Genomic DNA, 48,771 nt, shown 5'->3' on the forward strand with positions numbered 1-48,771 from the left:
GGCGATCCTGCACTTCGTCCCCTGGGGCACCGACGGCGCCTCCCTGGACCTGATGCGCCGCGACCGCTCGGCGGACCCGGGCATGAACGAACTCCTCATCGTCGCCGCGCTCCAGGCCGCCCCGAAATTCGGCGTCACGCGCGTGTCGCTGAACTTCGCGATGTTCCGCTCGGCACTGGCGCGCGGCGAGAAGATCGGCGCGGGTCCGGTCCTGCGCGCCTGGCGCGGTCTGCTGGTCTTCCTCTCCCGCTGGTTCCAGATCGAGTCCCTGTACAAGTTCAACGCGAAGTTCCAGCCCCGCTGGGAGCCCCGCTTCGTCGTCTACCGCGCCTCGGGCGACCTCCCCCGCATCGGCTTCGCCGCCATGCAGGCCGAGGGCTTCGTCAACCTCGCCGTCCCGCTGCCCCGTTTCCTGCGCCGCCGCACCAGGCCGGCACGCGCGTGTGCGCACGGATTGGCCGAAAGAGACGTACGGGCGGCGTGAGCGGAGCGCCGGGCGGTCACCGGGACCGGTCCGGGCGGGAGCCCCTTCCCCAGCCCTGGGGCTACTGCCCGGACCACGCGGCGTTCCGGCTCCTTCCTGGGCCTACGCTGAACGTATGAGCAAGCAGAGCGGACGCGGGCGGGTCGCCGGACTTCCGGAGTGGGACCGCTGCGCGGTCATGGGAGTGGTCAATGTGACCCCCGACTCCTTCTCCGACGGCGGCCGCTGGTTCGACACGACGGCCGCCGTCAAGCACGGCCTCCAACTCGTCGCCGAGGGCGCGGACCTCGTCGACGTCGGCGGCGAGTCCACCCGCCCGGGCGCCGCCCGCGTCGACGAGGACGAGGAACTGCGCCGCGTCGTGCCGGTCGTGCGCGGCCTCGCCTCCGAGGGTGTGATCGTCTCCGTCGACACCATGCGCGCCTCCGTCGCCACCCGGGCCCTCGCGGCCGGCGCCACCCTCGTCAACGACGTCAGCGGCGGACTCGCCGACCCCGCGATGATTCCGGCCGTAGCCGACTCGGGCGCCCCCTTCGTCGTCATGCACTGGCGGGGCTTCCTGGAGGGCGTCACCATCAGGGGCGTCTACGACGACGTCGTCACCGAGGTCGTCGACGAACTCCACGCGCGCGTGGACGCCGTCCTCGCCGGCGGCGTCGCCCCCGACCGCATCGTCGTCGACCCCGGCCTCGGCTTCTCCAAGGAGGCCGACCACGATCTCGTCCTCCTCGCCCACCTCGACCGGCTGCACGCCCTGGGGCACCCCCTGCTCGTCGCCGCCTCCCGCAAGCGCTTCCTCGGCCGGGTCCTGGCCGACCCGCAGGGCGCGCCCCCGCCCGCCCGTGAACGCGACGCCGCCACCGCCGCCGTCTCCGCCCTCGCGGCACAGGCGGGCGCGTGGGCGGTGCGCGTCCACGAGGTACGGGCCACGGCGGACGCCGTACGGGTCGCCCGCGCCGTCGAGTGGGCACGCACCGAGGCGGACGGCGCGGGCGCGGCACAGGCCACCGGGGCCACCCGCCCCGGCGCACAGCACACGCCCGGCCCCCACGGCGCAGAAGGAGCCCGGTGAGCGCCCCGCACACCGACGTCGAACAGGTCGAGGCCGCCAACACCGCCTTCTACGAGGCGCTGGAGCAGGGGGACTTCGAAGGCGTCTCCGCGCTCTGGCTGACCCCGTCCGACCTGGGCGTGGACGAGGGATACCACGATCCGGCGGACACCGGCGTGGTCTCCTGCGTGCACCCCGGCTGGCCGGTTCTCACCGGCCGCGGCGAGGTGCTGCGGTCGTACGCCCTGATCATGGCGAACACCGACTACATCCAGTTCTTCCTGACCGACGTGCATGTCTCGGTGACGGGCGACACCGCCCTGGTGACCTGTACGGAGAACATCCTCAGCGGCGGCCCCGCGCCACGGGACGGCGAGGAACTCGGCCCGCTCGTGGGCCAGCTGGTGGTGGCCACGAACGTGTTCCGCCGCACACAGGACGGCTGGAAACTGTGGTCGCACCACGCCTCCCCGGTGCTCGCGGAGACCGACGAGGACGAGACGGACGAAGAAGAAGAAACCCCTACATGACCCCCCGGTGGCCCTGGTACGCCCCCCGCAGGGACCAAGAAGTGGTTGGAATCACGAACCCGCGGGTAGGGGCGGCTACCAACCCGTGAGCCACCGGGTTCCCCGGGGAAAACGCCCGGTGAAAACTCCGGGCGCGGGACCGGGCCAGCGCGTCCTGAACCGGGCGCTGTCAGTGCTCGCGGGTAGATTCGTTCGAGGCCGGGCCGCCGCCCGCACTCGGTACGGACCGGCCGAAACCGTCGACTGCAGGAGTGATTCGCGTGGATCGTGTCGCGCTGCGCGGCCTGAAGGCCCGCGGGTACCACGGGGTGTTCCCCAAGGAACGCGAGGAGGGCCAGACCTTCGTCGTGGACCTCGTCCTGGGCCTGGACACCCGCCCGGCCGCCGCCGCCGACGATCTGGCGAAGACCGTGCACTACGGCATCGTGGCGGAGGAGGTCGTGGCCGTCGTCGAGGGCGAGCCCGTCAGCCTCATAGAGACGCTCGCCGAGCGCATCGCCCAGGCCTGTCTGAAGCACGAGGGGGTAGACGAGGTCGAGGTCTGCGTCCACAAGCCGGACGCGCCCATCACCGTCCCCTTCGACGACGTGACCGTCACCATCACCCGGAGCCGAGTATGACCGCGTCCTTCACGGGGCACAGCGACCCGACCGTACAGCCGGTGCCCGCCTCCGTCGTGCAGCAAGTGGACGCCGCCGACGCGACCCTGCAGAACCCGAAACGAGCCGTGATCTCCCTCGGGTCGAACCTGGGCAACCGTCTGGAGACCCTCCAGGGCGCCATCGACGCCCTGGAGGACACCCCGGGCGTCCGCATCAAGGCCGTCTCCCCGGTCTACGAGACACAGCCGTGGGGCGTCGAGCCCGGCAGCCAGCCGGCGTACTTCAACGCGGTCGTGCTGCTGAAGACGACCCTGCCCCCGTCCTCCCTCCTGGAGCGCGCGCACGCCGTCGAGGAGGCCTTCCACCGCGTACGGGACGAGCGCTGGGGCGCGCGCACCCTCGACGTCGACATCGTGGCGTACGCCGACGTCGTGGACGACGACCCGCAGCTCACCCTCCCCCACCCCCGCGCCCACGAACGCGCGTTCGTGCTGGCGCCCTGGCACGACGTGGAGCCGGAGGCGCAGGTGCCCGGCCGCGGCACGGTGGCCGATCTGCTCGACGCGGTGACCCGCGAGAGCGTCACTCCCCGCAAGGACCTGGAACTCCACCTGCCCGAGTAGTCGTTAAGGTCAAGACGACCGTCGAGACGACCACTGTCCGCGGGAGGGCCGCGGACCGTGCGGGGGAGCTGAAGGATCACCGTGAGAGAACTGCACATCAGGGTGCTGGCCGGAGTGTTCGTGGTGGCCGGCGTCCTGTCCTGGGCGGGCGCCCGCCTCTGGAACTCGATCGGGACCCTGCCCAGCGTCCCGCTGGCCGCGCCCATCGTCCTCGCCCTGATCGCCGCGGTCCTGCTCTCCACGGCGCTCTCGCTGCGGGCCCGCCTCAAGGCCCAGCGCGAGCGCCGTCCCGAGGCCAAGGGCGTCGACCCGCTGATGGCGGCCCGCGCGGTCGTCTTCGGCCAGGCCAGCGCCCTGGTCGCCGCTCTCGTCTCCGGCATGTACGGCGGGACCGGGGTCTTCCTGCTGGAGTCCCTCGACATCCCCGCCCGCCGCGATCAGGCCATCTACGCCGGCTTCTCCGTCCTGGCCGGCATCGCCGTCATAGCGTCCGCCCTGTTCCTGGAGCGGGTCTGCAAGCTCCCGGAGGACGACGACCACGACAACGGCAACAACGGAGCGGCCTCGGCGGCCTGAATCACGTCAGCGGGCCAGTATCAGGCTCATCGCCTCGGCCCTGCTCGTGGCGTCCCTGAGCTGGCCCCGCACCGCCGACGTCGTGGTCTTGGCCCCCGGCTTGCGGATCCCGCGTACCGACATGCACATGTGCTCCGCCTCGATGACGACGATCACGCCCCGGGCCTCGAGGATGCGCATGAGGGAGTCCGCGACCTGCGTGGTGAGTCGTTCCTGCACCTGGAGGCGACGGGCGAACACCTCCACCAGTCGCGCCAGCTTGGACAGGCCGGTGATCTTGCCGGTGTCCGCCGGGATGTATCCGACGTGCGCCACGCCGTGGAACGGCAGCATGTGATGCTCGCACAGACTGACGATTTCAATGTCCTTCACCAGGACCATCTCGTCATGGCCGAGATCGAACGTCGTCGTCAGCACATCCTCGGGCGACTGTGTGAGCCCCACCAGAAGCTCCCGATACGCCCGCGCCACCCGCGCCGGAGTCTCCTTCAACCCCTCGCGGTCCGGGTCCTCACCGACCGCGATCAGAAGTTCACGTACGGCGTTCTCGGCACGCTTCTCGTCGAACTCCCCGATGGAGCCCTCTCCGTCCAGCGTCACGGGGTCGGTCATCTGGTGCCTCGTTCCTGTGCGGGTCGGCGCGTGCGGGCCACGCGCCTCAGCTGCGGGCATACCGAATCAGTCAGACGAAAATGCCGCGCCCCCCAGGCTAGAACCTGGGGGGCGCGGCATCCATTCCGGGCCTGGTGACCGGGACTCCGGGAGCCGGATCAGCTCTCGGGGCGGTCCTCCGGGGCGGGCTCGGCCACCGGGGCGGACTCCACCGGGGTGGACTTCGCGGTGGAGATCGCCGGCGCCGCGCCGTTGGCGCCGTTCGTCAGTGCCAGCTCCCTGGGGGAGAGCACCGGCGGACGGGTGGACGGCGTGCGACGGGAGGAACCCGTCCAGGCCGGACGCGGGGGACGCCTGTGGATGGTGGCGAAGATCTCGGCGATCTCCTCCTTGCCCAGCGTCTCCCTCTCCAGCAGCTGCAGGACCAGGTTGTCGAGGACGTCGCGGTTCTCGACCAGGATCTCCCAGGCCTCGTTGTGCGCGTTCTCGATGAGCTTCTTGACTTCCTCGTCCACCAGAGCGGCGACCTCTTCCGAGTAGTCGCGCTGGTGACCCATCTCACGTCCGAGGAAGGGCTCGGTGTTGTCGCCACCGAACTTGATGGCGCCGAGCCGCTCGGTCATGCCGTACTGCGTGACCATCGCGCGGGCCGTGGCGGTGGCCTTCTCGATGTCGTTCGCCGCGCCGGTGGTCGGGTCGTGGAAGACCAGTTCCTCCGCCGCGCGACCACCGAGCATGTAGGCCAGCTGGTCCAGCATCTCGTTGCGTGTGGTCGAGTACTTGTCCTCGTCCGGCAGGACCATCGTGTACCCGAGGGCACGGCCCCGGGACAGGATCGTGATCTTGTGGACCGGGTCGGAGTTCGGAGAAGCCGCCGCGACCAGGGCGTGACCGCCCTCGTGGTACGCGGTGATCTTCTTCTCCTTGTCCGACATGATCCGGGTCCGCTTCTGCGGGCCCGCGACCACACGGTCGATCGCCTCGTCCAGGCTGTGGTTGTCGATCAGCTTCTTGTCCGAGCGGGCCGTCAGCAGCGCGGCCTCGTTCAGCACGTTGGAGAGATCGGCACCCGTGAAGCCGGGGGTACGGCGGGCGACGGCGGACAGGTCGACGTCGGGCGCGACCGGCTTGCCCTTCTGGTGGACCTTGAGGATCTCCAGACGGCCCTGCATGTCCGGACGGTCGACCGCGATCTGGCGGTCGAAACGGCCAGGGCGCAGCAGAGCCGGGTCGAGGATGTCGGGCCGGTTCGTCGCGGCGATGAGAATCACACCGCCCTTGACGTCGAAGCCGTCCATCTCCACGAGCAGCTGGTTCAGCGTCTGCTCGCGCTCGTCGTGACCACCGCCGAGGCCGGCGCCGCGATGGCGGCCGACCGCGTCGATCTCGTCGACGAAGACGATCGCCGGAGCGTTCGCCTTGGCCTGCTCGAAGAGGTCACGGACCCGGGAGGCACCGACACCGACGAACATCTCGACGAAGTCGGAACCGGAGATCGAGTAGAAGGGGACGCCCGCCTCGCCGGCCACGGCACGCGCGAGGAGCGTCTTGCCGGTACCGGGCGGGCCGTACAGCAGTACGCCCTTGGGGATCTTTGCGCCGACGGCCTGGAACTTGGCCGGCTCCTGCAGGAACTCCTTGATCTCGTGGAGCTCCTCGACGGCCTCGTCCGAACCGGCGACGTCCGCGAACGTCGTCTTCGGGGTGTCCTTGGTGATGAGCTTCGCCTTGGACTTGCCGAAGTTCATGACGCGGGAGCCGCCGCCCTGCATCTGGTTCATCAGGAACAGGAAGACGACCACGATGAGGACGAAGGGGAGCAGGGACAGCAGAATCCCCACGAACGCGTTCTGTTTGGTCGGCGAGACCGTGTAGCCGTCCGGGATCTGCTTGTCCTGGAACTTGGTCTGCAGGGTGTTGGCAATGGTCACACCCTGGTCGCCGATGTAGCTCGCCTGGATCTTCGAGCTGTCCTTGATCTTTGTGCCGTCCTTGAGCGTGACCTTGATGGTCTGCTCGTCACCGGTGGTGAGCTTGGCCGACTTGACCTTGTTGTCGTTGATCGCCGCCACGACTTGGCCGGTGTCCACCGTCTTGTAGCCGCCGGACGAGCCGACGACCTGCATCAACACGACCACGGCAAGGACGGCCAGCACGATCCACATGACCGGCCCACGGAAGTATCGCTTCACGTCCATCCATACGGAGCGGTGTCGCCCCGTCCCTCCTGCCATAGTGAGTTTGATAAGACAGTTCTTCTGACGGTACCCCAGCATTGTGGCCCGAAGCCGCACGGGAGGGCTGACGAACCCGTCTGCATGCTCCAACGGCGCGAGGGCCGCCGGGGTTCCCGATTGTCCCTACGTGCTTGGGCCGCTCATGGTTCAGCCGCCGTAGACGTGGGGCGCGAGCGTACCGACGAACGGGAGGTTGCGGTACTTCTCGGCGTAGTCGAGACCGTAGCCGACGACGAACTCGTTGGGGATGTCGAAGCCGACCCATTCGACCTCGATGGCGACCTTGGCGGCGTCCGGCTTGCGCAGCAGCGTGCACACCTTCAGGGACGCCGGCTCGCGGGAGCCGAGGTTGGAGATCAGCCAGGACAGGGTCAGCCCGGAGTCGATGATGTCCTCGACGATCAGGACGTGCTTGCCCTTGATGTCGGTGTCGAGGTCCTTGAGGATCCGCACCACTCCGGAGGACTGGGTGCCCGCGCCGTACGACGACACGGCCATCCAGTCCATGGTGACGGGGGTGGACAGCGCCCGCGCGAGGTCGGCCATGACCATCACCGCGCCCTTGAGGACGCCGACGATGAGCAGGTCCTTGCCCGCGTACTCCGCGTCGATCTTCGCGGCCAGTTCGACCAGCTTCGCGTCGATCTCTTCCTTGGTGATGAGCACCTTCTCGAGGTCGGCACCCATGTCTTTCGCGTCCACCCGCATCACTTTCGGTCGTCCCACCGGCCGCCCGGACCCTCCGTACGGAGGTCGCGCATCAGCCTTGCCGGATCACCAGTCTGCCACCCTGCCGCTGGGCGACGACCTTGCCGGGGAGATTGATGGCCCCCTGGCCGCGCCAGCCGGTGATCAGCCGGTCGACCTCCTCGATGTGCCGGGCGAACAGCGAACCGGCCGGGGCGCCCGCCTCGATGGCCGCGCGGCGCAGGATGCGGCGACGCACGGCGGGTGGCAGGGCGTAGAGCTTGGCGCACTCCAGCAGTCCGGCGGCGTCCCGTACGGAGGTCTCGGCGCGGCGGGCCCAGGCGTCGAGGGCGTCGGCGTCGTCGCGGGAGAGCTGGGCCGTACGGGCGAGGGCCTCGACGACGCCCTTGCCGAGGGCCTTCTCCAGGGCGGGCAGTCCCTCGTGGCGCAGCCGGGAGCGGGTGTAGGCCGGGTCTGCGTTGTGGGGGTCGTCCCAGACGGGCAGGGACTGGACCATGCACGCCTTGCGGGCGGTCTGCCGGTCGACCTCGAGGAAGGGCCGTCGGTAACGGCCGCCGGCCCCCGAGACCGCGGCCATTCCGGACAGGGAGCGGGTGCCGGAGCCGCGGGCGAGGCCGAGCAGCACGGTTTCGGCCTGGTCGTCGCGGGTGTGGCCGAGCAGGACGGCGGCGGCGCCATGGCGTTCGAGGGCCGCGTCGAGGGCGGCGTAGCGGGCGTCGCGGGCGGCTGCCTCGGGGCCGCCCGCGCGGCCGACGGTCACGGCGGTGGACTCGACGGGGTCGAGTCCGAGTCCGCGCAGCCGCAGGGCTACCTCCTCGGCGCGCAGGTCGGAGCCGGGCTGCAGGCCGTGGTCGACGGTGACCGCGCCGGCCTTGACGCCGAGCCGGGGCGCCTCGAAGGCGAGGGCGGAGGCGAGCGCCATGGAGTCGGCGCCGCCGGAGCACGCCACGAGCACGAGCGGTGCGGGCGGGCGCTCGTGCGGGGCCACCGCCGCGGGGGCGGGGTCACGCGGGTGGTCGTTGAGGATGTCGTGGAGGGCGCGGCGGACCGCCAGGCGTATCGCCGCGACCGCAGGATGGGGACCCATGTCCGGTTCCCTTCATGAAATTTTCGGGGGGTGAAGCCAAGGTCGGTCACTCAGAGTGTGTAGATGGTGACAGAGCCGGGCCGTTCCCCGAGCATTGCACGCCTGCCGGGGGCTCACGGTCCCTCGGACGGGTGATTGAAGGGGCGTTCTCCTGCCGTCGGCCGGATCCGGGCCACGGCATCCGGCGCGGGTGTCACGACTCGGCCTTGCGGTGCACCCGTGCGACCCAGTCCGCCGGTTTGGCCATCTCGGCCTTGGTAGGGAGTGTGTTCGGAGAGGTCCAGACGCGGTTGAAGCCGTCCATGCCGACGTGTTCGACGACGGCCCGCACGAACCGCTCGCCGTCCTTGTACTGCTTGAGCTTGGCATCCAGGCCCAGCAGTCGGCGCAGGGCGATGTCGAGGCGGGAGGCGCCCTTGGCACGGCGCTGCTGGAACTTCTCGCGGATCTCGGAAACGGTCGGCACGACGGCTGGGCCGACGCCGTCCATCACGAAGTCGGCGTGGCCCTCCAGCAGGGACATCACGGCGGTGAGGCGGCCGAGGATCTCCCGCTGGGCGGGGCTCTGCACGAGTTCGACGAGGGAGCGTCCGCCGTCGTCCTCCTCGCCCTCGGGGCGGCCCCCGGCGAGGGACTGGGCGGCTTCCCTGATGCGCTCCAGGAAGGTCATGGGGTCGACGTCGGTCTCCCCGAGGAAAGACTGGATCTCGCCCTCGATGTGGTCGCGCAGCCAGGGCACCGCGGAGAACTGGGTGCGGTGCGTCTCCTCGTGCAGACAGACCCAGAGCCGGAAGTCGTGGGGGTTCACGTCGAGTTCGCGCTCCACGTGGACGATGTTCGGCGCGACCAGCAGCAGCCGTCCGCCGTTCTTCTCCCCCGCCGGGAGGTCGCGGGTGGCCGGGGCGAAGGTCTCGTACTGGCCGAGGACGCGGGACGACAGGAACGACAGCAGCATGCCGAGTTCGACGCCGGTGACCTTGCCGCCGACGGCACCGAGGACCGCGCCTCCGGGGGTGCTGCCGCGCCGCTCCTGCATCTTGTCGAGAAGGGGTTTGAGGATCTCCCGGAACCCGGCGACGTTGGCCCGGACCCAGCCGGGCCGGTCCACGACGAGAACCGGCGTGTCGTGGACGTCCTCGTCGTTGCCCATCCTGGTGAAGCCCCGCACGTGCTCCTCCGAGGCCTTGGCGTGCCGCCGCAGCTCGGCGACGATCGCGCGTGCCTCGTCACGGCTCACCTCGGGGCCCGGCCGCACCAGCCGGGTCGCGGTCGCCACCGCCAGATTCCAGTCGACCATCCCAGCAGATGCCGCTCCACCGATGCTCGTCATGCGTCAACCGTACGGGAGCCCCGCGTCAAGGGGCAGGCCGCTGGCCCCGGATCAGGGAGAGCTCAGGGTCACCCCCAGGACCGAAGCGGGGCGTGGTGCTATCGGCAGCCGCAACCCGCCAGGGTCGTCGCCGTTCTGTCCAGTGCCGTCTGGGCCGCCGTCGGGTCCGTGGTGTCGGCGGCCAGGAGCGCGAAGGCCAGCAGGCGGCCGTCCTGGTCGACGACCGTCCCGGCGAGGGTGTTCACGCCGGTCAGGGTCCCGGTCTTGGCGCGTACGACACCGGCGGCGCCGTCGGCGTAGCGGGTGCTGAGGGTGCCGGTGAAGCCTGCGACGGGGAGGCCGGTGAGGACGGATCGCAGTTCGGGGTGGGCGGGGTCGCCGGCCTCGACCAGCAGCGCGGTGAGAAGGTCCGCGGTGAGGCGGTCCCCGCGGTCGAGGCCGCTGCCGTCCTTGAAGGCGGTGCCGGCCACGGGCAGGCCGAGCTTCTTCAGCTGCGCCTGGACGGCCTTGCCGCCGCCCGCGAAGTCGGCGCGGACGCCGGTGGCGAGGGCGGTCTGCCGGGCGAGGGCCTCGGCGATGTCGTTGTCGCTGTTGGTGAGCATGCGTTCGACGAGGGCCGAGAGCGGGGGCGAGGTGACCGTGGCGAGCGTCGTCGCGCGCGTGGTGGCCTTCGAGGGGCCGGGGGCGGTGGTCCCGATCCCTTCGGCCTTCAGGAACTCCGCGAACTTCCGGGTGGCGTCGGCCGCCGGGTCGGTCACCCGGGCCACCGGGCCGCTCGTCGAGCCGTCGGTACGGGCCTCGTCGGCGGTCAGGGCGGTGACGGCGGCGAGGTTGGGGTTTACCCCGATGGGGTGAATTTCGGAGCCGGCGAAGAGGGTGGTGTCGTACGAGAGGGTCACGCTCGTGAGGCCGCGCTTCTTGAGGGCCTTGGCGGTCGTGGTGGCGAGGGTGCGCAGGCTCGCCCGGTCACCGGCGGCCGCGCGGGCGGTGAGGGTGGGGTCGCCGCCGCCGACGAGGACGACTTCCCTGGTGTCGGGTTCGAGGGCGGCCCGGGTGGTGAGACGGTGGTCGGCACCCATCGCGGAGAGCGCGGCGACCGCGGTGGCGATCTTCGTGGTGGAGGCGGGGGTGAGCGCCTGGTCCGCTCCGGCGCCGTAGAGCCGCTTGCCGGTGGCCACGTCGACGACGGCGGCGGTGTGGCGGCGGCCGAGCGCCGGGTCGGCCAGCAGACGGTCCAGGACGGTCTTGAGGGCCGTGGCGCTCGGGACGGTGTCCGGAGCGGCCTGCACGGCGCCGGCGGCACCGCCGAGGCCGGTGAGGACGGAGGGCGCGCTGGGCGCCGGGCGGGGTGCTCCGGCCGCCGTGCCGGACGGGTCGGACGTATCAGATCTACCGGCCTTTTGGGGCGAATCGCCCTTACGGCCGTGATCTACGCCACCCGTGCGTTCCAGGGCGGTGGCCCGGTCCCGCTCGGCCGTACGCTGACCGGTGGAGTCCCAGGGGCCGGCGGCGGTGACCACGCCGGCGGCCAGCGCCAGCCCGGCGGTCGCCGCACCCGCGGTGTACTGCCAGGACCTGGCGTTCGCTCCGGCCTTCGTGACCAGCGCGAGCCGCGGTCGCGCCGCCCGCGTCAGTCGTACGAGATGCGGCCCGGCGGCCGTCGCCACGCGCGCGAGGGAAGGCCGTACGATCCCTGCGACCCTTGCCAGACGTGGTCGTACGGTGTCCGCGATCCGCGCCACATGCGGTCTCGCGGCCCGCCAAGGCCTCAGTTCTGGCACGACCACCAGCCCCTTTCGCGATCACACACCTGCGTGAGGGACACTTAACCACCAGAACTATGTGCTGATCATGGAGGAGCGTCCGGTGGAGTTCGACGTCACGATCGAGATCCCGAAGGGTTCGCGCAACAAGTACGAGGTGGACCACGAGACCGGTCGGATCCGCCTGGACCGTCGACTCTTCACCTCGACCGCGTACCCGACCGACTACGGCTTCGTCGAGAACACCCTCGGCGAGGACGGCGACCCGCTGGACGCGCTGGTCATCCTGGACGAGCCGACCTTCCCGGGCTGCCTGATCCGCTGCCGCGCGATCGGCATGTTCCGGATGACGGACGAGGCCGGCGGCGACGACAAGCTGCTGTGCGTCCCGTCGACCGACCCGCGCGTGGAGCACCTGCGGGACATCCACCACGTGTCGGAGTTCGACCGCCTGGAGATCCAGCACTTCTTCGAGGTCTACAAGGACCTGGAGCCCGGCAAGTCCGTCGAGGGCGCCGACTGGGTGGGCCGTACCGACGCCGAGGCCGAGATCGAGCGGTCGTACAAGCGCTTCAAGGACCAGGGCGGCCACTGAGGCTCCCGCAGCGAAAGGGCCGCACGCGTACGCGTGCGGCCCTTTCGCGCGTCTGTGCGCATACTGAGGGCCACGAAAGGTGTCGTTCAGGGAGCTTGCTCAGTGACGGAGGCGGAGGACCGCAAGCCGCAGTCGGACGAGGCGAGGGGGGCCTACGACCCCGAGATAACCTCCGAGTTCGCCGTCCCGCGCGGCGTGGAGGTGGCGCCCGTCGGGGAGCCGGAGGGGTCGGCGTTCACTCCGCCGAGCACGTACAGCGCCCGCGCCGCCCCGGTCGCGTTCACCCCGGCCGAGGGCATACCGGTGGTCAGCCTGATCAAGGATCTGCCCTGGCAGGACCGGATGCGCACGATGCTGCGCATGCCGGTGGCCGAGCGGCCGGCGCCCGAACCGGTCCCCAAGGCGGAGGAGGGCGGTCCGGCCGTCCCGCGCGTGCTCGACCTGACGCTGCGCATCGGCGAACTGCTGCTGGCGGGCGGCGAGGGCGCGGAGGACGTGGAGGCCGCGATGTTCGCGGTCTGCCGGTCGTACGGCCTCGACCGCTGCGAGCCGAACGTCACCTTCACCCTGCTGTCGATCTCGTACCAGCCCTCCCTGGTGGAGGATCCGGTGACGGCGTCCCGGACGGTACGGCGCCGGGGCACCGACTACACGCGTCTGGCGGCCGTCTTCCGGCTCGTGGACGACCTGAGCGACCCGGAGACCCACTTCACCCTGGAGGAGGCCTACCGGCGGCTCGCGGAGATCCGCCGCAACCGGCACCCCTACCCGACCTGGGTGCTGACAGCGGCCAGCGGGCTGCTCGCGGGCGCGGCCTCGGTGCTGGTCGGCGGCGACCTGGTGGTGTTCGTCACCGCCGCGCTCGGCGCGATGCTGGGCGACCGGCTGGCCTGGCTGTGCGCGGGGCGCGGGCTGCCGGAGTTCTACCAGTTCCTGGTCGCCGCGATGCCGCCCGCCGCGCTGGGCGTCGCCCTGACGCTGGGGCACGTCGACGTGAAGGCGTCCGCGGTCATCACCGGTGGGCTGTTCGCGCTGCTGCCCGGGCGGGCGCTGGTGGCGGGCGCGCAGGACGGACTGACCGGGTTCTACATCACCGCCGCCGCGCGGCTCCTGGAGGTCCTGTACTTCTTCGTGGGCATCGTCGTGGGCGTCCTGGTGATGCTCTACGTCGGTGTCCAGCTCGGCGCCCATCTCAACCCCGACGCGGCCCTGGGGGTCACCAAGCGGCCCGTGTGGCAGATCGCGGCGTCGATACTGCTGTCACTGACCTTCGCGGTACTGCTCCAGCAGGAACGATCCACCGTGCTGGCCGTCAGCCTCAACGGGGGCGTGGCCTGGTCGGTGTACGGCGCGATGCACTACGCCGGCGAGATCTCGCCGGTGGCCTCCACGGCCGTCGCGGCGGGGGTGGTGGGCCTGTTCGGGCAGTTGCTGGCGCGGTACCGGTTCGCGTCGGCGCTGCCGTACACCACCGCGGCGATCGGGCCCCTGTTGCCGGGGTCGGCCACGTACTTCGGGCTGCTGGCCATCGCGCAGAACGAGCTCGACGCGGGGTTGGTGTCCTTGACCAAGGCCGCGGCGTTGGCGATGGCCATCGCCATCGGGGTCAACCTGGGATCGGAGGTGTCCCGGATGTTCCTGCGGATCGGGTCGTTGGAGAAACGGCGGGCCGCGAAGCGGACCCGCGGCTTCTAGTAACCCTGGTTCTGGTTGTACGGGTTGTGCTGCTGCGGGTACTGCTGCTGGCCGCCGTAGTTGCCGTTGCCGTAGGCCTGGTGCTGCGGCTGCTGCTGGCCGTAGTACTCGTCCTGCGGCGGCGGCCCGTCGACGCGGCGCAGCTGGGTCGTCGCGTCGTCCATGGCCGGGTACTGCTGCTCCCTCATCGCCGGGGGCTGCTGCCGCGGGGGGTTCTTCTTGGCCTGGGAGCGGGCCCTGAGGAACTCGATGATGATCGGGATCACCGAGACGAAGACGATCAGGATGAGGATCGCCTCGATGTTCTTCTCCACGAAGTCGATGTTGCCGAGCCAGGAGCCGAGCAGGGTGACACCCGCTCCCCAGAGGACGCCGCCGATGACGTTGAAGATCAGGAAGGAGCGGTACTTCATGCCGCTGACGCCGGCGATGATCGGCGTGAACGTGCGCACGATGGGCACGAAGCGGGCCAGGACCAGGGACTTCGGGCCGTACTTCTCGAAGAACTCGTGCGCCTTGGTGACGTTCTCCTGCTTGAAGAGGCGGGAGTCCGGGCGGTTGAAGAGGGACGGGCCCACCTTCTTGCCGAACATGTAACCCGCCTGGTCGCCCAGGATCGCCGCGACGCAGATCAGGGCCACCGCGCCCCACAGCGGGAAGTCCAGCTGGTCCGAGGTGATCAGCAGGCCCGCGGTGAACAGCAGGGAGTCACCGGGCAGGAAGAAGCCGATGAGCAGGCCGGACTCCGCGAAGACGATGAGCAGCAGTCCCCAGATGCCGAACGTGTCGAGCAGATGGTTGGGGTCCAGCCAGCTCGGTCCGAGGGCAAGAGTCGTCACGGTTCGGGGCTCCTGAGGGTGGAAGGCGGTCGGTGCGGCGAAAAGACCGCCCCAAGTTATCAACGCGGCGCCACAGGACCAGGTTCCCAGGGCTCCCCTCAGGATGCACTGTGCGCCTCCTCGGTCAAAGCTGTGGACATGGGCATCGAGGACTACGGCGGCGGCCAGGGCCCCCAGCCGGACGTATTGGTCGTCACCACCAACGACATTCCCGGATACCGGGTGCAGCAGGTCATCGGCGAGGTCTTCGGACTGACCGTGCGCTCGCGGCATCTGGGCAGCCAGATCGGCGCGGGCCTGAAGTCGATGATCGGCGGTGAGCTCAGGGGGTTGACGAAGACCCTCGTGCAGACCCGCAACCAGGCCATGGAACGGCTCGTCGAGCAGGCACACGCGCGTGGCGCCAACGCCGTACTGGCGTTCCGGTTCGACGTGACGGAGGCGGCGGACGTGGGCACGGAGGTGTGCGCGTACGGCACGGCGGTGGTCGTGACCCAGGAGTGAGACTGCGACTGGAGTACCGACTGGAGTACTAGGAGTCGTGCCGGGCCGCGTTCGCCGTGATCGCCTCCCTGAGGTGTTCGGCGAGGCCCGGGCGCATGGAGTCGTAGAACGCCTTGAAGCGTTCGTCGGAGAGGTACATCTCCCCCAGGCCGCGGTGCACGTCGTAGGGGCAGTCGTAGAACCAGGCGGCGATGTGCCGCCGGTGTTCCTCGGCGAGGTCCATGGCCGCCGCGCCGGCCGGCGGCTCGCCTGCGGCCATCAGGGTGGTGTAGCGCTCGCTCCAGGCGTCGACCTCGGCCTGCATGCGCTTCCAGTCGTCCTTGGTGTAGCGGGCGGCGCGGCGCTGCGACTCGGCGTACGCCTCCGTGCCGCCCCAGCGCGCTTCCGCCTCCTCGGCGTACTGCTCGGGGTCCTTGTCGCCGAAGACCTCGAACCTCTCCTCGGGTGTGAGGTTGATGCCCATCTTGCGTGCCTCCATGGCGTGTTCCACGGCCGCGGCCATCTTCTGCAGCTTCTCGATCCGGGCGGTCAGCAGTTCGTGCTGGCGGCGCAGGTGCGCGCGCGGGTCCGCCGCGGGATCGTCGAGCAGGGCGGCGACCTCGTCGAGCGGGAAGCCGAGTTCGCGGTAGAACAGGATCTGCTGGAGCCGGTCGAGGTCGGCGTCGTCGTAGCGGCGGTGGCCCGCGTGGCTGCGACCGCCCGGCCTGAGCAGGCCGATCTCGTCGTAGTGGTGCAGGGTGCGCACCGTCACGCCGGCGAATCCGGCGACCTGTCCTACGGAGTAGCTCACGTTCTCCGCTCCCTTCCGGTGTCGTGCTCCACGGTGGGTCCTCACGCCGCGTGAGGTGCAAGCCCGCACCGGACCCAGTTGCCGGCCCCGCACCGGCCCCGCACCCGCCCCGTACCGATCTCCGGATGTGGCGTCCGATTCGCCCGCTTATGGTGATCGCGTGGCCCAGGACACCGCACGGCAGCCGCCCCCCGTTCCGGCGACCCCGGCGCGCACTCTGCTGCCGTCGATCCTGCCCGCCCTGGTCGTCGGCGTGATGGCGAGCCTGCTGCTCCTGCTGGTGAGCTGGGCGGCCGAGCAGCTCGAGGACGTGCTGTGGGGCGATCTGCCGGACGCGCTGGGGGTGGGCCGGTACTCGGTGCTGTGGATGCTGGTGATGCTCACCTCGACCGGGATCCTGGTGGGGCTGGTGGTGTGGAAGGTGCCGGGGCACGCCGGGCCGGATCCGGCCACCATCGGCCTGGACGCGCCCGTGCTGCCGCTCGCCGTGCTGCCCGGCCTGGTACTGGCGACCGGGCTGATGCTCGCGGGCGGGCCGAGCCTGGGCCCGGAGAACCCGATCATCACCGTGAACGTGGCGCTCGCGTGGTGGCTGGGACACAAGATCGCACCCCGGGCGCCGGGGCAGGTATGGGTGGCGCTGGCAGAGGCGGCGACGATCGGGGCGCTGTTCGGGACGCCGGTCGCGGCGGCGCTGCTGCTGTCGGAGGCGCTGGCCAAACGGGAGACGAAGGGCGCGCTCTGGGACAACGTGTTCGCGCCGCTGGTGGCCGCCGCGGCCGGAGCGATGACCACCTACCTCGTCGACGAACCGGTGTTCGACCTGGATCTGCCCGCGCTCGGGCAGCCCGACTGGGGCGATCTGCTGGCGGCCCTCGTGATCGCGTCGGTGGCCGCGCTGCTCGGCATGGCCGGCGTGTACGTCTTCCCGTACGCGCACGCCGTGTTCCGGCGGCTGCGGCACCCGATGCTGGCCCTGCCCGTCGGTGGAGTCGTACTGGGGCTCCTGGCGGCCCTGGGCGGCCATCTGACGCTCTTCAAGGGCCTGGACGAGGTCGGGGAGATCGCGGCCGATCCCGACGGCTGGACGGCCGCAGAGTTCGCCACGATGACGGTGGTGAAACTGGCCGCGCTGGTGGTCGCCGCGTCCTGCGGGTTCCGGGGCGGGCGGATCTTCCCTGCCGTCTTCGTCGGCAGTGCCCTCGGGCTCACCGCCCACGCGCTGGTGCCGGGGGTACACCCCGCGGTCGGCGTGGCGACGGGCGTTCTGGGGGTGCTGCTGGCGGTCACCCGGCAGGGCTGGCTGAGCCTGTTCACCGCCGCCGCCCTGGTCGCCTCGCCCTCGATCATCGCCCTGCTGTGCATCGCCTCGCTGCCGGCCTGGCTGCTGGTGACGGGGCGTCCGCAGATGCAGTTGCACGCGGACGGAACTCAGGTCCGCTGACATCCGTTCATCTCTCCAGGAGGCCCGCCATGGCGTTGCACAAAGGTCCCGCGAAATCCGACGAGCGCCCGCTGTCCGTGAACCCCTTCTACGGCGAGGCCAATCCGGTCGCCGGCATGACCGACGCCCCGCCCAAGCACCGGCTGCCGGACGCCCCGATGCCGCCGTCGACGGCGTACCAGCTGGTGCACGACGAGCTGATGCTGGACGGCAACTCCCGGCTCAACCTGGCCACGTTCGTGACGACGTGGATGGAGCCGCAGGCCGCGGTGCTGATGGCCGAGTGCCGCGACAAGAACATGATCGACAAGGACGAGTACCCGCGCACGGCCGAGCTGGAGCGGCGCTGTGTGGCGATGCTCGCCGACCTGTGGAACGCGCCGGATCCGTCGGCCGCCGTGGGCTGTTCGACGACCGGGTCCAGCGAGGCCTGCATGCTGGCCGGGATGGCCCTCAAGCGCCGCTGGAGCAAGCGGAACCAGACCCCGGGGGCGCGGCCGAACCTGGTGATGGGTGTCAACGTCCAGGTGTGCTGGGAGAAGTTCTGCAACTTCTGGGAGGTGGAGGCCCGCCTGATTCCCATGGAGGGCGACCGCTACCACCTCGACCCGCAGGCCGCGGCCGACCTGTGCGACGAGAACACCATCGGGGTCGTCGGCATCCTCGGCTCCACCTTCGACGGCTCCTACGAGCCCATCGCCGAGCTGTGCGCCGCCCTTGACGCCCTCCAGGAGCGCACCGGCCTCGATGTCCCGGTGCATGTGGACGGCGCGTCCGGCGGCATGTTCGCCCCCTTCCTCGACGAGGACCTGGTGTGGGACTTCCGCCTCCCGCGCGTGGCGTCGATCAACACCTCCGGGCACAAGTACGGGCTGGTCTACCCGGGCGTGGGCTGGGCGTTGTGGCGCGACAAGGAGGCGCTGCCGGAGGAGCTGGTGTTCCGGGTGAACTACCTGGGCGGCGACATGCCGACCTTCGCGCTGAACTTCTCCCGGCCCGGCGCGCAGGTGGTGGCCCAGTACTACACGCTGCTGCGGCTGGGCCGGGAGGGCTACCGCGCGGTGCAGCAGTCCACTCGGGACGTGGCGCGGGGCATCGCCGACCGGGTGGAGGCGCTCGGCGACTTCCGGCTCCTCACCCGCGGCGACGAGCTTCCGGTGTTCGCCTTCACGACGACGCCGGAGGTGACGTCGTACGACGTCTTCGACGTCTCCCGGCGGCTGCGGGAGAGCGGCTGGCTGGTGCCGGCGTACACCTTCCCGCCGAACCGCGAGGACCTGTCCGTCATCCGGGTGGTGTGCCGCAACGGCTTCTCGGAGGACCTCGCGGACCTGTTCGTGGAGGACCTCACCCGGCTCCTGCCGGAACTGCGCCGGCAGTCGGGCCCGGTGATCCGCGACAAGGCGGCGGCGACGGGCTTCCACCACTAGGACCTGTCCGCATGCCAGGGGGACTGGTCCCCCTGGCATCAGGCGCGGGTCAGAACGGGAAGCGGCTGCGGCCGTGCTGGACCGAGATCCACTTGGTGGTGGTGAAGGCCTCCAGGGTCGACTCGCCGTTGAGGCGGCCGACGCCGGAGTTCTTCTCGCCGCCGAAGGGGACGATCGGCTCGTCGTGCACGGTCGCGTCGTTGACGTGGATCATGCCGGTGACGACCTGCTTGGCGAAGGCGACGCCCCGCTCTATGTCGCCGGTGTGGACGGCGCCACTCAGGCCGTACGGCGTGTCGTTGGCGATGCGGAGGGCCTCGTCCTCACCGTCGAAGGTGTTGATGAAGGCGACCGGCCCGAAGACCTCCTGCTGGAGCAGGGCGGAGTCGAGGGGCAGCCCGGCGAGGACGGACGGCTCGACCAGGTTGCCGGTGGTCGTACCGTGCAGCAGCGCGGTCGCGCCCTCCGTGATCGCCTGCTCGACGGCGCCCGAAACCGCCTCCGCCTGCTGGGAGTTGATCACCGGGCCGATGAGGGTCCCCGGGTCGCGCGGGTCGCCGGCCTTGAGGGTCCTCACCTTGGCGACGAACTTCTCTGTGAACTCGTCGGCGACGGACCGGTCGACCAGGATGCGGTTGGCGGCCATGCAGACCTGGCCCTGGTGCACGTAGCGGCTGAAGACGGCCGCGTCGACCGCGTAGTCGACGTCCGCGTCGTCGAGGACGACGAACGCGCTGTTGCCGCCGAGTTCGATGATGGACCGCTTGAAGTGCGAGGCGGAGACGGTGGCGACGTGCCGGCCGACCTTGTCGGAGCCGGTGAAGGAGATCACCCGCGGGATCGGGTTCTCCAGGAAGGCGTCACCGATCTCGGCGATGTCGGTCACGACGACGTTCAGCAGACCCGGGGGCAGACCCGCGTCCTCGAAGAGCTTGGCGAGGATGGTGCCGCCGGCGATCGGGGTGTTCTGGTGCGGCTTGAGCACCACGGCGTTGCCGAGGGCCAGCGCGGGGGCGACCGACTTCAGCGACAGCAGGAAGGGCACGTTGAAGGGGCTGATCACACCGACCACGCCGACCGGCTCGCGGTAGACGCGGTTCTCCTTGCCGTCGATCGGCGAGGGGATGATGCGGCCCTCGGGGCGCAGCGAGAGATGGATCGACTCGCGCAGGAACTCCTTGGCCAGGTGGAGTTCGAAGGCGGCCTTGCCGAAGGTTCCGCCGGCCTCGGCGACGAGCACCTCGCTGATCTCGGCCTCGCGCTCCTCGACCAGCCGCAGCACCTTCTCGAACACCGAGCGGCGGGCGTAGGCGTTGGTCGCGGCCCACTCCTTCTGCGCGCGGGCGGCGGCGCGATAGGCCTCGTCGACCTCGTCGACGGTGGCTATGGTGATCGCCGCGAGCTTCTCGCCGTCATAGGGGTTGAAGTCGATGATGTCCCAGGACCCCGTCCCTGGACGCCACTTACCGTCGATGTACTGCTGGGCCAGGTCCGTGAAGTAGGACGACATTGTGATCCCTCAATCCCCTGCTGCGATCGACATCACGATCTGATCACACGTCATCGTACGTGTGTTTCAGGGGAGTTGAAGGCGGCCCCCGGCCTTCTAGGGGAATCCCTAGGACAGCTGGATGAGTCCGCGCAGCAGGTCCCGGCTCGCGTCGGGGCCGGGGCTGTCCTGCTGGAGTTCCTTCAGTGCCTGCTCGTACTGGGCGACGTCCTCGGCTTTGTCCAGGTAGAGGGCGCTGGTGAGCTGCTCCAGATAGACGACTTCCTTCAGGTCGGACTCCGGGAAGCCGAGGATGGTGAAGGCCCCGGACTCGCCGGAGTGGCCGCCGAAGCCGAACGGCATGACCTGAAGCCGTACGTTGGAGCGCTCGGAGATCTCGATCAGATGCTGGAGCTGCCCGCGCATCACCTCGCGGTCGCCGTAGGGGCGGCGCAGGGCGGCCTCGTCGAGGACGATGTGGAAGTCGGGGGCGTTCTCGGCGACGAGGTACTTCTGCCGCTCCAGGCGCAGGGCCACCCGGCGGTCGATGTCGGCGGCGGAGGCGCCCTTCATGCCCCGGCTGACGACGGCGTGGGCGTACGCCTCGGTCTGCAGCAGACCGTGCACGAACTGCACCTCGTAGGCGCGGATCAGTGAGGCCGCGCCCTCCAGGCCGACGTAGGTGGGGAACCAGTTGGGCAGTACGTCGGAGTAACTGTGCCACCAGCCGGCCACGTTGGCCTCGCGGGCGAGGCCGACCAGCGCCCGGCGCTCCGCCTCGTCCGTGATGCCGTACAACGTCAGCAGGTCCTCCACGTCCCTGGTCTTGAAGCTCACCCGGCCCAGTTCCATCCTGCTGATCTTCGACTCCGACGCCCGGATGTGGTAGCCCGCCGCTTCCCGCGTGATACCGCGTGCCTCACGCAGCCGCCGTAGTTGCGAGCCGAGCAGCATCCGCCGCACCACCGATCCGGGCTCTCCCGCGCTCACCTTCGCCAGCCTCCCCAGCCGTCCTCAGGGCCCGCAGTCTGCCACTAAAACACTTCGAGCAGTACTCGTCCGATTACAGAGATGGAAAGAAGCCAAAGGATACGCACCGGGCGATGCGAGGGAAGAGAGAGGGAAGAGAGAGGAGTAGGCAAAGAACAGCCCTCGACCGACGAGAAGATGGCGGAAAAAATGGCCAAGAAGCGGTACGGGAAGGTCCATTTCGGTCACGTGCACGTGCATCTGCCCTTGCATCCGTCGTGCGCATCCGAAACCATGGTCTCGCGCCACCGCTGCATCGCAACGACCGCGAATTTCGGGAGTGCCTCGCATGGGGACGAATGGATCGACCATGCTCGAGCCGTTACGGCAGGGCCTTCCGCCGCTTGATCCCGCGGCCGTGTCCAATGCCGCGTCCTGCGCTCTGCCCGCCCGTCTCGAAGCGGTGCGCGAGGCCCGGCAGTTCACCCGAAGAACTCTCGACCAGTGGGATGTGGGCGACCGCTTCGACGACGCCTGTCTGGTCGTCTCGGAACTGGTGACCAACGCCCTGCGGCACGGACTCTCCTGCGACACCGCCCCGCGTGTACCCGAACAGCATCCGCCCGTGCGGCTGCATCTGATGCGCTGGACGGAGCGACTGGTGTGCGCCGTGCGCGACCCCAGCCGCGACAGCCCGCTGCCCCGGGAGGACGAGGACTTCTCGGCGGAGTCGGGCCGCGGTCTGTTCCTGGTGGACTCGTTCGCCGACGGCTGGGGCTGGCACCCGCTCTCGGGCACCCTCGGCGGCAAGGTCGTCTGGGCCCTGTTCCGGCTGCGTACGCCCGCGGAATAAGGAACCGCGGCACTTCCTGGTGCCGCGGTTCTACGCGCGTTGTGACCGCCAATACGCCCTTTTGTAGGACCTTTTACCCGAACTTCTCGGGGGATGCGCGGCGCCTCAGCTGGTGATCAGGTGGTCGAACTCGCCATCCTTGATGCCGAGCAGCATCGCCTCGATCTCGGCACGGGTGTAGACGAGTGCCGGGCCGTCGGGAAACCGCGAGTTGCGCACGGCGACGTCGCCGCCCGGCAGCCGAGCGAACTCCACGCAGGACCCCTGCGAGTTGCTGTGCCGGCTCTTCTGCCAGGCAACCCCGAACAGCGCGGTGGCCGTCATGCCGTTGTACACGTCGTGCTTCCCGTCAACGTGGTGGTCCACAGGTCGCTCCTAGGTGGTGCACTGGCTCGAGTGGCCATTGGTGCCGGTGATGGTCAACTGTCCCGGATCATAACCCTGTTCATGTGCAGTTGCATGAGCAGATGCACGTGCACGGGGGGTGGCTGAGCGGTTACAGCGTTGACGCCCGCTTTACCCGGCCGAAGTGGTCCAGTTCGAAACCACTCATGCACTAGGGACAGACGCACGGCACGACCGTCGTGTTCCATCCTCGACGCAGCGAAGGGGCGGAAATCAGCCGTTCCGGCGGACTCCCGGCATCCGTTCCGGGCGGTGGGCACGCCCTCCGGACGTGTGGGTTCCGCGCCCGGGGTCCGGACGGCGCGAAACAGGTCTGGACCGTTCATGCCCGGGAACGACGAACACTCGCCCCCGTGCACGACGGCGAGTGTCGTACGCGAGGGCGAGTCATGGGTGGACCCGAAGAGGAGGATTGGGTCGGATTTTCAGATGGTGAGTGAGCCGGTCACCGTCCAGTCGGCATAGACGACGGACCCGGATCGACTCGTACGACGACCTGCTCCGGCGGCGTCAGCGGCTGCCGTACGGAAGCAGGGCCATCTCGCGCGCGTTCTTGATCGCGCGGGCGAGCAGGCGCTGCTGCTGGGCGGAGACCCGGGTGACGCGGCGGCTGCGGATCTTGCCCCGGTCGGAGACGAACTTCCGCAGCAGATCGGTGTCCTTGTAGTCGATGTACAGGACGCCCGCCTGGTCGAGGGGGTTGGGCCGGGACTTGGCGGGTGCGCGGTCGGGCTTGCGGGACACGGGGTTCAGACCTCCAGGAGGGTGTCGAAGGCGGGCGGCAGCCGCCGCCAGGCGTCGGTTCCGGCGGCGTACTCGGCGTCGGTGAGCAGACAGGACTCCAGGAGCAGTTCCAGTCCGTCGCGGTCGAGGCCGGGGGATGTGAAGACCAGGTGCTGACAGCAGTCGCCGTGCTCGGGATGCCAGTCCAGCGCGGCGGCTGCGCGGCGCACCGGCGGCACCAGGTCCCAGGCCGCGTCCGGCAGGGCGGCCATCCAGGGGCCCGCCGACTCCACGCACAGGGCGCCGCCGGCGGCGTCCCAGTGGAGCAGCGTGTCGGGCTTGTCGGCGAGCCAGAACCGGCCCCGGCTGCGGGCGGCGGCGCAGGTCAGATCCTCCAGCGCCGCGTACAGCCGCTCCGGGTGGAAGGGGCGGCGGCGATGCCAGACGAACGTGCTCACGCCGTGCGCGTCGGCCTCGGCGGGGAGCAGCGCGCAGGCCGGGTGCTGGGCCGCGGCGGCGGCCTCGACGTCGAAACCGGCGAGGACGGCCGCCGCGAGCTCGGAGGAGAACTCGGGGGACGGTTGGAAGGACGGCTCGGAGCGGCCGTCCCGGACGGGGACCTGGCGGGCGGTCGGATGGAGCTGGGCGAGCAGCTCGCGGTCCTCGTCGTCGGCCTCCTCGGAGTCGACGACGGCCAGGACAGGGGCGTACTCCAGCTGCCGCGCGAAGGTGTCGGCGACGGTCCGCCGGTCGGTGGCGGCCGCGGCGAGGCCGCGTTCGGCGAGGTCGTCGCCGTTGCCCAGGCAGGGCAGCAGCAGCGCCGGGTCGACGGCGGTGACGACACCGGTGACGGTGAGGCCGCCGGACACCACCACCTCGGCCATGGCCTTGGGCTCGACGGAGTCCCACAGCTCGACGACCGCGAGCCGGGTGGTGCCGTCCTCGGCGAGCCGTCGCAGCTCCGGGACCAGGTCCTCGCGCAGGGCGCAGCAGGCGCAGTCGTTGACCAGGGGCGCCTCGCCGACGGAGAGGATCCCGTCGGCGTCGCGTACGGTGCGCACGACCGTGCCGGCCGCGGCGGTCGCCAGGTCGTGGTGGAGTACGACGCTCCCGGGGACGTCGGCCAGCAGGCGCGCGACCGTGGCCCGGCGGGCGTCGGCGTGCAGCCCGCCGACGATCACGACGGAGAGCATCAGCCCTTCTTCCCGTACCGGCGCTCGAAGCGCTCGACTCGGCCCGCGGTGTCCAGAACGCGGGCGGTGCCCGTGTAGAAGGGGTGGCTGACGTCGGAGATCTCGACGTCGACCACCGGGTAGGTGTTGCCGTCCTCCCACTCGACCGTCTTCGCGCTGGTCGCCGTCGAGCGGGTGAGGAAGGCGTAGTCGGCGGCCCGGTCCCGGAAGACGACCGGGCCGTAGGCCGGGTGGATTCCCTCGCGCATGGTCAGCGCTCCTCTCGGAAGTCGACGTGGCGGCCGGCGACCGGGTCGTACTTGCGCAGGGTCATACGGTCCGGGTCGTTGCGGCGGTTCTTGCGGGTGACGTAGGTGAAGCCGGTCCCCGCCGTGGAGCGGAGTCTGACGACCGGGCGGAGTTCGTTGCGTGCCATGCTGCTATCTTACTGAAAATGACTTCCATTAGCGACAGGCGCCGTCGATCGGCAGAGAGAGGTACGTCACCCATGTCCGCGCACTGCATGCTGACCGGGGCCCGGCCCGGTTTCGGCAACCGCATCTCCCACTCCCATCGGCGGACCTCCCGCCGCTTCGACCCGAACATCCAGACCAAGCGCTACTGGCTGCCGGGCGAGGGCCGGCATGTACGGCTGCGGCTGAGCACGAAGGGGATCAGGACGGTCGACACGATCGGCGTCGAGGCGGCCGTGGCGCGGATCCGTGCGCGGGGGGTGCGGGTCTGATGGCGAAGAAGAGCAAGATCGCGAAGAACGAGAAGCGGCAGGCGGTCGTCGCGCGGTACGCCGAGCGGCGCGCCGAGTTGAAGGAGATCGTCCGGCGGCCGTCCTCGACGGAGGCCGAACGGCTCGCGGCGCAGGCGGAGCTGCGCCGGCAGCCGAGGGACGCGAGCGCCACGCGCGCGCGCAACCGGGACCAGGTGGACGGCCGGCCGCGCGGATACTTCCGGGCGTTCGGGCTGTCCCGGGTGAGCCTGCGGGGGCAGGCGCACGCGGGGTACCTGCCGGGGGTGCGCAAGTCGTCCTGGTAGGCCCCGTTCCCGTGCCCGTGGTTCTGGCCGTACTCTCAGGCCGCCCCCAGGGTTCTGCCGGGTGCCGGCTGGTAGCTTGCCGAAGTCCTTCGGTCCGGTGACAGCTTGGAGCTTGCAGTGACTTCGGCGATCCACTCGCACGGTACGTCCCGTCGGCCGCTGCGGGCCGTGGCGGCAGCCGCCGCGCTGGCGGGCGCGCTCACGCTCACGGCGTGCAGCAGCGACAACGGCGGGTCCGACGCGGCCTCCTCGGCCCCCGCGAGCCCGACCGCGACGGCCACCGCGACCACCGGGGGGTCCTCCGGATCGACGGCCGCCGCGTCCAGCGAGCTGGCGGGCAGCTGGCAGACCACGGTGGACGGCAAGGCCGTCGTGCTGATCGTCAACGGGAAGCAGGCCGCCCTCTTCGCGACCGGCGGGACCGTGTGCAGCGGGACCGCCGGGGAGGAGGCGGGGATGAAGATGATCCACCTCGTCTGCACGAGCGGCGCGAAGGACCGCACGACCGGCATGGTCGACTCGGTGTCCGGCGACTCCATGAAGGTCACCTGGACGGGCGAGACCGGCGAGGAGACGTACACCAAGGCAGCCGACGGCCAACTGCCGTCGGGACTGCCGACGGCGGGGCTCGGATAGGGGCGGGAGCTCCGGGCCGCGCGGGGTGCGACGAGCGGGCGTGGCGTGCCGGCCCGCGGGGGCGCCCGTGCGCAGGAGCGCGGAGCGTGTCGGCGGGGCGCGACGAGCGGGCGGGAATCCAGGCGTGCCGGCTTGCAGCGGCGCCGGGCGTGCCCGTGCACGGGAGCGCGGGGCGTGTCGGCGGGGCTCGGGCGCGAGGTGCGACGAGCTGGCGGGGACTCCAGGCGTGCCGGCCGGCGGGTCACGAGGTGGGACGAGCTGGCGTGGGCGCGACGTGAGACGAGCTGGCGAGGGGTGTGTCGGCGGGGCGTGGGCGGGGACTCCAGGCGTGCCGGCCGGCGGGGGCACGAGGCGGGACGAACCGGCGTGGGGTGTGTCGGCGGGGCGTGGGGTGTGGAGGCGGGCGCGGGCGTGGGGTGAGGGGTGGGGGCGCGCGTGGGGGTGGTTCGCGCGTGCGTGATGATCCTTTGAGCACCGTCGAGCACCTCAGGGGACACTTCATGCGCGCCGTTCCGATCACTGTGACCGCCCTCGCCGCGGCCCTCCTCCTCACCGCCTGTTCCGGCGGCGACAACAGCGACGACAGCGGATCGGGCGGTACGGAGAGCAAGGCCGCCGGTGCCGCCTGCGCCCTCGGCGATCTGACCCAGCAGGTCGACGCCAGTGCCGCGCCGGCCGCCGGGGACACCGGCACCGTCACCGTCACGATCACCAACAAGGGCGCCGAGTGCACCCTGGACGGCTTCCCGACCGTCGACCTCCACGCCGGCGACACGTCCGCGACCGTGCCGAAGGACGAGGCCGCCGAGGCGCAGAAGCTGACCCTCGCGGAGCAGGGCACCACGTCCTTCACGATCACCTACGCGCGCGGGGCGAGCGGCGCCGAGAGCCTCGCCGTGAAGACGGTGAAGTACAGCCTGCCGGGAGCCACCGAGGCCGAGAGCTTCAACTGGTCGTACGGCGATGTCGCGCTGAAGGGCGAGAGCGCGCCGGACGCCTCGGTGAGCGCGTTCCAGCAGGCGGGCGACTGAGAGACCGCCCGGCCCGCCTCAGGGCAGCCGGGGCCGGGAACGCATCTGCGCACGGTCGGCGGCCTCGGCGCCCTCCGTCCAGCCCGCCTCGTCGCCGACGCCGCGCAGCCGGGTGGTGACCGTGTCCGGGAACATCCGGTCCATGGTCTCGGTGACGGCGACCTCGCGGGTGGCGAGGACCGGGAGCAGGTCGCCGCCCGCCTCGGTCCCGGCGGCGGCGGAGATCTCACCGAGCCGGGTGCCGATCCGGTGCGCGTAGGCGGCGAGGAAGGACTGCCGGAAGGTCTTGGTCCGCCTGCGCCCGCCGGCCCGCTGCGCGGCTTCCGCCTTCGCCATCGCGGACTGGGCCTGCACCAGGAGCGAGGTGTAGAGCAGTTCCACGGCCGCCAGGTCGGCCTCGAAGCCGACGACCGTGGAGAAGGCGAACGGCTCGTTCCACACCGCGCGGCAGTGGTTCGCGCCGGCGACCGCGTCAAGGAGGACCGCCTTCGCCTCCTCGTACGGCGGTTCCACGCCGATCCGGCAGGCTCCGGGCGCGTCCGGGTCCGGGGCCTGCGCGTCGAGCAGCGCCTCGTCGACGCTGTACCGGGCCATCAGCTCCTGCGCCTTCGCGGTGAGCGCCTCGGCCTCCTGGGGGTAGCCGGTCGCCTCCGCCTTGGCGAGCAGCGCGCGGATCCGGGTCGGCATGCGGGAGTCGGAGCGGCGGCCGGTCCGCTGCTGCCGCTCCTGGAGGGGTTCGAGGGCGGGCAGGCGCAGCAGCAGGCGGTAGAGCTCCAGGACCGCGGTGGCGTGCGTGAAGCGGTCGGCGCGGGGCGGGGCACCGGCGGGCAGGTCCGCCAGCTGGGCCGCCCAGCGGGGGCCGCGCGGCGCGTGCGTATCGTCCCGCGCCTGCGCGCGGATCAGTCCGGCGACGAGGAGTACGTGTACGTCGTCCAGTTCGCGCCGCACAATCCGTACGGCGTCGGCGGGCTGCCAGTGCCGCCGCCAGATGGCCGCCAGGAACTCCGTGCCGCGCCGCGCGAGTTCGGCGTCCGCGGCGGGGTCGGCGGCGAGAAGGGAGGCGCCGGTGTCGAGGGCCGTTTCGGCGGTGTCGTACAGGGCGGCCCGGAAGGCGCGGTCGACGACCGTGGTGGGGGTGCTGCTCACCGGTAGATCGTGACACGCGCGCGTGCGGGCATGGCCGACACGTTCGGGACTGACAACCCGAGGTTGACAGTGGCAGGGTGTCAACCTACGGTTGACACATGACGAGTCAGCGACCCGACCCCACCTCCTCCATCCGTCTCGACGACCTCATCGACGCGATCAAGAAGGTCCACGAGGAGCCGCTCGAACAGCTCCAGGACGCGGTCATCGCCGCCGAGCACCTCGGCGAGGTCTCCGACCACCTGATCGGCCACTTCGTCGACCAGGCACGCCGTTCCGGGGCCTCGTGGACCGACATCGGCCGCAGTATGGGAGTCACCCGGCAGGCAGCGCAGAAGCGGTTCGTGCCGAAGGAGTCCAGCGCCGTCGACGTCAGCGAGGGCTTCAACCGCTACACCACGCGCGCGCGGAGCGCGGTCATGGCCGCCCACAACGCGACCAAGACGGCCGGCAACACCGAGGGGCTCCCCGCGCACCTGGTCCTCGGTCTGCTCACCGAACCCGACGCGCTCGCCGCGAAGGCGATCCTCGCGCAGGGCGTCACCCTGGAGGCGGTCCGCGAGGCCGCGACCGCCGCGCTGCCGCCGGCCGCCGCCGAGGTGCCCGAACTGATCCCGTACGGCTCGGACGCCAAGAAGGTCCTGGAACTCACGTTCCGCGAGGCGCTGCGCCTCGGCCACAACTACGTCGGCACCGAGCACATCCTGCTGGCGCTCCTGGAGTTCGAGAACGGCGACGGCGTGCTGAGCGGCCTCGGCATCGACAAGTCGGCCACGGAGCGGTGGGTCGCGCAGGCCCTGGAGAAGGTCGCGTTCCGCCCGCAGGGCAACGCCTAGAAGCGCCGGGAAGGCTGCCCGGCGGGCATTGTCAGACCCCCCTGGCACACTCGCAGCATGGCCGACCGGTGGGTGCTCGCTCCGGCCGAGGGCGGTGGCGTGGACGTCGCGGCCCTCGGTCCCGACGGGCTGCTCGCGGGACCGGTGCTGCGGGAGGCGGACCTCGTGCGGGCCGTGCGCGAGCGGCCCGACGTCACCCGCTGGGTCTGGCGTTCCACGGCCGAGGTGTATCCGCGACTGCTCGCCGCGGGGCTCCGGGTGGAGCGGTGCTACGACGTGGAGGACGCCGAGACCCTCCTCCTCGGCCACGAGGGGCGGCACGGCGAACCCCGCTCGGCCGCCGCCGCCCTGGCCCGGCTGCGCGGCGGCCCCGTACCGCCGGATCCGGCGCACCGCTCCGCCGCGCCCGGCGCCCAGTCCTCGCTGTTCGAGCCGGGGTCCGTCCAGTCCGTCCCCGTGCCGCTGGCCGACCTCGCCGAGGTGTACGCCGAGCAGCAGCGGCGGCACGGCCGGGCCGAACACCCGGAGCGGATGCGGCTGCTGACGGGGGCCGAGTCGGCGGGGATGCTGGTGGCCGCCGAGATGAACCACGCCGGGCTGCCGTGGAGCGCGGACGTCCACCGCGCGGTGCTGCACGAACTGCTCGGCGAGCGGTACGCGGGCGGCGGCGAGCCGCGCCGGCTGGCCGAGCTGGCCGACGAGGTGTCCGCCGCCTTCGGCCGCCGGGTCCGCCCCGACCTGCCCGCCGACGTGATCAAGGCCTTCGCCCAGGCCGGGATCCGGGTGAAGTCCACCCGCCGCTGGGAACTCCAGTCCCTGGACCACCCCGCCGTGCGGCCGCTCGTCGAGTACAAGAAGCTGTACCGCATCTGGGTCGCGCACGGCTGGTCCTGGCTGCAGGACTGGGTGCGCGAGGGCCGCTTCCGCCCGGAGTTCATGGCGCACGGCACGGTCACCGGCCGCTGGGTCACCAACGGCGGGGGTGCCCTGCAGATCCCCAAGGTCATCCGGCGGGCGGTGGTCGCCGACCCGGGCTGGCGGCTGGTCGTCGCGGACGCCGACCAGATGGAGCCGCGGGTGCTGGCGGCGATCTCGCGCGACCCCGGTCTGATGGAGGTGGCGGGGCGCGCGAGCGACCTCTACCAGGCCGTCTCCGAGCGCGCCTTCTCCGGCGACCGCGAGCAGGCCAAACTCGCCGTGCTGGGCGCGGTCTACGGCCAGACCTCCGGCGACGGACTGAAGAACCTCGCCGCGCTCCGCCGCCGCTTCCCGCGCGCGGTGGCGTACGTCGACGAGGCCGCCCGGGCCGGGGAGGAGGGCCGGCTGGTGCGGACGTGGCTGGGCCGCACCTGCCCGCCCGCGGCCGGCGCCGGCGACGAGGGGACGGAGGAGGCGGGCATCCCGGTCGGCGGCGACGAAGAGGGCGGGGACGGCCGGCAGTGGGTTCCGGGGTACGCGTCGAGCAACGCACGCGCGCGTGGCCGCTTCGCCCGTAACTTCGTCGTGCAGGGCAGTGCCGCCGACTGGACCCTGCTGCTGCTCGCCGCGCTGCGCCGCACCTGCGCGGGGCTGGCGGCCGAGCTGGTGTTCTTCCAGCACGACGAGGTGATCGTGCACTGTCCGGAGGAGGAGACGGAGGCGGTCGTGGCCGCGATCCGGGAGGCGGCCGATCTGGCCGGACGGCTGACGTTCGGCGACACCCCGGTGCGGTTCCCGTTCACGACGGCGGTGGTGGAGTGCTATGCCGACGCGAAGTGAGCGGGGTGGGTCAGCGGGGTGGGTCAGATCACCGGTGGGCGGCCGAGGCGGGTCAGCTGCCAGACCGTTCGCCAGCGCATCGGGCGGCGCGGACCGGCCGGTTTGCGTACGCCCTCCACGAAGCCGCCGAACCAGGCCCTGAGGCCGCCGAGCGAGCGGGTGCGCAGCAGCGTGACGGCCGTCCATATCCCCAGATGGACGGGGATGAGCGGCAGCGGAAGGTTGCGGCGGACGAGCCAGACCCGGTTACGGGCGGTGACGCGGTGGTAGATGGCGTGCCGGGCGGGCGAGGTCTTGGGGTGCTGGAGCAGCAGCTCGGGCGCGTAGAGGATCTTCCAGCCGGCGTCGGCGGCGCGCCAGGCCAGGTCGGTCTCCTCGTGCGCGAAGAAGAACTCGGCGGGCCAGTCGCCGGTGTCGGCGAGCATGCGCATGCTGAGCGCGTGTCCGCCGCCGAGGAAGCCGGTGACGTACCCGCCCTCCATCGGGTCGGCGGCACCGACGCGCGGCACGTGCCGGCGCTGGGTCTCGCCGTGTTCGTCGGCTATGCGGAAGCCGACTATGCCGAGGCGCGGGTCGGCGGCGTACAGGTCCCGTACGCGGTGCAGCACCTCGGGATCGACGAGCAGCCCGTCGTCGTCCAGTTCGACGACGACGTCGACGTCCCCGAACTCACGGAGGCGGGCGAGGGCGACATTGCGGCCGCCGGGGCAGCCGAGGTTCTCGTCGACGTCGATGGTGGTGACCTCGCCGGGCAGGCCGAGGCGGTGGGCGAACTCGGGGAGCCGGCAGCCGTTGCCGACGATCACGACGCGGGCGGGGGCGAGCTCCTGTTTGGCGACGGACTCCAGGAGGGCGTCGACCTCGTTCGGCCGGTTCCCCATCGTCACCACGGCAACGGCGATCCTCGGCTCCACCACCACGTCCCTCACTTCATCCGGCCGGCGACGGCAGTACCCCATGCCCCCGTCGCACGACGCCCGTCATTCACCTAAATGTTGCCTCACATACGGAGGTTGCCCGGACACCGGTTCACTTGGTGTCCCGTTTACGGCGATTCAGGTCGTTCTCTGTCGCTCACGGTGACACCGTAACCTCGCATCGAAGCCGCCTCACCTGCAGGAGAACGCGATGCCCTTCCGCTGTGCCGTCCTCGACGACTTCCAGAACGTGGCGACGTCGTTCGCCGACTGGTCGGTGCGAGGGGAGGAAGTGACGGTGGTCCCCTTCACGGAGCACTTCGGCACGGAGGACGAACTGGCCGCCGCCCTCGCCGACTTCGACTGCGTGGTCACCCTGCGGGAACGGGTCCCCTTCCCGGCGTCCCTCCTCGACCGCCTCCCCCGGCTGCGGCTGCTGATCGCCTCCGGTATGCGGAACTCGGTCATCGACTACGCGGCGGCTACGGCAAACGGGGTAACGGTGTGCGGTACGGAGAGCTCCTCCACCCCGCCGGTCGAGCTGACCTGGGCGCTGCTGCTGGGCCTGGCCAGGGGGCTGGTGCGGGAGAACACCGCCCTGCGGGAGGGTGGGCCGTGGCAGTCGACGGTCGGCGCGGACCTGCACGGGCGCCGGCTGGGCCTGCTGGGCCTGGGAAAGATCGGCAGCCTGGTGGCACGGGTGGGGCTGGCCTTCGGTATGGAGGTGAGCGCGTGGAGCCAGAACCTGACGGCGGACCGGGCGGCGGAGGTGGGGGTGGCGCGGGCTCCCTCGAAGGAGGACCTCCTGGCGGAGAGCGACTTCGTCTCCGTCCACCTGGCGCTGAGCGACCGCACCCGGGGCCTGCTGGGCCCCGCCGAGCTGGCCCTCCTGAAGCCGACGGCGTACCTGGTCAACACCTCCCGCGCGGCGATCGTCGACCAGGACTCACTGCTGGCGGCCCTGCGGGAGGGGCGTATCGCGGGCGCCGGGGTCGACGTCTTCGACACCGAACCCCTCCCCGCCGACCACCCGCTGCGCACGGCCCCCCGCCTGCTGGCGACCCCGCACCTCGGCTACGTGTCCCGCGCGAACTACGAGCGGTACTACGGCCAGGCGGCGGACGCGATCAGGGCGTATCTGGCGGGGACACCGATACGGCTACTGGGCTGACCGGCGGCACCGCTTGGCCGCGGTCCCCCCACCGGGCGGGGGCCGCGGCGTTCAGCCGACGGTCGGTCAGACGACGGTCGGTCAGACGACGGTCGGTCAGACGACGATGCAGGTCATCGCCGCCCACAGCAGGGGCGAGTGCTCGATCCGGCCGCCCGTGCGCCAGCGGTCGAGCTGCTCGCGCTGCCAGCGGCCGAGCCGGTGCACGGGGTCGTCGTGCTCATGGGCGGTGTCGACGGCGACGACCGCCTCCGTCAGCGGGCGTACGGACTCGGGCAGGTCGCCCAGCCGGTGGAACGCGAAGCTGGTCGGCAGCACCCAGCGGGTGGCGGTGACCAGCTCGGCACCGTTGTGGATCATCGCCGTGGCCAGGCCGAACGACTCGGCGAACCGCAGATCGCCGCCGCTCTCGCAGCCGATGAGGGCGACACGGGCCGGCGCGGGCCAGATCCTCGCGCCCGGCTCGCCGTCCGCGCGCAGGGGGAGCGTGCCCAGCAGGAGGTCCTTCGCCGACAGCGGCCGATGGGCGCGGACCGGCTCCGTCAGGCCGACGGCCTCCGGGCCGCAGCACAGATGGAGCGTGCCGTCCTCGCTCTGCCCGCCCTCGACCGGCGCGCCGCTCACATGGCCGACGTACATCAGCCGACGAGCCCCCGCGCGGAGCGCACCGCTCAGCCAGTCCCGGTCCAGGTCTGTGCGGCGCAAGGCCTCCGCGGGGGCGGTGACGGACGGCACGACGGCACCCGCGTCGAGCCGGCGCCGGACGAACGACAGCAGCTCCGGGTCCGAGCCCGGCGGTCCCAGGACCGAGCCGAGCGGGGAGTCGGCCCGGAATCCGGGGATCCGGGGATCGAGGACGAGAACGACCGCGTCGGCGTCCGGCGCCGGGCGCGGACCGGGACGCCGCCCCGACGACACCGGCGCGGTGGTCACGACGTCCGCCAGATCGATGAGCCGTACGTCGGTCGCGTCGTCGACGGCGAGCAGTTCCCAGGGGACCTGGGCGACCCGGGGCGACGGCTGGATCCGTACCAGCGGACGGCCCGCCCGCTCCGACACCCGGCGTATCTGCGCCGTCAGCCCCTCCGGCCACAGCGCCTCGGCCAGCGTCCGCGCGAGCCGGTGCTCGGTGCGGTGACCGGCCAGCGCGCCCGAGCCGAACGCCCGCCGCATCCCCTCCGCTCCCTCGCCCGCCCCCGGCAGCGCGGCGGTCAGTGCCCGGACCGCCCGGTCGGCCTCGTCGGCCGGCGCACGGCCGGTGCCGAACCCCTGGACCCCGCCGGCCCACGTCCAGGTCATGAACAGATCGCCCGCGTCGGCGAGCCGGACCTGGACCACCGGGCGGCTCGTCAGGTCGTCGGTGAGCCAGAACGGCGTCTCCTCCTCGCTCACGATCCGCCGGTGATAGCGGAACTCGGCCGCCGCGATGTACTCCTGGAGCGCGACACGGCCGGACTCCGGCGACATCCGCACCCTCGGCGGCGGCGCGACCCGCAGTCCGGCGGAGGCGGCGGCCTCCGCCGCGACACCGCCGAGCGTCGTCGTGCCTTCGAGGCGCCCGTACGTCTTCATGGCCGGGCTGGGGAAGACCGGCGAGTCGGGCGTCGTCGGCCCGGGCGTACGGCCCAGCGCCAGGGAGGCGCCCGCGCAGCGGTGTTCCACCAGTTCGAAGAGGAGTCCCTGGTCCTGCGCGCGGACCGCGAGGCGGAAGGCCAACCGCATGGCGTCGTCCGCCAGTTCCAGCCACTGGCTGCGCGCGTGGGCGGTCACGAAGTCGAAGCGCGCCGCCGCCAGGGCCAGCGCGGCGGGAAGGGCGAGGGAGAGCGCGGTACCGACGGACTCCCGCTCGCGGTCGCCGTGGTCGGTCCGGTCCAGGTTGTCCTCGAGGGTCCTCGCGAGCAGGAGGTCGACCTGCGCGCACCGCTCGTACACCCCCCGCGCCTGGTACACGTCGCGGGCCTGCTGGGCCAGCCGCTTCAGCTCGGTGATGTCGCCCCGGTCGTACGCCTGCTGGGCGCCCAGCAGCATGGTGTCGGCGGCGGCGACCGAGGCACCGAGCCGTTCGAAGCGGGCCAGGCTCGCGTCCAGCAGGTCCGCCGCGCCGGTGGCGTCGCCGCGCAGACCGGCGAGAAAGCCACGGGCCTGTTCACAGACCGCCAGATCACCGAACTGGCGCCGCTCCTCGAAGAACGCGGATGCCTCGGCGTACCAGCGCTCCGCGAGGTCGAGGTCGCCCCGGAGCATCGCGGCGTACGCCCGGTGCGCGAGCAGCGACTGCCGCTCACCGATGTCCCCGGTCGCCCGGAAGCCGTCCTCGGCGCGGGCGAAGTAGTCCTCGGCCGGGTCGAACCGGCCGGTCGAGGCGCAGATCAGACCGAGGGCGGTCAGCAGCCTCGGTACGGCCTCCGCCGCGCTCGCCGGGGTGACGGACAGCAGCGCGGACGCCTGTTCCTCGGCCGCTCCCCACTCGCCCCGCTCCATCAGCAGATGCACCCGGTTCAGGCCGAGTTCGGCGGTGCGCAGCCCCTCCGGGTCCTCGAACTCGGGGAGCCGGGCCGCCGCCTCGTCGAGCCGGGCCAGCGCCTCGTCCAGGCGTCCGGTCCTGCGCAGCAGGTCGGCCTCGGCGAGCAGCGTCTTCAGCAGGACCTCCAGCCACAGTTGACGCCCGCGCGGCCCCATCGGCACCGCCGCGACGCCGTCGAGCAGGGCGCGGGACCGCTCGACGGCGTCCGCCGCCCCGGCCAGGTCCGTGGCGGTGAGCCGGACGCCCGCGAGGTCGGACAGCAGATGCGCCCGCAGGAACCGCACGTCGGGCGAGTCCTCGATCGACTCGGCCGCGGTGAGCAGTTCCTCGTAGACGGCGCCGGCGGCGGCGGGATCGGCGGCGAGCTGATGCTCCTCGGCCCGGGCGAAGCCGCTGTCGAAGGGCTCTCCGTACAGCATCGGTCAGCAGTCCTCGTCAGTAGTTCTCGGCAGTAGTTCTCGTCAGTAGTCCTCGTCAGTAGTCCTCGTCGGTGGCGGCGGCGGCGATCTCGGCGAGGAACAGTCCGGCGTCGGACGCGTGGGGCTCGGCCGCGGTGGCGAGCCGTCGTCGGACCAGCGCGCGGACGGCGTCGCGGTCGGCGCGGCCGGAGGTGCGGGCGTCGGGACCCGGACCCCGACCCGCATCCGGCCCCGGACCCGGACCCGGGTCGAAGCCGGGGAGCAGCACCCCCACCTCGATACGCGACGGCATCGCCGTGGCCGGCAGGTCCAGGTCGGCGTGGCCGGTCCACAGGTCGTCCCGGCGGGCGAGGGGTACCCGGTGCGGGCGGCCGTCGTCCACCCGGACCTCCGCGACGAGGTGCGCCCCGGCGGCCGGGGCCGCGAGATGTGCGACGGCCTCGACGTCGATCCGCCGGCGCGCGCCGAGTGCGCGAGCGGTCCAGGTCACCGCGGTCTCGGAGGCGTCGACGAGGCCGGGCGGACAGCGGCGCCAGTCGTTGGTCCCCGAGCCCCGCGCGATCACCCGGCCACCCGTGGCGAGCGGTCCGCCCGCCGCGAGGGCGTAGCCGCCGGGCCGGGCGAACAGCGCGCCGGGGTCGACGGGCGTACCGGCCGGACCGTCATCGTCCAAGGCGGCCCGGAGGTGCCGCAGGTGCGGCCCGTCGAGTCCGGCGGCGTCGGCCGCGCCGTCTATCAGCCGCAGGACACGCTCCAAGTGGCGTGCCGTGTCCGCCGGCTGGGGCGCCGCGCGCCACCACCGGATCAGCGGTTCGAGGGCGGCCCGGTGGTCCTCGATCAGTTCGGGCACGCAGTCGTCGGGCTGGTCGCCGACGTCGTCGAACAGCTGCTGGCAACCGTGGGTGAGCGCGGCCAGCTCCAGGCCGAGCACGTCCGGTTCGAGCGCCGGTATCCCGTCCGTGTGCGACGCCGGCCACCAGCGGGCCGCCCAGTGCCCGAGGCCGAGCCGGGCGGCGGCACCCGCGAGAGCGGTCGGGTCCGCCCTCACGCGTACGGCGTCCGGGGCACCCGAGGCGCAGTCGTGGACGGCGGCGGCGACGCGCTCGCCGTAGACCGCCCACAGCCACTGCTGCGCCCGGCCCACGTCATGCACCTCCGCCACCGGCGGACCCGGGTCCCCGAGGACGGACCAGGCCAGCACCGCTCCCGCGACGTCGAGCACGGCCCGGGCGAAGTCGGGGCCCGCGGCGCTACCGGGGGCGATGCGGATCGTGCCGTCCTCGCCCCGCGCGACCCGGACGTCGACGGGGGCCGGCGCCATCACGCGCTCCTCGGCTCGGCCGCTTCCGCGGCCGTCGTGGACAGCGCGCGCAGTGCCGAGCGGACCCTGGCGCGGTGGTCCATCATCACCGAGCGGGCGACCCCGTCGAGCACCGCCCAGGCCGACGCGAGGTCCCCCAGCGGTGCCCCACGGACGTCCCGCCCGTGCAGCCGCACCCACAGCCGCCGCATGTAGGCGGCCCAGGGGGTGCGCAGGTCGCGGGCGATGGCGTCCAGGGTGCCGCCGTCCGGCTCGGGGCGGGGAGAGACGGTCATCCGGCGGGCGCGGAGGACCGAGGCCTCGCGCCGCCAGCGGCTGTTGACGGCCCGGTGCGCCGCCGTCCGCCCCGGCGCGGGTTCCCCGGTACCCAGGGGATCGAGGCCGGCCGCGAGCCGGCCGCCGAGGACCACGGCGACGCGCAGGCTCTCGTCGTACAGGCCGAGCGGAGCGCAGCTGCGGCCGGCCTCCCGTCCGACGAGTTCCGGCACGGTCGGCAGTTCCTCGCCCCGGGCAGCCGACGCCGACGACTGCAGTACGACGAAGAGCCGTTCGAAGAGGGTGCGGTCCAGCGGTGCGGGAAGCGTGGCCGTCGAGGCGCCCCGGCCGACCTCCGGACGCGGCGGCACCTGCCGTGCGGTGAGCCCCAGATGCGCCGGCAGGTCGTCGCGGTCCCAGACACCGCTCGCGGGCGCCCACAGGGCCCGGCCGAACAGGCCGCCGTGTCCCGCCTCGACCATGGCCGCGTACTGCGGTGCGTTCGCCGCCCGGTCCGGCGCGCCGCATGCCTCCAGCACCTCGGCCGCCAGCGCGACCGCCGCGGCCGCGGAGGCGGCCGGGGGACGGCTCTCCCAGGCGGTGGCCAGCTCTCCGTCGAGCCGGGAGCGCCGGACGGGGTCGGCCAGCCAGTCCTTCAGCGCCTCCACCGTGCGTCCGTCGGCCGAGTCCGCCAGGTCCTCGACGACGGCCCTGGCGATCGTGTCGGCGTCGGCGTCGGCGTCCGCGTCCGCTTCGGCCGAGGGGGCTCCGTGCTCGGTGGCCAGCTCGAAGCAGCGCTGGAAGTACAGGTCCTGAGGGTTGCCCGCCACGATGCCGAGCGCCCGGCGGGTCTTCTTCAGCAGCGTGAACCACTGTGCCGTCGCCGCGAGACGCGCACCCGACTCCCGGATCAGCCCGTCGAGACGAGCGGCCCGGTCCGGTCCGAGGAAGTCCGCCGCGAGCTCGGGACGCAGCGCCGGCCTGACGATCAGCGGCAGCACGATCAGCTTGACCGTCCGGGTCAGGGGTGCCCCACCGGGTCCGCTCAGCGATTCCAGCCCCGGCCCGAGCCCACGCCAGGCATGGTCGATGACCATGGCGCGCGGCCGGCGCTCTCCGGTCGGCTGGCTCGGGGGCGGCATGTGAGGAGCGTACGCCGACCGGAAACGGGGGGACGAACCTGGGATCGGTAGGCGTCGGCGCCCCCCTAGGGTCCCCGCCATCGGGCAGAACCCGCAGCTGGGAAGGACGTCATGGGAATCTTCGGAAAGCGCAAGAGCCGCGAGGAGCGGGCCGCCGAGATCGCCGGCAAGGTGGCGAGCGGCAAGGGTTTCTACGGCCGTGCCACGCGCGCGTTCCTCGGCGACGACGACTTCGCCAGGGTCCAGCAGTCGATCGGCGCGTACCACTCCGGCGTCGAGGTACAGCAGTTGCTCGCCGCGGGGGCGCCGACCATACCGGCCGTCGTCGTGTCGATCGGCGACACCGGCAAGCTGGTCAACTTCGACCCGGTCGTCGACCTGGTCCTCCAACTGCCCGGGGCCGCCGAGCGGATCGCCCTGCAGACCATCGTCTCCAAGCTGCGCATCCCCCGCGCCGGCGACCAGGTGCTGCTGGTCGCCGACCCCACCCGGCCCGGCGGCTACCTCTACGCCGGGGACGGGGTGGCGCCGTGAGCCCGGAACCGCTGTGCGAGGCACCGGCGAACGACTCCGTGCTGCTCTCCTTCGACGGCCGGGTGCTGGAGGTGTTCGGCTACGTCGACGACGCCCGGTACCACGTCTGGGAGGAGCCCCGGATCGAGATCGGCACCGGCCGCTTCCGCCGACTGACGATCACCGTCAGGAGCGGCCGACGCCACAGCATCCCGTACGACGCCCATCTGCTCCCCGGCGTGCAGGTGCTGGCTGATCTGCTGGCGCGGAGCCTGCCCGGGGCGGGATGAACGGCTACGCGCTGCTGGAGCTGTGGTGGGTGGTGCCCTCGGGGCTGGCGCTGCTCGGCTACGGGCTTTCGCTCGCCGGGCTGACCCGTGCCCAGCGGGCGGTGTGGGTGAGGGCGCGGATCGTGGAGGTGGGGCAGCCGGCGCACGGCGAATCCAAGGGGCCCGCGATACCGGTGACGTTCGCGTTCCGGGACCCGGCCACCGGGCGGGAGTTCGCCCTGCCGAACGCCGGCAAGCACGGTGACGCGGTCCGGGAGGCCTGGGTGGGCCGTGAGTTCGACGTGCGCTACCCGCCCGGGCAGCCGCACCGGTTCCTCGTCGTGGCCGACGGGGCCGACGCGATCGACAGGAGCGGACGGGGCGGTCCCGACTGCGCGGTCGCCCTCCTGCTCGTCGGGCTGGTGATCCATGCGGCCGTCGCCCGGGGCTACCCGTACGCGCTGCTCGGCTTCGGCGCCCTGCTGACCGCCGTCGCGGCACTCAGCCCCGACATCCGCCGGGCGCGCGCCCGTGCCGCCCGGCTGGCCTCGGCCGTCGCCGTCCCGGCGCGCGTCGTAGCCGTCACCACGGACGTCCATACCGACGGGGAGGGCAGCGAGTTCGTCACCCACGCGCCCGTCGTCGCCTTCACCACGCTCGACGGCATCGACGTCACCGTCCTGTCCCGCGCCGGCCTCCCCGACCCGGGCCGCTCCCTCGGCCGCGAGCTCACCATCCACTACGCCCCCGACGACCCAGCCGTCCACACACCCGACCTCGCCTTCGACCGCCGGGAGCGCGCGAAGGACATCGGTCTGGTCCTCGCCCTGCTGACCGCCGGAATCGCGGCGTTCCTGACCGGCGCGGCCCTGCTGTGACACCGCCCGCGGCCGGCTGCACGCCCGGTCGGGCGGCTGGGCCCTGGGGCGGTTCGCCCTGGGGGTGGCCCACCTCTGGCAGCAGAACGGCACCGTGAAGGGCACCTCGCCGGGTTCGCCGGCGCCGCCGCGCGGCACGGCACGGCATCGGGGTGGTGCCCGCCACCGCGTTCACCGTCGGCCGCGGCACGCTCGCCGAACTCACCCGGTCCACACCGGAGGTCCTCGTCACCGGCTGACACCGCAAGGAACCGCTCACGGCACAGCTCAGGTGCGCCCCGTGCGGTCAGGGCCGGCCCAGCACACCGCCAAGGCCGGCCCACCAAGGTCACCGCCGACGCCGCCGACCCTGCCGTCAGGGGCGGCCCAACGCGCGGTATTCCCAGCCCGCGGCGCGCCACTGGGCGGGGTCGAGGGCGTGGCGGCCGTCCACTATGCGGCGTTGGGCGACGACGCCGCCCATGACCTCCGGGTCGATCTGCCGGAACTCGGCCCACTCGGTGAGGAGCACCACGACGTCCGCGCCGGCGGCGGCGCTGAGCACGTCCGTGCCGTAGGTCAGGTCCGGGTAGGCACGCCGGGCGTTCTCGACGGCCGCCGGGTCGACGACGGTCACCTGGGCCCCGGACTGGTGCAGGGTCCGGGCGACGTCCAGCGCCGGAGCGTCACGGATGTCGTCGGAGTTGGGCTTGAACGCCGCGCCCAGCGCGGTCACCTTGGCGCCGGCCAGCTCGCCGCCGGCCAGCTCGCGGACCAGGTCCACCGTACGGGCCCGGCGCCGCTGGTTGATGGCGTCGACCTCGCGCAGGAAAGAGACGGCCTGGCCGACACCCAGTTCCTCGGCGCGGTGGCTGAAGGCCCGGATGTCCTTGGGCAGGCAGCCGCCGCCGAAGCCGAGGCCGGGCTTGAGGAACCGGCCGCCGATCCGGTCGTCGTAGGCGAGCGCGGTGGCGAGACCGGTGACGTCGGCGCCGGTCGCCTCGCAGACCTCCGCCATGGCGTTGATGTAGGAGATCTTCGTGGCGAGGAAGGAGTTGGCCGCGACCTTGACCAGTTCGGCCGTGGGCAGGTCGGTGACGACCACCGGGGTGCCCTGGGCGATCACCGGGGCGAAGGCGGCGCGCAGCTGCTCCTCGGCCCACTCCGACGCCGTACCGAAGACCAGCCGGTCGGGCCGCAGGGTGTCGTCCACGGCGTAGCCCTCGCGCAGGAACTCCGGGTTCCAGGCGAGTTCGACGTCCGTCCCGGCCGGGGCCGTCCGCTGGACGAGGTCCGTCAGCCGGGCGGCGGTGCCCACCGGGACGGTGGACTTGCCGACCACGAGGGTGCGTCGGCGCAGGTGCTGGGCGAGTTCTCCGACCGCGCTGTCGACGTAGCGCATGTCCGCCGCGTACGAGCCCGGCTGCTGGGGTGTGCCCACGCAGATGAAGTGGACGTCGCCGAACGCGCCGGCCTCGGCGAAGTCCGTGGTGAACCGGAGCCGGCCGGTGTCGAGGGCCTTCGCGAGCAGTTCCGGGAGGCCGGGCTCGAAGAAGGGCACCTCGCCCGATGCGAGCCGCTCGATCTTGGCCGGGTCGACGTCCACGCCGAGGACGTCGAAGCCCAGGACGGCCATGCAGATGGCGTGGGTGGCGCCGAGGTAGCCGGTGCCTATGACGGTGAGGCGGGGCGCGGGTCTCTGGGTGTCTTCCAGAACGGTCGTAGAGGTCACGGTGGTCTCCTGAGGTGTCCGGGCACGTCGGCCCGCCGCACTGGCCGGTGGCGGCCTGCGGAAAGCGAGGGAAGCGGGGGAAGTCAGGGGTGACAGCGGAGCTGTCAGGAGGTGCAGGCGATGTTGGCGAGGCCCTCGGCCGCGTCGTTCGCCTTGTTGTCGCAGGTGACTTTGTTGCCGTCGGACGTGAGGTGGAATCCGTAACCGGGTCCGTCCACGTTCGCGGTGTTGTCCCGGAAGGTGTTGCCGGTGCCCCAGCCGTTGACGATCTGGTGGGTCTGGAAGCCGTCCTGCGGTGAGTGGCTTCCGGTGTTGCCCTGCAACAGCCAGCCGTTGCCCTTCACATCGACCCAGGAGTCGTTGTTGTGGGAGCCGCTCAGCTTCGATCCGTCGAAGGTGTTGTCCATGACCTTGCCGTCGCTGGTGCCCTCCTTGATGTCGATGGCCTCCGCGGTGGTGTCGCTGATGTGGTTGCCGAGCACCACGTTGCGGTCGCTGGTGTCGGTCTTGCAGTTCGACACGGTGCACCAGTTGGACTCGGCGGTGCCGATGTAGATGCCTTCGCCGTACTTCTCGCGGCGCAGCCCGGTGGTGCGGACGGTGTTGCCCCGGACCATGTTGTCCGAGCTGAAGTCCCGCAGGTGGATGGCCTCGTCGCCGATCTGCTCGACGGTGAGGCCCTGGATGACGGTGCCCACCACGCCGTCCGCCATGACGCCCTTCTGCGCGTCGCGGACGGTGAAGCCGACCAGCCGCCAGTAGCCGACGTGGTTCAGGTGGAAGGCGTAGCCGTCTTCGGTGCCGCCGCCGTCGATGACGGCTCCGGAGCCGCCGCACAGGAAGATCGGCTTCTCGGCCGTACCGGAGGCCTCGGCGGTGAAGTTGCCCGCGTAGGTGCCGTTGGCCAGGGAGATGCTGTCGCCGGGTTGCGCCTGGGCGAGCGCCTGTTCGAGCGTGGCGGCGTCGCTCACCTTGATGGAGGCCTTCGGGCAGCTGACCTCGGAGTCGGGTACCGAACCGCTCGTGGCCTTCGAGGACGGCGCCTTGTCGGTGGCCGACCGGGACGGCAGGACCGACGGGGTGTCCTCGGACGCCGGCTCCTCGGTCGCCGAGGCCCTGGGCCCGGCGGAACTGGCCCCGGCCTTCACCTCCGGGTCCCCTCCGCCGCCGCCGGCCACCGCCACGACGAGCGCGGTCAGGGCGAGCAGGAACGCGCCCGCGGCCAGCCAGACGGCTGGCTGCCGGAAGCGACCGCCCCCAGGGCTGGGCGGCGGGGTCGACGGCGTGGTCGGCGTGGAAGACATGGGCGGCAACTCCGGTCCGTCCGGTCGGGCAGTCGGCAGGGGGGCAGGGGGTGGGGGCCGGCGGTCAGCGGGGCGGGGCGGACTGTGGCGTCAGGGCGCGCAGGGCGGTGGTCTCCTCGTCGTCCTTCGAGAACCAGTTGAGCTGAGCCGCATGATGCCGGAGGGGAACCTCCTTGACGGCTCCGGACAGCGGCCTCTTGTCGTCGTACGGGTGAACGCCCAGGACCCCTCGGCCGGCGCGACGGCGGCCGCGGCGGCTCTGGCGTCGGCCGAGCACCGCCGAGAACAGGATGAGCAGCAGCATGCCCGCCCAGAGCAGGGTCATGGGGCTGGCGTAGTGCCGGAACTTGATCCAGAAGGAGCTGGTGTCGTGCCAGGCGAACGTCTGGTTCTGCTTGACGGTGATGCCGCCGTGGGCGCGGGTGGTGTCCACGGCGCTCGGGCCGACGCCCGAGATCACGTTGTACGTGACGAGGGACTTGTTGACCGATCCGACGAGGCTGATCCCGTGGTTGGTGCCGTCCTGGACGGTGTTGCCGCGTATCTCGCCGACCGAGTCCCGTACGTAGATGCCGGTGTCGGTGCTTTCGACGATGTTGCCGGTGATCGTCGCGGCGGTCACGCCGTCGCGCACCGAGATGCCCTGCCTCGACTGGCCGCTGAGGTGGTTTCCGGTGATGGCGACCTTGGTGGCGTCCTTGCGGGCCACGATGCCCATGTCGCCGCCCTCGATCCGGTTGTTCTGCACGCCCACGTCCGTGCCGCCGAAGATCTCGATGCCGTAGTGGCCGTTGTCCTTGGCGGTGCTGTCGGACACTGAGTTGGAGCCGTAGCTGCTGATGGACTCGCCCGAGGCCGAGGGGCCGCTGGCGAGCGGACGGCCGCTGATCGTGAAGCCGTTGCCGCCGTTGCCCGTGGCGGTGGAGCCACTGACCCGGACCTGCTCGGTGGCACGGGCCATCACGAACCCGTCGCCGCCGTTGTCCTTGGAGACGGTCCGCTCGACGACGGCGTTGGTGACGAACCGGTGCAGGACCACACCGTGTTCCAGGCTCTTCTGCACCGTGCTGTCGCTGATGCTGACCCCGTTGGCCCCGGAGATGAACAGGCCGTACGCGTTCTCCGTGAGCGTGGAGTGCCCGATCTCCGCCGAGACGTACGACAGGCTGGGCACCGAGAACCGGGTGTCCGGCGTGGCCAGCGAACCGGAGGGCTGGGCGACCACGTCGCCGCTGCCCGCGTCCGTGTCCGACGGCACCGACGAGTCCTTGATGTTGCCGGTGTCGGGGCGGTCGGTTCCGGTGAGGCTCAGTCCGCCGGTGCGACCGCTCCAGAAACCGAGGTCGCTGACCTTGGCGTACGTCATGGAGAACTGGCCGCCGATGGCGCGGATGTAGGCCCGGCCGTCGCGTACGTCCGTGTCCGGCTTGTTCTTCTTGTCGTCCCAGCCGACGATCCGCATGGGTGCCTGCGGGGTGCCCTCCAGGGTGAGCCGGCCGCCGAAGGACACGATGCTCACGAAGCCCTTGTTGCTGCTGGCCATCCGCAGGGTGAGCCCGCCGGGGTTGGACAGCTTCAGCTTGGCGCCGGCGTTGAGGTAGAGGTTCTCGGTCAGCAGATAGGAGCCGTCGCGCTCGCGGACGAACGTCTGCGGAGCCAGTTCGAGCAGGTCGGAGACGGTGTAGGGGTTGCTGCGCTGGGTCAGGACCAGGGTGTAGCCGCTGCCGGTGTCCAGCCGGTACGGGGCCTTCCACTGGCCGCCCTTGAGGGGGGCCACGGCGGCCACCGCGCGGACCTGGTCCAGACGGTGGTCCTCGGCGGCCACGAGCGCGGTCTCGTTCTCCGCGTCCGTGGCGTTGACCTTCGGCTTGTCGTCTCCGTCCGCGGCGGGGGCACCGGGGGCGGAGGCGAGGAGCGCGCCGGCGGCGAGGGCCAGTACGACCACTCCGCGCAGGCCGGCCAGGAAATGATGACGTGTCATGACTGCTGCACCTCCGGCCACGAGGCCGTGGCGGTCCGCGTCGATCCGCTCAGGGACGCCGAGTTCTGTCCCTCGCCGCCGACGCTGTCGCTGGTGCGGGTCAGCCAGCCCTGCTTGTTCATGGTGACGAAGGCGAACAGCTTGATCGGCAACGAGATCATGATGACGACAAGGGCCAGCACCGGCAGCAGCAGCACCTCCTGGGGATGTCTGCGCAGATGGGAGTAGCCGCGGATACCGCGTCCCACGAGCAGCCAGATCAGCACGAGGACGATGCCCCGGCCGGTCAGTTCCAGACGGCTGAACACCAGATAGCCCAGGGCCATGCCCATCGTCACCGGCGTCAGCAGGATCTGCAGCACAGTGATCTTGGTGACCAGGGGGACCTTCCAGAGCCAGCCCTTGTACACGGCGGTCAGATAGCAGCGGTAGGAGTTCCGACTCCAGCGCACCCGCTGCTTGACGAAGGCGCGGAAGGAGGAGGGGAACATCGACATCGCCCGGGCGGACGACTGGTGCACGGTCTTGTAACCGGACGCCAGCACCAGCCAGGTCAGCCGTCCGTCGTCGCCGGCGACACAGCGCCGGCCCAGGAAGAACTCGTTCTCCAGGTTCTCCAGGACGGGCTCGATCGCGGCCCGCCGATAGGCCGCCGTACGACCGGACAGACAGGCCACGGCGCCCGCGCGGCCCATGGCCGGGACGTAGTCGTAATAGCGGAGGTTGACCAGCCAGTCGGCGACGCGCCGCCAGATGCTGGTCCGGCGCTGGTACACGTTCTGCTGGGTGCCGACACCGCCGACCGCGGGGTCGACGAACGGCATCTGGACGGCGGCCAGCAGCCCCGGCTCCCAGCGGGTGTCGGAGTCCACCAGCACCACCAGCTCGCTCTTCGCGGCGCGGATGCCCACGCCCAGCGCCGAGCGCTTGCCGCTGTGCTCGAACGCCAGCACCCGGACCCGGGGGTCCTGCACCTGCGCCAGCCTCTGGATGACCTCGGTGTCCGCCACGTCCGGGACGATGATGACCTCGGTGGGATCCTGGGACAGCCAGGTGTCCAGGCAGTCCAGCAGGATCTCCGCGTCCTCGCGGTACGCCGGAACCACCACGGACACCGTGGTCCGGTAGTTGTTCACCACGGGCTTGGCAAACCGGGAGAGCACCGCCCGGTAGAGCCACAGCCCCCAGACGAAGATGCCGGCGATGCCCAGCGGCATCACCTCACGCCATGACGTCTCGGCAGTCACCGTGACTATCCATGACCAGAAATCGTCGAAGAATCCCGACACGAACTCAGACCCCCCAGCCGGAGCGTTGCCCAAACACATGGGCGAAATGTGCGATGTTCGCGGTCTACACGGCGAAATCTAGGGCCGAAACGATCCCTCTCGACACACGGGCAACACAAAGTTCACCTGTCGCATGCACGAAAACTTCACAAAACAGGCGCCCCTTGAGCGAAGAATCCACCGCCGCACCACCCACATCAGGCCACCTACGACCGACCTGATGGATCATCACATGCGTTGCGCCGTACGGCTTTTACCCGCACGCCGAGCAGACACCGACCTCCGCCGCCCCGCCGGACCCCCGGGCTCAGCAACCTTCGCATGAGCAAAGTTAATGTGATACACGTCACATGGCTCGAATCCGGCATGGCGAACACATGTCACACACAGCTCATCAAACGGCCATCCGGCGCATAGGGCATCCCCTCGTGGTTCAGGGGCTGTCCCCGCCGACCGACTCGTCGTCCGGGTCCTCGGTCGCGTACAGGGCAGGCCCGAGGCGGGCCGCCAGAGTGTCCCCCGCGATGTGTGTCCGGGTCACCGTGCCGTCGTCACCCGGCGTCAGCTCCGCGTAGTACCCCAGGTCCGTCCAGTCCATCGGGCGGTGGAAGAAGAAGTCGACCGTGTCGTCGGGGTACTCGGCCCGGAGCAGGGGAAGCACCGTCTCCAGATCGAACTCGGCGCCGCTGCCGCTGATCACCACGACCACCTGGTCCGGCCCCGTCCGCCACACCCGCACATGCGCGCGGCCCCGCCGGCCGTGGCGCGGCTGCCAGGGATCCTCGTCGCGGATCAGCTCGGGACGGACGCGCTCGACGGCCATACGGGACCCCTTCTCTCTTCTCCGGCACTCCCGGTGAGGGTACGAACGGCACGGCGGCCACGCCCCCGCAACCGGGCAGGGAGGGACATCCACCCGGGAACTCATTACCGGTGGCATCGGCCGCGGGCCAGGATGGGGCGGTGGATGCCAACGCCGCGGCATTGATCGCGCAGGCCGGACAGTTCGACGCCGGTGACCGGGCGGAGGCCGCATGCGGGCTGGCCACGGCGGTCACCGGCCGGGAGGACGATCCGGCGGTCGGCGCCCTGATCCGGCTGACCCAGGACGCCGCACCGGACGTCAGGGACCAGGCGACGTTCGCGCCGGGCACGCCGGCCCCGACGGACGGCCCCGCCGTCCGCGCCGCACCGCGGGCACGGCTGGACGACAGCGACCCGGACACCCGGGAAGAGGCGGTGCGCGGTCTCGCGCTGCGACGCGACCCGCGGGCGGTGCCGCTGCTCACGGAACTGCTCGCGGCCGACAGCGCGCATCTGCACACCTTCCGGGCCGCGGCCGTACTCGCCGACCCGGCGCTGCTGCCCGCGCTGGAGCGGTACGAGCCGGCGGACCCCGGGGTGGCCGAGGCGCTGGAAGCCTGTGCCCCCGGGCGACGGGAGCGCCGGGACCGAGCCGCAGCCACCCTGCTGGAGGAGGTGTACCGGCTGCTGCCGGACACCGACGCGGCCGTGTCCGCGCACCGCATGGAAGCCACGCCCGTCCTGACGCTCACCGCCGGGGACACCCCGCTGACCTGGAACGTGGACCGTCTGCTGGTGCGGGCCGACGGCGACGCGCCGGCCGCGGCCGCCCTGGTCGCACAGGATGTCGCCGAGGTCGCCCCAGCCCGCGTGTGACACGCCGCCACGCCGCCCCCAACACGATCGTGGTGCACCCTCGGTCCGGCGTCCTGGAGACTCCGACACGGTCGTAGTGCGGACAGCGAGGACTTCGGCCCCGCGGCCGCCGCCGTACTCGCCGCCGAGGCGCAGGCCGTGGTGTACGCCGGTGCCTCACCGCACCGGGCCGCCCTGTGCGCCCGCGCGCTGGAGCGGACGGGCTTCCGGGGCACGCGCATGGCGCCGGAACCGGTCCTGGAGGCCGGGTTCCTCACGGAGGCGGGTACGGCGGCCGAAGGCCGGCTGATCAGTACGGCCTACTTGACATCCTCCCCCTCTTAAAAGAGGGGGATTCCAACCCGGGTGGGTTGAGGTTCACGGGCGTTCGCACGGCTGGTGGCCGTTGTCACCCCTCCGGCACCGGCTGTTCGCCGGGGGCGGGGGATC

At 71.6% G+C, this 48,771-nt stretch carries 49 protein-coding genes (1 of these 49 running past the window's edge); 24 read left to right on the forward strand and 25 right to left on the reverse strand.

Features of this window, described 5'->3' with window-relative positions; all coding sequences use genetic code 11:
- The 6 genes from ACFPIH_RS43910 to ACFPIH_RS43935 form a co-directional block, all read left to right on the forward strand.
- Nucleotides 1–484, forward strand: partial view of a phosphatidylglycerol lysyltransferase domain-containing protein gene (locus ACFPIH_RS43910; RefSeq protein WP_381184402.1) — the 3' portion only. 1,328 nt of this gene lie to the left of the window's left edge; the window shows 484 of its 1,812 coding nt (coding positions 1,329–1,812); the start codon falls outside the window, past its left edge; it ends in the stop codon at nt 482–484.
- A gap of 115 nt (nt 485–599) precedes the next feature.
- Nucleotides 600–1,556, forward strand: coding sequence for a dihydropteroate synthase (folP, locus tag ACFPIH_RS43915; protein WP_381184405.1), 957 nt, complete (start codon nt 600–602; stop codon nt 1,554–1,556).
- Nucleotides 1,553–2,065 (forward strand): nuclear transport factor 2 family protein, encoded by a 513-nt coding sequence (locus ACFPIH_RS43920; RefSeq protein ID WP_381184408.1) that lies wholly within the window; start codon nt 1,553–1,555, stop codon nt 2,063–2,065. The genes folP and ACFPIH_RS43920 overlap by 4 nt, the downstream gene beginning before the upstream one ends.
- 260 nt (nt 2,066–2,325) lie before the next feature.
- Nucleotides 2,326–2,685 (forward strand): dihydroneopterin aldolase, encoded by a 360-nt coding sequence (gene folB, locus ACFPIH_RS43925; RefSeq protein ID WP_381184411.1) that lies wholly within the window; start codon nt 2,326–2,328, stop codon nt 2,683–2,685.
- Entirely contained in the window at nt 2,682–3,290 is a 609-nt protein-coding gene (folK, locus tag ACFPIH_RS43930; protein WP_381184414.1) for a 2-amino-4-hydroxy-6-hydroxymethyldihydropteridine diphosphokinase, read from the forward strand. The genes folB and folK overlap by 4 nt, the downstream gene beginning before the upstream one ends.
- An 81-nt stretch (nt 3,291–3,371) precedes the next feature.
- Nucleotides 3,372–3,866: a DUF3180 domain-containing protein gene (locus tag ACFPIH_RS43935; protein WP_381184417.1), complete on the forward strand. Its 495-nt coding sequence runs from the start codon at nt 3,372–3,374 to the stop codon at nt 3,864–3,866.
- Nucleotides 3,867–3,872: 6 nt separating this feature from the next.
- Here the strand turns inward: ACFPIH_RS43935 and folE are convergent, their stop codons facing one another.
- From folE to dacB, 6 genes are all read right to left on the reverse strand, one after another.
- The gene (folE, locus tag ACFPIH_RS43940) at nt 3,873–4,478 is read right to left on the reverse strand and encodes a GTP cyclohydrolase I FolE (RefSeq protein WP_381184420.1); all 606 of its coding nucleotides are present in this window, start codon (nt 4,476–4,478) and stop codon (nt 3,873–3,875) included.
- A gap of 158 nt (nt 4,479–4,636) precedes the next feature.
- Nucleotides 4,637–6,676, reverse strand: coding sequence for an ATP-dependent zinc metalloprotease FtsH (ftsH, locus tag ACFPIH_RS43945; RefSeq protein ID WP_381184423.1), 2,040 nt, complete (start codon nt 6,674–6,676; stop codon nt 4,637–4,639).
- A gap of 186 nt (nt 6,677–6,862) precedes the next feature.
- Nucleotides 6,863–7,423, reverse strand: coding sequence for a hypoxanthine phosphoribosyltransferase (gene hpt / locus ACFPIH_RS43950; RefSeq protein ID WP_381184535.1), 561 nt, complete (start codon nt 7,421–7,423; stop codon nt 6,863–6,865).
- A 52-nt stretch (nt 7,424–7,475) separates the two neighbouring features.
- Nucleotides 7,476–8,510, reverse strand: a complete 1,035-nt coding sequence (tilS, locus tag ACFPIH_RS43955; RefSeq protein ID WP_381184426.1) for a tRNA lysidine(34) synthetase TilS — start codon at nt 8,508–8,510, stop codon at nt 7,476–7,478.
- A 193-nt stretch (nt 8,511–8,703) separates the two neighbouring features.
- Nucleotides 8,704–9,840 carry a zinc-dependent metalloprotease gene (locus ACFPIH_RS43960; protein WP_381184429.1) on the reverse strand — a complete coding sequence of 379 codons (1,137 nt, stop codon included), beginning with the start codon at nt 9,838–9,840 and terminating at the stop codon, nt 8,704–8,706.
- Nucleotides 9,841–9,938: 98 nt separating this feature from the next.
- Nucleotides 9,939–11,627, reverse strand: coding sequence for a D-alanyl-D-alanine carboxypeptidase/D-alanyl-D-alanine endopeptidase (dacB, locus tag ACFPIH_RS43965; RefSeq protein ID WP_381184432.1), 1,689 nt, complete (start codon nt 11,625–11,627; stop codon nt 9,939–9,941).
- A gap of 79 nt (nt 11,628–11,706) precedes the next feature.
- Here dacB and ACFPIH_RS43970 point away from each other — a divergent pair, with 79 nt between their 5' ends.
- A complete protein-coding gene (locus ACFPIH_RS43970; protein WP_007452023.1) occupies nt 11,707–12,198 on the forward strand; it encodes an inorganic diphosphatase in 492 nt (163 codons plus the stop codon).
- A gap of 102 nt (nt 12,199–12,300) precedes the next feature.
- A complete protein-coding gene (locus tag ACFPIH_RS43975) occupies nt 12,301–13,893 on the forward strand; it encodes a threonine/serine exporter family protein (RefSeq protein WP_381184435.1) in 1,593 nt (530 codons plus the stop codon).
- On the opposite strand, the gene ACFPIH_RS43980 is transcribed toward ACFPIH_RS43975, so the two are convergent.
- Nucleotides 13,890–14,732, reverse strand: coding sequence for a DedA family protein (locus ACFPIH_RS43980; protein ID WP_381184438.1), 843 nt, complete (start codon nt 14,730–14,732; stop codon nt 13,890–13,892). The genes ACFPIH_RS43975 and ACFPIH_RS43980 overlap by 4 nt on opposite strands.
- A gap of 138 nt (nt 14,733–14,870) precedes the next feature.
- Between ACFPIH_RS43980 and ACFPIH_RS43985 the strand changes: the two genes are divergently transcribed.
- Nucleotides 14,871–15,236 carry a YbjQ family protein gene (locus tag ACFPIH_RS43985; protein ID WP_381184441.1) on the forward strand — a complete coding sequence of 122 codons (366 nt, stop codon included), beginning with the start codon at nt 14,871–14,873 and terminating at the stop codon, nt 15,234–15,236.
- Between the two features lie 28 nt (nt 15,237–15,264).
- On the opposite strand, the gene ACFPIH_RS43990 is transcribed toward ACFPIH_RS43985, so the two are convergent.
- Nucleotides 15,265–16,026 (reverse strand): MerR family transcriptional regulator, encoded by a 762-nt coding sequence (locus ACFPIH_RS43990; RefSeq protein WP_381184444.1) that lies wholly within the window; start codon nt 16,024–16,026, stop codon nt 15,265–15,267.
- Between the two features lie 160 nt (nt 16,027–16,186).
- Here ACFPIH_RS43990 and ACFPIH_RS43995 point away from each other — a divergent pair, with 160 nt between their 5' ends.
- On the forward strand, nt 16,187–17,470 hold the full coding sequence (locus ACFPIH_RS43995) for an ion channel protein (RefSeq protein ID WP_381184447.1): 1,284 nt from the start codon (nt 16,187–16,189) through the stop codon (nt 17,468–17,470).
- Between the two features lie 29 nt (nt 17,471–17,499).
- Nucleotides 17,500–18,900: a glutamate decarboxylase gene (locus ACFPIH_RS44000; RefSeq protein ID WP_381184450.1), complete on the forward strand. Its 1,401-nt coding sequence runs from the start codon at nt 17,500–17,502 to the stop codon at nt 18,898–18,900.
- A gap of 49 nt (nt 18,901–18,949) precedes the next feature.
- On the opposite strand, the gene ACFPIH_RS44005 is transcribed toward ACFPIH_RS44000, so the two are convergent.
- Together ACFPIH_RS44005 and ACFPIH_RS44010 are read right to left on the reverse strand one after the other, a co-directional pair.
- Nucleotides 18,950–20,410 carry an aldehyde dehydrogenase family protein gene (locus ACFPIH_RS44005; RefSeq protein ID WP_381184453.1) on the reverse strand — a complete coding sequence of 487 codons (1,461 nt, stop codon included), beginning with the start codon at nt 20,408–20,410 and terminating at the stop codon, nt 18,950–18,952.
- 108 nt (nt 20,411–20,518) lie between these two features.
- Nucleotides 20,519–21,343 carry a helix-turn-helix domain-containing protein gene (locus ACFPIH_RS44010; RefSeq protein WP_381184538.1) on the reverse strand — a complete coding sequence of 275 codons (825 nt, stop codon included), beginning with the start codon at nt 21,341–21,343 and terminating at the stop codon, nt 20,519–20,521.
- A gap of 364 nt (nt 21,344–21,707) precedes the next feature.
- On the opposite strand from ACFPIH_RS44010, the gene ACFPIH_RS44015 reads away from it, so the two are divergent.
- Nucleotides 21,708–22,211, forward strand: a complete 504-nt coding sequence (locus ACFPIH_RS44015; RefSeq protein ID WP_385878791.1) for an ATP-binding protein — start codon at nt 21,708–21,710, stop codon at nt 22,209–22,211.
- Nucleotides 22,212–22,316: 105 nt separating this feature from the next.
- On the opposite strand, the gene ACFPIH_RS44020 is transcribed toward ACFPIH_RS44015, so the two are convergent.
- The 5 genes from ACFPIH_RS44020 to rpmG form a co-directional block, all read right to left on the reverse strand.
- Complete coding sequence (locus ACFPIH_RS44020; RefSeq protein ID WP_381184541.1) at nt 22,317–22,535, reverse strand: DUF397 domain-containing protein; 219 nt, start codon at nt 22,533–22,535, stop codon at nt 22,317–22,319.
- Nucleotides 22,536–23,126: 591 nt separating this feature from the next.
- Entirely contained in the window at nt 23,127–23,360 is a 234-nt protein-coding gene (rpsR, locus tag ACFPIH_RS44025; RefSeq protein ID WP_381184459.1) for a 30S ribosomal protein S18, read from the reverse strand.
- A 5-nt stretch (nt 23,361–23,365) separates the two neighbouring features.
- The gene (locus ACFPIH_RS44030; protein WP_381184462.1) at nt 23,366–24,532 is read right to left on the reverse strand and encodes a CobW family GTP-binding protein; all 1,167 of its coding nucleotides are present in this window, start codon (nt 24,530–24,532) and stop codon (nt 23,366–23,368) included.
- Nucleotides 24,532–24,780 (reverse strand): type B 50S ribosomal protein L31, encoded by a 249-nt coding sequence (locus ACFPIH_RS44035; protein WP_381184466.1) that lies wholly within the window; start codon nt 24,778–24,780, stop codon nt 24,532–24,534. Before ACFPIH_RS44035 ends, ACFPIH_RS44030 begins: the two co-directional genes overlap by 1 nt.
- 2 nt (nt 24,781–24,782) lie before the next feature.
- A complete protein-coding gene (gene rpmG / locus ACFPIH_RS44040; RefSeq protein ID WP_007383717.1) occupies nt 24,783–24,947 on the reverse strand; it encodes a 50S ribosomal protein L33 in 165 nt (54 codons plus the stop codon).
- Nucleotides 24,948–25,019: 72 nt separating this feature from the next.
- On the opposite strand from rpmG, the gene rpmB reads away from it, so the two are divergent.
- The 4 genes from rpmB (at nt 25,020) to ACFPIH_RS44060 (ending at nt 27,228) form a co-directional block, all read left to right on the forward strand.
- Entirely contained in the window at nt 25,020–25,256 is a 237-nt protein-coding gene (rpmB, locus tag ACFPIH_RS44045; protein ID WP_381184470.1) for a 50S ribosomal protein L28, read from the forward strand.
- Nucleotides 25,256–25,561 carry a 30S ribosomal protein S14 gene (rpsN, locus tag ACFPIH_RS44050; protein ID WP_381184473.1) on the forward strand — a complete coding sequence of 102 codons (306 nt, stop codon included), beginning with the start codon at nt 25,256–25,258 and terminating at the stop codon, nt 25,559–25,561. Before rpmB ends, rpsN begins: the two co-directional genes overlap by 1 nt.
- Before the next feature lie 117 nt (nt 25,562–25,678).
- Nucleotides 25,679–26,197: a hypothetical protein gene (locus ACFPIH_RS44055; RefSeq protein ID WP_381184476.1), complete on the forward strand. Its 519-nt coding sequence runs from the start codon at nt 25,679–25,681 to the stop codon at nt 26,195–26,197.
- 500 nt (nt 26,198–26,697) lie between these two features.
- A complete protein-coding gene (locus tag ACFPIH_RS44060) occupies nt 26,698–27,228 on the forward strand; it encodes a DUF4232 domain-containing protein (RefSeq protein ID WP_381184479.1) in 531 nt (176 codons plus the stop codon).
- Nucleotides 27,229–27,246: 18 nt separating this feature from the next.
- Here the strand turns inward: ACFPIH_RS44060 and ACFPIH_RS44065 are convergent, their stop codons facing one another.
- On the reverse strand, nt 27,247–28,374 hold the full coding sequence (locus ACFPIH_RS44065) for a DUF2786 domain-containing protein (protein WP_381184482.1): 1,128 nt from the start codon (nt 28,372–28,374) through the stop codon (nt 27,247–27,249).
- A gap of 98 nt (nt 28,375–28,472) precedes the next feature.
- On the opposite strand from ACFPIH_RS44065, the gene ACFPIH_RS44070 reads away from it, so the two are divergent.
- Nucleotides 28,473–29,210, forward strand: coding sequence for a Clp protease N-terminal domain-containing protein (locus ACFPIH_RS44070; protein WP_381184485.1), 738 nt, complete (start codon nt 28,473–28,475; stop codon nt 29,208–29,210).
- 57 nt (nt 29,211–29,267) lie between these two features.
- Nucleotides 29,268–30,968 (forward strand): bifunctional 3'-5' exonuclease/DNA polymerase, encoded by a 1,701-nt coding sequence (locus ACFPIH_RS44075; RefSeq protein ID WP_381184488.1) that lies wholly within the window; start codon nt 29,268–29,270, stop codon nt 30,966–30,968.
- 23 nt (nt 30,969–30,991) lie between these two features.
- Here ACFPIH_RS44075 and ACFPIH_RS44080 read toward each other — a convergent pair whose 3' ends face one another.
- Nucleotides 30,992–31,885 carry a glycosyltransferase family 2 protein gene (locus ACFPIH_RS44080; protein WP_381184491.1) on the reverse strand — a complete coding sequence of 298 codons (894 nt, stop codon included), beginning with the start codon at nt 31,883–31,885 and terminating at the stop codon, nt 30,992–30,994.
- A gap of 211 nt (nt 31,886–32,096) precedes the next feature.
- Between ACFPIH_RS44080 and ACFPIH_RS44085 the strand changes: the two genes are divergently transcribed.
- Complete coding sequence (locus ACFPIH_RS44085; protein ID WP_381184494.1) at nt 32,097–33,056, forward strand: D-2-hydroxyacid dehydrogenase family protein; 960 nt, start codon at nt 32,097–32,099, stop codon at nt 33,054–33,056.
- Between the two features lie 96 nt (nt 33,057–33,152).
- Here ACFPIH_RS44085 and ACFPIH_RS44090 read toward each other — a convergent pair whose 3' ends face one another.
- From ACFPIH_RS44090 to ACFPIH_RS44100, 3 genes are read right to left on the reverse strand one after another with little or no spacing between them, the layout of a single operon-like run.
- Nucleotides 33,153–35,999 (reverse strand): hypothetical protein, encoded by a 2,847-nt coding sequence (locus tag ACFPIH_RS44090; protein WP_381184496.1) that lies wholly within the window; start codon nt 35,997–35,999, stop codon nt 33,153–33,155.
- A 55-nt stretch (nt 36,000–36,054) separates the two neighbouring features.
- Nucleotides 36,055–37,320 carry a hypothetical protein gene (locus ACFPIH_RS44095; RefSeq protein WP_381184499.1) on the reverse strand — a complete coding sequence of 422 codons (1,266 nt, stop codon included), beginning with the start codon at nt 37,318–37,320 and terminating at the stop codon, nt 36,055–36,057.
- The gene (locus ACFPIH_RS44100; protein WP_381184502.1) at nt 37,320–38,717 is read right to left on the reverse strand and encodes a hypothetical protein; all 1,398 of its coding nucleotides are present in this window, start codon (nt 38,715–38,717) and stop codon (nt 37,320–37,322) included. The genes ACFPIH_RS44095 and ACFPIH_RS44100 overlap by 1 nt, the downstream gene beginning before the upstream one ends.
- 111 nt (nt 38,718–38,828) lie before the next feature.
- Between ACFPIH_RS44100 and ACFPIH_RS44105 the strand changes: the two genes are divergently transcribed.
- The 3 genes from ACFPIH_RS44105 to ACFPIH_RS44115 are packed head-to-tail and all read left to right on the forward strand — an operon-like array spanning nt 38,829 to nt 40,377.
- Complete coding sequence (locus ACFPIH_RS44105) at nt 38,829–39,251, forward strand: hypothetical protein (protein WP_381184504.1); 423 nt, start codon at nt 38,829–38,831, stop codon at nt 39,249–39,251.
- The gene (locus tag ACFPIH_RS44110; protein WP_381184506.1) at nt 39,248–39,520 is read left to right on the forward strand and encodes a hypothetical protein; all 273 of its coding nucleotides are present in this window, start codon (nt 39,248–39,250) and stop codon (nt 39,518–39,520) included. Before ACFPIH_RS44105 ends, ACFPIH_RS44110 begins: the two co-directional genes overlap by 4 nt.
- Entirely contained in the window at nt 39,517–40,377 is an 861-nt protein-coding gene (locus ACFPIH_RS44115; RefSeq protein ID WP_381184509.1) for a DUF3592 domain-containing protein, read from the forward strand. The genes ACFPIH_RS44110 and ACFPIH_RS44115 overlap by 4 nt, the downstream gene beginning before the upstream one ends.
- Nucleotides 40,378–40,732: 355 nt before the next feature.
- Here the strand turns inward: ACFPIH_RS44115 and ACFPIH_RS44120 are convergent, their stop codons facing one another.
- The 5 genes from ACFPIH_RS44120 to ACFPIH_RS44140 form a co-directional block, all read right to left on the reverse strand.
- Complete coding sequence (locus ACFPIH_RS44120; RefSeq protein WP_381184544.1) at nt 40,733–41,992, reverse strand: UDP-glucose dehydrogenase family protein; 1,260 nt, start codon at nt 41,990–41,992, stop codon at nt 40,733–40,735.
- A gap of 200 nt (nt 41,993–42,192) precedes the next feature.
- Complete coding sequence (locus ACFPIH_RS44125; RefSeq protein ID WP_381184512.1) at nt 42,193–43,392, reverse strand: right-handed parallel beta-helix repeat-containing protein; 1,200 nt, start codon at nt 43,390–43,392, stop codon at nt 42,193–42,195.
- 64 nt (nt 43,393–43,456) lie between these two features.
- Nucleotides 43,457–45,373 carry a right-handed parallel beta-helix repeat-containing protein gene (locus ACFPIH_RS44130; RefSeq protein WP_381184514.1) on the reverse strand — a complete coding sequence of 639 codons (1,917 nt, stop codon included), beginning with the start codon at nt 45,371–45,373 and terminating at the stop codon, nt 43,457–43,459.
- Nucleotides 45,370–46,620 carry a glycosyltransferase family 2 protein gene (locus ACFPIH_RS44135; protein ID WP_381184517.1) on the reverse strand — a complete coding sequence of 417 codons (1,251 nt, stop codon included), beginning with the start codon at nt 46,618–46,620 and terminating at the stop codon, nt 45,370–45,372. Before ACFPIH_RS44135 ends, ACFPIH_RS44130 begins: the two co-directional genes overlap by 4 nt.
- 475 nt (nt 46,621–47,095) lie before the next feature.
- Entirely contained in the window at nt 47,096–47,485 is a 390-nt protein-coding gene (locus tag ACFPIH_RS44140) for a hypothetical protein (protein ID WP_381184519.1), read from the reverse strand.
- Between the two features lie 140 nt (nt 47,486–47,625).
- Here ACFPIH_RS44140 and ACFPIH_RS44145 point away from each other — a divergent pair, with 140 nt between their 5' ends.
- Together ACFPIH_RS44145 and ACFPIH_RS44150 are read left to right on the forward strand one after the other, a co-directional pair.
- Nucleotides 47,626–48,342, forward strand: coding sequence for a HEAT repeat domain-containing protein (locus ACFPIH_RS44145; RefSeq protein ID WP_381184522.1), 717 nt, complete (start codon nt 47,626–47,628; stop codon nt 48,340–48,342).
- Nucleotides 48,343–48,480: 138 nt separating this feature from the next.
- A complete protein-coding gene (locus ACFPIH_RS44150) occupies nt 48,481–48,666 on the forward strand; it encodes a hypothetical protein (protein WP_381184524.1) in 186 nt (61 codons plus the stop codon).
- Nucleotides 48,667–48,771 lie beyond the last annotated feature (105 nt).

This window comes from Streptomyces vulcanius (genome assembly GCF_042653945.1).
Taxonomy (GTDB): domain Bacteria; phylum Actinomycetota; class Actinomycetes; order Streptomycetales; family Streptomycetaceae; genus Streptomyces; species Streptomyces mangrovi.

Coding starts and splice junctions, on each gene's coding strand:
- folP (WP_381184405.1), top strand. CDS start 600: ATGAGCAAGCAGAGCGGACGCGGGCGGGTCGCCGGACTTCCGGAGTGG.
- ACFPIH_RS44085 (WP_381184494.1), top strand. CDS start 32,097: ATGCCCTTCCGCTGTGCCGTCCTCGACGACTTCCAGAACGTGGCGACG.
- folK (WP_381184414.1), top strand. CDS start 2,682: ATGACCGCGTCCTTCACGGGGCACAGCGACCCGACCGTACAGCCGGTG.
- ACFPIH_RS44005 (WP_381184453.1), bottom strand. CDS start 20,410: ATGTCGTCCTACTTCACGGACCTGGCCCAGCAGTACATCGACGGTAAG.
- ACFPIH_RS44120 (WP_381184544.1), bottom strand. CDS start 41,992: ATGGCCGTCCTGGGCTTCGACGTCCTCGGCGTGGACGTCGACCCGGCC.
- ACFPIH_RS44010 (WP_381184538.1), bottom strand. CDS start 21,343: ATGCTGCTCGGCTCGCAACTACGGCGGCTGCGTGAGGCACGCGGTATC.
- hpt (WP_381184535.1), bottom strand. CDS start 7,423: ATGCGGGTGGACGCGAAAGACATGGGTGCCGACCTCGAGAAGGTGCTC.
- tilS (WP_381184426.1), bottom strand. CDS start 8,510: ATGGGTCCCCATCCTGCGGTCGCGGCGATACGCCTGGCGGTCCGCCGC.
- ACFPIH_RS44140 (WP_381184519.1), bottom strand. CDS start 47,485: ATGGCCGTCGAGCGCGTCCGTCCCGAGCTGATCCGCGACGAGGATCCC.
- ftsH (WP_381184423.1), bottom strand. CDS start 6,676: ATGGACGTGAAGCGATACTTCCGTGGGCCGGTCATGTGGATCGTGCTG.
- ACFPIH_RS44095 (WP_381184499.1), bottom strand. CDS start 37,320: ATGGCGCCGGCCCCCGTCGACGTCCGGGTCGCGCGGGGCGAGGACGGC.
- rpsN (WP_381184473.1), top strand. CDS start 25,256: ATGGCGAAGAAGAGCAAGATCGCGAAGAACGAGAAGCGGCAGGCGGTC.
- rpmB (WP_381184470.1), top strand. CDS start 25,020: ATGTCCGCGCACTGCATGCTGACCGGGGCCCGGCCCGGTTTCGGCAAC.
- ACFPIH_RS44020 (WP_381184541.1), bottom strand. CDS start 22,535: ATGACGGCCACCGCGCTGTTCGGGGTTGCCTGGCAGAAGAGCCGGCAC.
- rpmG (WP_007383717.1), bottom strand. CDS start 24,947: ATGGCACGCAACGAACTCCGCCCGGTCGTCAGACTCCGCTCCACGGCG.
- ACFPIH_RS44125 (WP_381184512.1), bottom strand. CDS start 43,392: ATGTCTTCCACGCCGACCACGCCGTCGACCCCGCCGCCCAGCCCTGGG.
- ACFPIH_RS44115 (WP_381184509.1), top strand. CDS start 39,517: ATGAACGGCTACGCGCTGCTGGAGCTGTGGTGGGTGGTGCCCTCGGGG.
- ACFPIH_RS44015 (WP_385878791.1), top strand. CDS start 21,708: ATGGGGACGAATGGATCGACCATGCTCGAGCCGTTACGGCAGGGCCTT.
- ACFPIH_RS43960 (WP_381184429.1), bottom strand. CDS start 9,840: ATGACGAGCATCGGTGGAGCGGCATCTGCTGGGATGGTCGACTGGAAT.
- ACFPIH_RS44105 (WP_381184504.1), top strand. CDS start 38,829: ATGGGAATCTTCGGAAAGCGCAAGAGCCGCGAGGAGCGGGCCGCCGAG.
- ACFPIH_RS44070 (WP_381184485.1), top strand. CDS start 28,473: ATGACGAGTCAGCGACCCGACCCCACCTCCTCCATCCGTCTCGACGAC.
- ACFPIH_RS44100 (WP_381184502.1), bottom strand. CDS start 38,717: ATGCCGCCCCCGAGCCAGCCGACCGGAGAGCGCCGGCCGCGCGCCATG.
- ACFPIH_RS44090 (WP_381184496.1), bottom strand. CDS start 35,999: ATGCTGTACGGAGAGCCCTTCGACAGCGGCTTCGCCCGGGCCGAGGAG.
- ACFPIH_RS44035 (WP_381184466.1), bottom strand. CDS start 24,780: ATGCGCGAGGGAATCCACCCGGCCTACGGCCCGGTCGTCTTCCGGGAC.
- ACFPIH_RS44060 (WP_381184479.1), top strand. CDS start 26,698: ATGCGCGCCGTTCCGATCACTGTGACCGCCCTCGCCGCGGCCCTCCTC.
- ACFPIH_RS43985 (WP_381184441.1), top strand. CDS start 14,871: ATGGGCATCGAGGACTACGGCGGCGGCCAGGGCCCCCAGCCGGACGTA.
- ACFPIH_RS44000 (WP_381184450.1), top strand. CDS start 17,500: ATGGCGTTGCACAAAGGTCCCGCGAAATCCGACGAGCGCCCGCTGTCC.
- ACFPIH_RS44030 (WP_381184462.1), bottom strand. CDS start 24,532: ATGCTCTCCGTCGTGATCGTCGGCGGGCTGCACGCCGACGCCCGCCGG.
- ACFPIH_RS44130 (WP_381184514.1), bottom strand. CDS start 45,373: ATGACACGTCATCATTTCCTGGCCGGCCTGCGCGGAGTGGTCGTACTG.
- folE (WP_381184420.1), bottom strand. CDS start 4,478: ATGACCGACCCCGTGACGCTGGACGGAGAGGGCTCCATCGGGGAGTTC.
- ACFPIH_RS44075 (WP_381184488.1), top strand. CDS start 29,268: ATGGCCGACCGGTGGGTGCTCGCTCCGGCCGAGGGCGGTGGCGTGGAC.